Consider the following 57,671-nt stretch of genomic DNA (forward strand, 5'->3'; position numbering starts at 1 on the left):
GCCGGACCTGATCGGCGCGCTCCGCGGCCTCCTCCGCCGTCTCCGTCTCCGGGTTGGCCAGCTGCTCCCACTCGTCCAGCAGGCTGGAGTCGACCTGCCGTACCATCTCGCCCAGCCAGGCGATGATGTCCTCGAAGTCCTCGGACTTGAGATCGTCGGGGACCGTGTGGTCCAGCGCCTTGTACGCGCTCGCCAGGTACCGCAGCACGATGCCCTCGGTACGCGCCAGCTCGTAGAACGACGTGAACTCCGTGAAGGTCATGGCGCGTTCGTACATGTCGCGGATGACCGACTTCGGCGACAGCGGGTGGTCGCCGACCCACGGGTGGCTGTGGCGGTACAGCCCGTAGGCGTTGAAGAGGAGATCCGCCAGCGGCTTGGGGTACTCGACGTCCATGAGCCGCTCCATGCGGTCCTCGTACTCGACGCCGTCGGCCTTCATCTGCGCGATCGCCTCGCCGCGCGCCTTGTTCTGCTGGGCGGCGAGGATCTGCCGCGGATCGTCCAGCGTGGACTCCACGACCGACACCATGTCCAGCGCGTACGACGGCGACTCCGGGTCCAGCAGGTCGAACGCCGCGAGCGCGAACGTCGACAGCGGCTGGTTCAACGCGAAGTCCTGCTGGAGGTCGACGGTCAGCCGCACGATGCGGCCCTCCGCGTCCGGCTCGTCCAGCTGCTCGACGATGCCGCCGTCCAGCAGCGACCGGTAGATCGCGATGGCCCGCCGGATGTGCCGCAGCTGATTGCGACGCGGCTCGTGGTTGTCCTCCAGCAGTCGGCGCATCGCCTCGAACGCGTTGCCCGGCCGGGCGATCACGGACAGCAGCATCGTGTGTGTCACCCGGAAACGCGAGGTCAGCGGCTCGGGATCGGAGGCGATCAGCTTCTCGAAGGTGTTCTCACCCCAGTTGACGAACCCCTCGGGCGCCTTCTTCCGCACCACCTTGCGGCGCTTCTTCGGATCGTCGCCCGCCTTGGCCAGCGCCTTCTCGTTCTCAACGACGTGATCGGGGGCCTGCGCCACGACGAAGCCCGCGGTGTCGAAACCGGCCCGGCCGGCCCGCCCCGCGATCTGGTGGAACTCCCGGGCCCGCAGTGTCCGCACGCGGGTGCCGTCATACTTGGTCAGCGCGGTGAACAGCACCGTACGGATGGGCACGTTGACGCCGACGCCGAGCGTGTCCGTCCCGCAGATCACCTTCAGCAGACCGGCCTGCGCCAGCTTCTCGACGAGCCGCCGGTACTTGGGCAGCATCCCCGCGTGGTGCACGCCGATGCCGTGCCGGACGTAACGGGACAGGTTCCGCCCGAACTTCGTGGTGAACCGGAAGTTCCCGATGAGCTTGGCGATCTCGTCCTTCTCGGCACGTGTGCACATGTTGATGCTCATCAGCGCCTGCGCCCGCTCCACGGCGGCCGCCTGGGTGAAGTGGACGATGTAGACCGGCGACTGGTGGGTCTCCAGCAGCTCGGTCAGCGTCTCCGTCATCGGTGTCGCCCGGTACTCGTACGACAGCGGAACGGGCCGGGTCGCCGACCGCACCACCGACGTCGGCTTGCCGGTGCGCCGCGTCAGATCCTCCTCGAACCGCGACATGTCGCCGAGCGTCGCGGACATCAGGATGAACTGCGCCTGCGGCAGCTCCAGCAGCGGAATCTGCCAGGCCCAGCCGCGGTCCGGCTCCGCGTAGAAGTGGAACTCGTCCATCACGACCTGGCCGATGTCGGCGTCCTTGCCGTCCCGCAGGGCGATGGAGGCGAGCACCTCGGCGGTGCAGCAGATCACGGGGGCGTCCGCGTTGACGGACGCGTCGCCCGTGAGCATGCCGACGTTCTCGGTGCCGAACAGCTTGCACAGATCGAAGAACTTCTCCGACACCAGCGCCTTGATCGGCGCGGTGTAGAAGGTGACCTGGTCGTTGGCGAGCGCGGTGAAGTGGGCGCCGGCCGCCACCAGGCTCTTACCGGAGCCGGTCGGGGTCGACAGGATGAGGTTCGCGCCCGAGACCACTTCGATCAGCGCCTCCTCCTGGGCAGGGTAGAGCGCGATGCCCTGCTGCTCGGCCCAGCTCGAAAAGGCTTCGAAGAGGGCATCGGGGTCGGCGTCGTTCGGCAAATGATCGATGAGGGTCACGCCCCCATACTGCCTGGCCCCGGCCCGTATCCGGGAACCGGCCGCTCATATGGAGATCATCTGGCGTTACGCTGTGTGGCCGACCAGGCGTCACAGAGACCGGACACCGGAATTCAAGGGGTGGGGAACGACCATGATGGGACCGGCGCATTCGCTGTCCGGGGCCGCGGCCTGGCTGGGGGTGGGTGCGGCGGCCGCAGGCGCCGGGTATCCGATGCCCTGGCCCGTGCTCGTCTGCGGCGCCCTGATCTGCGCCGGGGCAGCACTCGCCCCCGACCTGGACCACAAGTCCGCGACCATCTCCCGTTCCTTCGGGCCGCTGTCGCGGATGGTCTGCGACGTGGTCGACAAGCTCTCGCACGCCGTGTACAAGGCGACGAAGATGCGCGGCGACTCGAACCGTTCCGGCGGTCACCGCACGCTCACCCACACCTGGCTCTGGGCCGTTCTCGTCGGCGGTGGCATGTCGCTCCTCGCCGTCGAGGGCGGGCGGTGGGCGGTGCTGGGCATCCTCTTCGTCCACATGGTGCTGGCCATCGAAGGGCTGCTGTGGCGCGCGGCCCGGGTCTCCAGCGACATCCTGGTGTGGCTTCTGGGCGCCACCATGGCGTGGATCCTGGTGGGCATCCTCGACCAGCCGGGCAACGGCGCCGGCTGGCTCTTCACCGACCCGGGCCAGGAGTACCTCTGGCTGGGCCTGCCGATCGTCCTCGGCGCGCTGGTGCACGACATCGGCGACGCCCTGACGGTGTCGGGCTGCCCGGTCCTGTGGCCCATACCGATAGGCCGCAAGCGCTGGTTCCCGGTCGGTCCGCCGCAGGCCATGCGGTTCCGCGCCGGAAGCTGGATCGAGCTGAAGATCCTCATGCCCGCGTTCATGCTCCTCGGCGGCATCGGCGCCCTCGGCGCGCTCGGCTACGTCTGACCCACGGCCCGGCCCCGGCGGCGCGGCTCGCCGCGGCGCCGCCCCGGCCGGCCCCTGCCGCCGCCACCGGACGAGGCGCTGCGGCGCCCGGGCCGACACCCGCCGCGCAGAGGCCCGGCCGCTCCGTACGGGTGCGCCGCCGCGCGGCCGGGCGCGCCCGCACCTCAGCCGTGCCAGGAGCGCCACAGCGCCGCGTACGCACCGTCGGCGGCGACCAGCTCCTGATGGCTGCCCAGTTCGCTGATCCGGCCGGCCTCGACCACCGCGATCAGATCCGCGTCGTGCGCGGTGTGCAGCCGGTGGGCGATGGCCACGACCGTACGGCCGTCCAGGACCTGCCCGAGCGACCGCTCCAGACTGCGGGCCGCCCGCGGGTCGAGCAGCGAGGTCGCCTCGTCGAGGACGAGCGTGTGCGGATCGGCCAGCACCAGCCGGGCCAGCGCTATCTGCTGCGCCTGCGCCGGGGTCAGCGCATGGCCGCCGGAGCCGACCTCGGTGTCCAGACCGTCCGGCAACGCCCGCGCCCAGCCCTCGGCGTCGACCGCGGTCAGCGACGCCCACAGCGTGTCCTCCGCAGCGTCGGCGCGGGCCAGCCGCAGATTGTCGCGGAGCGAGCCCACGAAGACGTGGTGCTCCTGATTGACCAGTGCCACATGCGAGCGGACCCGCTCCGCGGGCATGGCGGACAGCTCCGCGCCGCCCAGCGTCACCGAGCCGGTCCGGGGCCCGTAGATCCCCGCCAGCAGCCGGCCGAGCGTCGATTTCCCGGCCCCCGACGGACCCACCAGCGCAATCCTGCTGCCGGGCCGCACTTGCAGCGACACCTCGTGCAACACGTCCACGCCCGGGCGGTAACCGAAGCGCACCTCGTCGGCGTGGACGTCCCGGCCGTCCGGGGTGAGCGCCGCATCGGTGGCGTCCGGTTCGATCTCCCGTACGCCGACGAGCCGGGCGATGGAGACCTGGGCCACCTGCAACTCGTCGTACCAGCGGAGCACCATGTCGACCGGCTCGGTCATCATCTGCGCCAGCAGCGCACCGGTCGTCAGCTGCCCGGGGGTGATCCAGCCCCGCAGGACGAAGACACCACCGAGGATCAGGACCGTGCCGTGGAGCAGCACATACGTCACGTTGATCACCGGGAAGAACACCGACCGCAGAGAGAGTGTGTACCGCTCCCAGCGGGTCCACTCGTGCACCCGCCGCTCGGAGAAGGCCACCCGCCGCCGGCCCAGGCGGTGCGCCTCGATCGTGCGGCCGGCGTCGACGGTCTCGGTGAGGGCGGCGGCCACCGCGGCGTACCCGGCGGCCTCGGAGCGGTAGGCGCGTGGGGCGCGGGCGTAGTACCAGCGGCAGCCGATGATCAGCAGCGGGAGCGCGACGACGACGGACACGGCGAGCGGCGGCGCGGTGACCACCAGCCCACCCAGCAGCAGGACGATCCAGACCACCCCGATGGCCAGCTGCGGCACGGCCTCCCGCATGGCCTCGGAGAGCCGGTCGATGTCCGTGGTGATCCGGGACAGCAGATCGCCGGTGCCCGCCTTCTCCAGGACTCCCGGCGGCAGCGCCACCGACCGGACGAGGAAGTCCTCCCGCAGATCCGCCAGCATCTCCTCACCGAGCACCGCCCCGCGCAGCCGGACGATGCGGACGAAGACCGTCTGCACCAGCAGCGCGGCGAGGAAGAGCGCGACGGTGGTGCCCAGCGGGAGGGACATGGCGCCGGAGGAGAGGTCCTCGACGAGCCCGCCGAGGAGATAGGGGCCGGCCATCGATGCGACGACCGCCGTGGTGTTCACGCCGATGAGCAGCGCGAACGCCGTGCGGTGGCGCCGCAGCAGCCCGGCCACGTAGGACCGCACCGTCGCCGGGGAGCCGACCGGCAGGGTGGTGGCGGTCTGCGGGGCGTCCGGATCGTGCTCCGGTGGGGCCAGGCCGATCATGCGGTCTCCTCGATCGGTGCGGTACGGGTGGCGGCGCCCGCGGGCTGCGGGCGGTCGTCGCCGGGCAGGTCGGGCGGCGCGGTGTCGCGGGTGACGACGGCGCGGTACGCGGGGCAGGTGCGGAGCAGTTCGCGGTGCGGGGCGGCGGCCACCAGGACGTCGCCACGGAGGAAGACCACCTCGTCCGCCCGGTCGAGCAGCAGCGGGCTGGCGGTGAGGACGACGGTGGTGCGGCCGGTGCGCAGCGCCCGCAGCCTGTCGGCGATCCGCGCCTCGGTGTGCGCGTCGACGGCGCTGGTCGGCTCGTCGAGGACGAGGACCTCGGGGTCGGTCACCAGCGAACGGGCGAGGGCCAGACGCTGGCGCTGGCCGCCGGAGAGGGAGCGGCCGCGCTCGGTGATCCGGGCCGTACCCGGGTCGCCGGACGGGTCGGCCGACGCCTGGGCCAACGCGGCCAGCACATCGCCGCATTGCGCCGCGTCGAGTGCGTCGGCGGTCTCGACGCGGCCCGAGGCGGGGACGTCGAGGAGTTCGCCGAGGGTGCCGGAGAGAAGCGTCGGGTCCTTGTCCTGGACGAGGACGGTGGCGCGTGCCGTCTCGCGCGGGACGGCGTCGAGCGGGATGCCGCCGAGAAGGACGGACGGCGGGGCCTCGGCCGGGGGAGCGGCATCGGGCACCTCGGCCGCGGAGGGCGGGGATTCGGCGTCCGGTGCGTGGCCGCCGAGGCGGTCGGCGAGCCGTCCGGCGGCGTCCGGATCGCCGCAGACCACGGCGGTCAACCGGCCCGCGGCGGCGGTCAGTCCGGTCACCGGGTCGTGCAGATCACCGGTGAGCGGGCCGTCCGGGGTGACGCCGCCGCCGGTGGGGCGGGTCAGCGCCAGCACCCGGGCGGCGCGGTCGGCGGAGGGGAGGGCGAAGGCGTACGCCATGGCCGTCTCCTCGAAGTGGCGCAGCGGGAAGAGGAGGAAGGTGACGGCGCTGTAGACGGTGACCAGCTCGCCGATCGCGATCCGGCCCTGGAGGGCGAGATGGACGCCGTACCAGACCACCGCGACGAGCAGCAGACCCGGGAGGGCGACCTGGACGGCGGAGATCAGCGACCACATGCGGGCGCTGCGGATCGCGGCCCGGCGCTGTTCCTGGGAGGCGGTGCGGTAGCGGTCGAGGAAGAGGTCCTCGCCGCCGATGCCGCGCAGGACGCGCAGTCCGGCGACGGTGTCGGAGGCGAGTTCGGTGGCGTGTCCGGCCTTCTCCCGCTGGGCGTCGGCGCGGCGGGTCGCGTGCGGCAGCAGCGGCAGCACCGCCAGCGCAAGGACGGGGGCGCCGATGGCGACGACGGTGCCGAGGGCCGGTTGGTAGAGCACCAGGGCGACGCAGACGCCGACCGAGGTGACGGCCGCGGCGCCGAACCGGGAGACGCCCTCGACGAGCCAGCCGATCTTCTCCAGGTCGCCGGTGCCGACGGTGGTGATCTCGCCGGAGGCGACCCGGCGGGTGAGGGCGGAGCCCATGTCGGTGGCCTTGCGGGCGAGGAGCTGCTGCATCCGGGCGACCGCGGTGATCCAGTTGGTCACCGCCGCCCGGTGCAGCATCGTGTCGCCGAGCGCGACGAGCGCGCCCAGGACGGCCAGCAGCCCGCCGGCGAGGGCGAGTCGGGAGCCGGACCGGTCGACGACCGCCTGGACGGCGAGGCCGACGGGTACGGGGAACGTGGCCTGCGCACCGGTGTGCACCAGCCCCCAGAAGAGGGCCTTGAGCTGGCCGCCCAGCTGGTTGCGGTAGAGCCAGCGGAGGAGGGCGCCGCCGCTGCGGGCGTCGGGTTCGCCGGGGTCGGCATAGGGAAGGTCGCGAATCTGCATGGTGTCCAGAGACGTTGAGGTGGGGCGCCGGGTAGGGCGCACGGGGGTGGCGGGCCGGATGCGGCCCTGGAAGCGGGCGGGGCGGATCGGACGGGGAGCGGTGCACGCGCTTCGTGCGGACGGTGTCGGAGGCGGATCCGGGCCTGGTGGAGAGGGCGCGGTCGGTGGGCGCGAGGTGGTCGGCGGTGGAGGCGGGTGAGGTCCGGGGCGGTGCTGGCGCCCGTGGTGCCGGTGCCCGCGCCCGACGCCGGTGGGGCGCCGGGCCGTCACCGTGCGGGTGCGCGCACCGGATGCCGCGACCTCGCCGGGCAGGGCGGATGACGCGGCGTCGCGGACACGTTCAGGCAGGCTGGCGCGGTGGCCGGTCGAATTCAAACGGTTTTTCCGCGGTGCGGGTCGTCCCGGACAGCTCCGGGCCGGCCGACGGACCGTGACCGGCGGGCGCCCGGACCGCGGCTGAGGCGTTGTCGGTGGCGGATGGCAGCATGGGGACATGCGACATGCGGGTGGTGTGATGCGGGCCGTGGCGTCGGCCGCGGCGGGGCTGGTGCTGCTGGCGGGCTGCGGCTCCACCGGTCGGAGCGGCGGGCAGGACGACGACCGCGCCGGTGCCCGGGCCCACGGCGGGCACGGCGCGGACGGCGGGAGCGATGCCGCCCGCGCCGCACCGCTCACCCGCGTCCCCGGCATCGGCCCGGCGCTGCGCGCCCGTATCCCCGCCGCCTCGCGCCAGGTCGTCGCCGTCTACGGCCGTGGCGCCGACTCCCCGGACGCCACGCTCGTCCTGTACGACAAGGACGCCAAGGGCTGGGAGAAGAAGGGGAGTTGGGCGGCGCACAACGGGCGGCACGGCTGGACGACGGACCACCGCGAGGGCGACAGACGCAGCCCTGTCGGGGTGTTCACGCTGACCGACGCGGGCGGGGTGCTCGCCGACCCCGGCGCCAGGCTGCCGTACGCCCACACCGCCGCGTTCACCCCGCCCGCGTACTGGTCGAAGAACACCCGGCACGACTTCGACTACGTCGTCGCCGTGAACTACAACCGCGTCCCGGGCCGGTCGCCGCTGGACCCGGAGCGGCCCGAGGGGCAGGCCAAGGGCGGCGGGATATGGCTCCATCTCGACCACGGCAGCGGCACCTCGGGGTGCGTCAGCATCGCCAAGGAGGGCATGGCCGGTCTGCTCCGTGCCCTCGATCCGGCCCGCCACCCGGTCGTGGTGATGGGGGACCGGGCCCACCTGGAAGGGTGACGCCCGGGCCCGGGCGCAGCGGCCCGGGCCCGTCGTCGGCCGTCACTCCGCAGGCTTCTCCGAGTCCATCCCCGGCCGGGCCTTCTTCCAGTGGCCGCGGGTGAAGTCGGGGATCTCCTGCGGTGCGCCGCCCGCCTTGATGGAGGCGTCGCTCAGCGGCACGGGCGCGGTCCAGGTGGCCGCGTCGTACACGTCGAAGTCGGGTACGAGACCGAGCCGCATGCACTGCATCATGCGGAAGACAAGCATGTAGTCCATGCCGCCGTGGCCGCCCGGCGGGTTGGCGTGCTCCTTCCACAGCCAGTGGTCCCACTCCGCGTACTTCCCGAAGTCGCCCCACTCGTCGTTGCTGTGGTCGGGCTCGATGTAGATGCGCTCCGGGTAGTCCTCGAAGACGCCCTTGGTGCCGCCGAGGCTGTTGATCCGGCTGTAGGGGTGCGGCGTCGAGACATCGTGTTCGAGGCGGATGACGCGGCCCTTGGCGGTCTGCACGAGGCTGATCGTCCGGTCGCTCTCGATGTACGACTCCTTCCAGCTCGGGTCGCCGGGCGGCATGTGTTCCTTGCGGTAGGCGGCGAGGCCCAGTGCGGGGGTGCCGAAGCTGGCGATGCGGACCGCGCGGTCGCCGCGGTTGACGTCCATGTAGTTGGCGACGGGGCCGAAGCCGTGGTTGGGGTAGAGGTCGCCGCGGAGCCGGGTGTGCCACAGGCGGCGCCAGGGTCCCTCGTAGTACTCCGGGTCGAACATCAGGCCGCGCAGATCGTGGTTGTAGGCGCCGGCGCCGTGCAGCAGATCGCCGAAGAGCCCGGCGTGCGCCATGCGCAGCACCCGCATCTCGTTCCTGCCGTAACAGCAGTTCTCCATCTGGAAGCAGTGTCTGCGGGTGCGCTCGGAGAGGTCGACCAGTTCCCACAGCTGGTCGAGGCGGAGGGCGAGCGGGCACTCCACGCCGACGTGTTTGCCGTGGCGCAGCGCGGTCGCGGCCATGTCGAAGTGGCGGTCCCAGGGGGTGGCCGCGTAGACGAAGTCGATGTCGCCGCGGGCGCAGAGGTGGACGAAGTCCTCCTCGCCGTTGGCGTAGACGGCGGGTGCGGGCTGCCCGGCGTCGGTCACCTTCTTCGCGGCCTGGGCGGTCTTCTCCTTCACCGGGTCGCAGACCGCGACGACGCGGACGCCGGGGACCGCCAGAAAGAGGTCGATCATGCTGCCGCCGCGGTTGCCCAGACCGATGATGCCGACGCGTACGGTGCTGCGCGGCTCGAACGGCACCCCGATCATGGTCTTTCCCCGGGGCGCAGGAGCCGCCGCCTCGGCCGCCGCGGCGGTACCGCGCGTGGGGGAGGCGGCCGCGGCCTGGCCCGCCGTGAGTCCGCCGAGGCCGAGACCGGCGCCCGCCGCGCCCGCGGTCCACAGGACCGAACGGCGGCTGGGGCCGGGCTCGTCGGCGGGGGAGGCCGCGGCCGGGTGGCCGTCGGACGGGGATGCCTGGTTCTGCGAATGGGCCTCGTTCATCGGTCCTCCAGGAGAGCGGATGGCGGGTGCCTACGTGAACCTCGCCCAGGACCCTGGCGGTTGGGCGGCCGACGGCACAAGAGGGCCGGTTGGACGGAGCGTTCGGGCACTTGGACTTCTCGTCGGCCGCCCCGGAACGGCGCCACGGAGCCCGGCCCGGAGCGGGGAGAGGGCGCCCGGCGGTGCGCCTCATGCGTCCCGTACGACCCGCAATCTCTTGCGTAAATAACTGAAAAACCTTACGACGAGCCTTGACGTGTCCACGGAAGAGCGGCAGGCTCCGACGCGGAATCCCCCCCCATGGCGGCCTGGCGCGTGGCTGCTTGTTCCCGGGCGCGGCACGTCCGCGCCCGTTCGTCGAAGGAGCCGCAAGATGCAGCAACGTTCCCGAGTGCTGGGCGGGACGCTGGCCGGTGTGCTGGCCGCCGCCGGTCTCGCCGCGGTCATGCCCTGGCCGTCCCAGGCCACCCCGGGCGGAGGGCGCGCGGCCGCTGCCCCGGCCGGGGAGAAGACGGTCACCGCCACCCTCTTCGAGCGCCCGTTCACGGAGGTCGCCAAGGCGTGCACCGACCAACTCGGCCCGGCGGGCTACGGCTACGTCGAGGTGTCACCCGCCTCCGAACACATCCAGGGCGACCAGTGGTGGACCTCCTACCAGCCCGTCAGCTACAAGATCGCCGGGCGGCTCGGTGACCGCGACGCCTTCGCCGCGATGACCAAGGCGTGCCACGCCGCCGGGGTCAAGGTCATCACGGACGCCGTCATCAACCACATGTCCGCGGGCTCCGGCACCGGAACCGGCGGTTCGCAGTACACCAAGTACGACTACCCCGGCACCTACCAGGACCAGGACTTCCACGGCTGCCGCAAGGACATCTCCGACTACGGCAACCGCGACGACGTCCAGAACTGTGAACTGGTGGGCCTCGCCGACCTCGACACCGGCAGCGACGCGGTCCGCGGCAAGATCGCCGGCTACCTCGACGACCTGCGCACCCTCGGCGCCGACGGCTTCCGGATCGACGCCGCCAAGCACATGGCCGCCGACGACATCGCCGCCATCAAGGGCAAGATGAGCCAGGACCCCGGCTACTGGGTCAGCGAGGTCATCGGCGGTGACGGCGAGGCCGTCAAGCCGGAGGAGTACACCGGTATCGGGGACGTCGACGAGTTCCGCTACGGCACCCACCTCAAGAGCGCTTTCCAGGCCGGCACCATCGCGCAGCTGAAGTCCGTCGGCGACGGCAAGCTCCCCGGCGACAAGGCCCGTACCTTCGTCGACAACTGGGACACCGAACGCAACGGCTCCACGCTCACCTACAAGGACGGCGACCGCTACACCCTCGCCAACGTCTTCCTGCTCGCCTCGCCCTACGGCTCGCCCAACGTCTACTCCGGCTACACCTGGGACGACAAGGACGCGGGCCCGCCCTCCGGCGGCGACGGCTGGACGAACGAGCACGCCGCGACCGCCGTCACCGGGATGGTCGGCTTCCACAACAAGGTCGGCTCGGCCGACCTCGCCAACTGGTGGGACAACGGCGGCGACGCGCTCTCCTTCAGCCGCGGCGACTCCGGCTTCGTGGCCATCAACGACGGCGACGGCGATGTCTCCCGCACCTTCACCACCGGCCTGTCGGCGGGCACGTACTGCAACGTGGTCGAGGCGGCGCCCGGTGACTGCGCGGGCAACACCGTCACCGTCGGCGACGACGGCACCGCGCAGCTGACGGTTCCGGCACGGAGTGCGGTGGCGCTGCACATCGGCGCCGAGGAGTGACCTGCGCGGGGTGCGCGCCCGCCCCCACAGGGCACGCACCCCGCGCTTCAGCTGCCGTCCGGCCGCGTCGCCCGCTCCAGCTCCGTCAGCACCGAGCGGTAGCGCGGCGTACCGAGCGCGTGGTCCATGCCGACCTCGCACATCCGGTTCGCCGACAGATACGCGTCCCACTCCCGGGCGGCGACCTCGGCGGCCTCCAGGGCGGTCGCCGACTCCGTCAGCTCCCGGTGCAGCATCCCGCGGTCCCCGGCGAACGCGCAGCACCCCGCGTCGTCCGGCACCACCACCTCCGCCGCGCACGCCTCGGCCACCTGCCGCAGCTCCGCCTCGTCGCCGAGGTGCTGCATGGAGCAGGTGGGGTGGAGCACCGCGGAGCCGGTACGGCGGTGGATCTCCAGGCGGGGCAGCAGCTCGTGGGCGGCCCACACCACCGAGTCGACGACGGTCAGCTCCGCGTGCAGGGCGCGGTTGGCGGGCGTCAGATACGGCACCACCTCCCGGGCGATGCCGAGCGTGCAGGACGAGGCGTCGACGACCAGCGGCAGCCGTCCGCCCGCGGTCCAGCCCCAGGCCGCCTCGACGATGCGGTTGGCCATCACCACGGTGCCCCGGTCGTAGCCCTTGGAGTGCCAGATCGTGGCGCAGCACGTACCGGTGACGTCCGGCGGGATCCACACCGGCGTACCGGCCCGCCGCGCCAGCGTCACCACCGCCTCCGGCAGCGACGGACCCGTATCGCCCGCCGGGCCGCCGAAGATGCGGTTGACGCACGCGGGGTAGTAGACCGCGGTGGCGGTCGTCCGCCCGGTGGCGGGCAGTTCCCGGGCCGCGGCGCCGGGGAGCTGCGGCAGCCAGCGCGGGACGAGATCGGGGCGGACGGCCTTGCGGGCGGCGTCGGTGACCCGTTCCAGCAGCCGGTCGTCGAGGTGCCCGGCGGCGGCCACGGCCAGCCGCGCGGCGCGTTCGACGCGGCCGAAGTGCCGGGCCGCCAGCGCCGCCGCCCGCTCCTCGCGCGGTGAGTGCCGCCGGTGGCGGAAGTCCTTCATCAGCGCACCGGTGTCGATCCCCACCGGACAGGCCAGCTTGCAGGTCGAATCGCCCGCGCAGGTGTCGACGGCGTCGTAGCCGTACGCGTCGAGCAGTGCGTCGGTGACCCGGGAGACGGGCGGCTGCCGCAGCATCTCGCGGCGCAGCACGATGCGTTGCCGGGGTGTGGTCGTCAGGTCCTCGCTGGGGCAGGTCGGTTCGCAGAAGCCGCACTCGATGCACGGGTCGGCGATCGCCTCGACGGTGGGGATGGTCTTCAGGCCGCGCAGATGCGCCTTCGGGTCGCGGTCGAGGAGGACGCGCGGGGCGAGGATGCCGTGCGGGTCGAGCGTGCGCTTGATCCGCCACATCAACTCCGTGGCGCGCGGCCCCCATTCGCGCTCCAGGAACGGCGCGATGTTCCGCCCGGTGGCGTGTTCCGCCTTGAGGGCGCCGTCGAACCGGTCGGTGACCAGCGTGCAGAACGCGTCCATGAAGGCGGCGTAGCGGGCCACGTCGTCGGGGCGGGCGGCGTCGAAGGCGAGCAGGAAGTGGAGGTTGCCGTGGGCGGCGTGCCCGGCGACCGCCGCGTCGAAGCCGTGCCGTTCCTGGAGCTCCAGCAGCGCCGTACAGGCATCGGCGAGCCGGTCCGGCGGCACCGCGAAGTCCTCGGTGAGCAGCGTGGTGCCGGACGGCCGGGAGCCGCCGACCGCCGTCACGAACGCCTTACGGGCCTTCCAGTAGCCGCCGATCACCGCAGGGTCACGGGTGAAGGCGTTGGTGACGGAGGCGACCGGTGCGACCAGCTCCACCCCTTCCAGCAGTTGCGAGGCGGCCGTCAGCTGTGCGGCGGCCGCCTCCTCGTCGGACTCCCGGAACTCCACCAGCAGCGCGGTGATCTCCTTCGGCAGCTGCGCCCAGTCGGCCGGCACCCCGGCCACGCTCACCGACGCCCGCAGCGTGTTGCCGTCCATCAGCTCCACCGCCCGCGCGCCGGCGCCGTTGAAGCCGGGGACGGCGGCGGCCGCGGCGCGCAGCGTGGGGAAGAACAGCAGCGCGGTCACCGGGTACCGCTCCAGCGGCAGCGTGTCGAAGACGGTCTCGGCGACGAAGGCGAGCGTGCCCTCCGAGCCGACCGCCAGACCCCGCAGGATCTCGGTGGGCGTCGTGCCGTCCAGGAACGCGTCGAGGCGGTAGCCGTTGGTGTTCTTCAGCGTGTACTTGGCACGGATCCGGGCCACCAGCTCCGCGTCCGCCTCGATCGTCGACTTGATCCGCAGCAGCCCGGCGCACAGCTCCGGCTCGGCGTGCGCCAGCCGGTCGTCGGCGTCCGGCTCACCGGTGTCGACGAGCGTGCCGGACGGCAGCACGAGGGTCACCGACGCCAGCGTCCGGTAGGAGTTACGGGTGGTCCCGGCGGTCATCCCCGACGCGTTGTTGGCGACCACCCCGCCGAGGGTGCAGGCGATGGCGCTGGCCGGGTCGGGGCCGAGCACCCGGCCGTGGCGGGCGAGCGCCGCGTTGGCCCGCAACACCGTCGTCCCGGGCCGGATCCGGGCGCGGGCGCCGCCGTCCAGCACCTCCACGCCCCGCCAGTGCCGCCGCACGTCGACGAGGATGTCCTCGCCCTGCGCCTGCCCGTTCAGGGACGTCCCGGCCGCCCGCAGCACGACATGGCGGCCCTTGCCGTGCGCGTAGGAGAAGACGGCGGAGATGTCGTCGATGTCCTCGGCGAGCACGACGACCTGCGGGACGAAGCGGTACGGGCTGGCGTCGGAGGCGTAGCGGACGAGGTCGGAGACGGTGTGCAGCACCTTGTCCGCGCCGAGGAGCGCGACCAGGTCGCCGCGGAGCGGCTCCGGGGTGCCGCCCGCGCGCTCCGGAGGGACCCGGTCCGGGGCGGCGCCGCCGGTCGGGGCGGGCCGCAGGGCCTCCGGTTCCGGCTCCAGCAGGGGCATGGGACTCCTCCGGTCGGCTCGTGCCCGGCCCGCCGGGCGGACGGCGGGACGGCTCAGCGGTGCGGGCCCTCCCGGTCGACCAGGGTGGCCAGCAGGCCGCCGAGCGTGTCGCGCTGCTCGGTGCTCAACGGGGCCAGGATGTCCTCCGCGGCGCTGCGGCGCGCGCTGCGCAGCGCGTCGAGCGTGGCGCGCCCCGTGCCGGTCAGCTCGACCCGGACCACCCGGCGGTTGGCGGGATCGGGGACCCGGCGCACCGCGTCCTGTTCCTCCAGGGCGTCGACCAGTGTGGTCACCGCGCGGGGCACCACCTCCAGGCGCGCGGCGAGGTCGGCCATCCGGGGCGGGGCGTCGCCGTAATGGGCCACCATCCGCAGCAGCCGCGACTGGGCGGGGGTGAAGGCGAGGTCGAGCTGCGCCATGCGGTGCTTCTGGGCGCGCTGCATCCGGCGGGTGAGGCGGACCAGCTGCTCGGCGACGTTCGCGCCGCCGGGCGCGGGCTCGGCCACCGGATCGGTCGCCCGGGCCGGGTCCGGCGCGGGCATCGGGTCGGAAGAGGGCATGGCCGGAGACTATCAGGACCAGGCTCATTATGAGCTTAGGTAACAATCAGCTAGGCTCCCGGAAAATCCACCGAACGCGCCCCCGACACCTTCGAAGGAGCCCATGCGCCGCGACGAACCCGAGTGGACCCCGCCCGCCAAGGACCCGGACGCCCCGGACCAGCCGGTCCAGCTCCGGCGGATCCTCGCCCTCTTCCGCCCCTACCGCACCCGGCTGGCCACCGTCGGCCTGCTGGTCGCCGCCTCCTCGCTGGTCTCGGTGGCCGGACCGTTCCTGCTGCGCGAGATCCTCGACGTGGCGATCCCCGGGCGCCGCACCGGCCTGCTCACCCTGCTCGCCCTCGGCATGATCCTCGCCGCCGTGACCACCAGCGTCTTCGGCGTCCTGCAGACCCTGCTGTCCACCACCGTCGGCCAGCGCGTCATGCACGATCTGCGCACCTCGGTCTACGCGAAGCTCCAGCGGATGCCGCTGGCGTTCTTCACCCGCACCCGCACCGGCGAGGTGCAGTCCCGGATCGCCAACGACATCGGCGGCATGCAGGCCACGGTCACCTCCACCGCCACCTCGCTGGTCTCCAACCTCACCTCGGTGGTCGCCACCGTCGTCGCGATGCTCGCCCTCGACTGGCGGCTGACCTGCGTCTCACTGCTGCTGCTCCCGCTCTTCGTCGGGATCAGCCGCCGGGTCGGCAACGAACGCAAACGGATCACCTCGCAGCGCCAGAAGCAGATGGCCGCGATGTCCGCCATGGTCACCGAGTCCCTCTCGGTCAGCGGCATCCTGCTGGGCCGCACCATGGGCCGTGCCGACTCCCTCACCCGCAACTTCGCCGACGAGTCCGAGCGGCTGGTCGGCCTGGAGATCCGCTCCAGCATGGCCGGACGCTGGCGGATGGCCACCATCGGCATCGTCATGGCCGCCATGCCCGCACTCATCTACTGGGCCGCCGGACTCGTCCTGCAACTCGGCGGCCCCGCCTTCTCCCTCGGCACCCTCGTCGCCTTCGTCACCCTTCAGCAGGGCCTGCTGCGCCCCACCGTCTCGCTGCTCTCCACCGGCGTGCAGATGCAGACCTCCCTCGCGCTCTTCCAGCGGATCTTCGAATACCTCGACCTGCCGGTCCCGCTGGCCGAACCGGAGCGCCCCGTCCACCTCCCCACACCCCGCGGCGACCTCCGCTTCGAGAACGTCTCCTTCGCCTACGACACCGCCGCCGCGCCCACCCTGAGCGAGATCGACCTCACCGTCCCGGCGGGCAGCAGCCTCGCCGTCGTCGGCGCCACCGGCAGCGGCAAGAGCACCCTGAGCTACCTCGTCCCACGGCTGTACGACGTGAGCGCCGGCCGGGTCACCCTGGACGGCACCGACGTCCGCGACCTCGGCTTCGACACCCTCGCCCGCGCGATCGGCGTCGTCTCCCAGGAGACCTACCTCTTCCACGCCTCGGTCGCCGAGAACCTGCGGTTCGCCAAGCCCGACGCGAGCGACGAGGAGATCGAACGCGCCGCCCGCGCCGCCCAGATCCACGACCACATCGCCGCCCTGCCCGACGGCTACGACACCCTCGTCGGCGAGCGCGGCTACCGCTTCTCCGGCGGCGAGAAGCAGCGGCTGGCGCTGGCCCGCACCATCCTGCGCGACCCGCCGGTCCTCGTCCTCGACGAGGCGACCAGCGCGCTCGACACCCGCACCGAACACGCCGTCCAGCAGGCCATCGACGCGCTCAGTGCGGGCCGCACCACGGTCACCATCGCCCACCGGCTCTCCACCGTCCGCGACGCCGACCAGATCGTCGTCCTCGACCGCGGCCGGATCGCCGAACGCGGCACCCACGCCGAACTCCTCGCCGCCGACGGCCGCTACGCCGCGCTGCTGCGCCGCGACGCCCACCGCGCACCCGACGGCGATCCGGGTGATCCATCCCTCACCACCAGCGGCGATCTACCGGTGCCACAACAAGTGACTCGCGGGTAGGGTCGGGCGCGCGGCGGCCGGTTCAACGGTCGGGGCGGCCGCCGCACCCCTCCCCGCGCCGTCGCCCGGCGCCGCGCTGGTACGCCTCTCACCGCTCTCCTCAGGGTGCGCACCCCGGTGCAACTCCCCGGCACCTTCCGGTGTTTCCTTCGATGAACGACACGGCGACGAGCGCGTGGACCGGCCCGCCGCCCCGGAGTTCATTGCCGTTTCCTTTCGTCCTCCGCAGACCCTGGCGGACAGCCGTCCGACCGGTACATGATCGCGGGGCGTACCGGCCCCCACCGGAAGCACCGGCGGAAGGCGAGCGGGACGGCAACGCCACAGCACACACGCAGGATCGAGCGGAGGACCATGTCGAGCGCGGAACACACCGAACCCCTGACGAAGGGCGCGCCCGGCCGCTCGGCGTCCCCGATGCGCCAACTCGCCGCCGCCTCCGGTCGGGGCGATGCTGACTGTTCACTCCTTGCCTGAGGAGGCATCAGGGCTGACGCCGGGGGCTGAGGCGTGTGAGGGGCGACCACTGGAGAGGCCGGCGCGGCGCAATTGCCGTGTGCGAAGACGGGGAGATGTGTGATCATGACAGCTTTCAGGGAACAACCCGCGTGTGAGGGCGGGCCGGATTCCTCTACTGAGGGGCCTCACATCGGCGCCCTGACCCCTCCGGCGCGTCCTGTACGGCAGTTGCTCGCCGCCTCGGTCGGCAATGCGGTCGAATGGTTTGATTGGTACACCTATACCTTCCTTGCCACGTACATCGCCGCGCAGATCTTCCCCAAGAGCGCGGCGAATTCGCTGGTGCCGCTGCTCGCGACGTTCGCGGTTTTCGCGGTGGGGTTCTTCATGCGGCCCGTCGGCGGGCTGCTGATGGGCGCGGTCGCTGACCGGCGCGGGCGTCGTGCGGCGCTGACGGTGACCATTCTGCTGATGGGGGGCAGCAGCCTCCTGGTGGGGCTGACGCCGACATACGCCGCAGCCGGAGTCCTCGCGCCGGTCATCCTCGTCCTGGCCCGGCTGCTGCAGGGGCTGTCGGTGGGCGGTGAGTTCGCTGCGTCGACCACGTTCCTCGTGGAGTCGGCCGGGCCCGGGCGGCGGGGACTCTTCTCCAGCTTCCATTACGTGTCGACGACCATCGGACAGCTCGTCGCGTCCGGCGTCGCGGCACTGCTCGTCGCGAAGCTCGCGCCCGCCACCATGGGCAGCTGGGGCTGGCGGGTCCCGTTCATGCTGGGCGCACTCCTGAGCCTCGTGGGATTCTGGGTGCGGCGCGGCGCGCACGAGACGCGCAGCGAGCAACAGACCGAGACGCCCCGGCCGGGTCTCTTCGAGGCGCTGCGACGCTATCCGCGCGAGTCGCTGCTGATCTGCGGGATCACAGCGGGCGGCACGCTCGCGTACTACACGTGGACGTCGTACCTGCCGACGTACGCCGAGCTCAACGCCGGGGTGGGGAAATCCGACGCGCTGCTGGCGGGCACCCTCTCGTTGACGTTCTTCGCCGTGCTCCAGCCCGTTGCGGGCATGGTGTCCGACCGCTTCGGGCGCAAGCCGCTACTGCTGATGTTCGGGATCGGCTTCGCCGTGCTGTGCGTGCCGCTGCTGCGCGCGCTCGACGGTTCCTTCGTCACGCTGCTGCTCGTGCAGTGCGCGGGCATGATCCTGCTGAGCGGCTTCACAGCCATCTCAGCGGCTGTGAACGCGGAGACGTTCCCGGCGCGGGTGCGCGCCGCGGGTATCGGGTTCCCTTACTCCCTCACCGTCGCCCTCTTCGGCGGCACGGCGCCCTATATCGGAACGCTGTTCAAGGACCTGGGGCAGTCCGGCCTTTTCCCCGTGTACGTGGCCGTGCTGTGCCTGGTCTCCTCCGCCGTCTACCTCCGACTGCCCGAGACCGCTCACCGGCCGTTGGAGAGGTGAGAGTGCTGGGAATGGCCAGCGGGTCAGCAAGGCCTGCCCTGGGGCGCGTCTTTCAGAGGGTGAGTCGGGAGACCCGATGATCGCCTCTCAAGTGTCGTCGCGGCGCCACGAGGTCAACCGAACTCCCTGCTCATCCCATGTGTCCTCTTCGCGGAGAGAAGCGATGGAGCTGTCGAAGAACTTTCGGGACTTCAAGGCCCCGTTGGGGTGCCACTCCTTGAATTCACCGACAGCTTGGCCGTCCCGGACAACCCCCTCTGTTCGCGCGGAAGGGAGCTCGCCTTCCATGACTGTGTCCGTCCGCGCGTTCCGCCGTTGGCTGTCCGATGCCCTCGCCGAGGTCAGCGAGCGATGAGCCGCTGGGCCTTGAGGTGCCACTGGTTGGTCAGTGATCAGGGCGACCGTTCGCCGGCAATGTTGTGGTGTGCCTCGGTGGGCGGCAGCACGAGCATACTGCGCAGGCTCATGCGGGCTGGATTGAAAGGGGATCGGTTTCGGAGTCATGAATGGCTACGAAGTGATGCTGCTCTGCTGTCCGCCCTCGACCTGCCGACAACACCCCTGGAAGCGAGGGGGTCAGAGCAGGTCGGTCAGGTCAGGGCCGCGCCCATCGATGATGTCGGGGGCCTTGACCCCGTAGCCTTCGGCAACCCCGAAATAGGTCGGCTCGCCAGGCTCGGCTGCAACCCCCAGCAATCCATCCAAGCTGCGCAATGCTGCCGCTAGGCGTGGGGCATTCTGTGCGTGCACGGCGGGATGCGGCCTCCCCTGGAAATCACATGAGCCCCACACGTCATGGAAAACCGAGAGTTCCGCCGAGGGGCCGATGGAGTCGGGAGATACGCTGATTTCGACCAGGCCAGGTTCACGATGACGGTTCCCTTCAGCGTCGAGCCAGATGCCGGAACCGACCACCGAAATCTCCGACATCTCCGCTGACGGGTAGCCGGCCGGTTGACATGCCCGCATCTGTCCGGCGAGTCCGGCGTCGTCCAGGGAGCGCCCCACGATGTCGAGGCGACTGTGGATGCCGAGCCCTCCCTTGCCCACTTCGAACCAGCTCCACTCCAAGGAAACGGGTTCCAGCAGTTCTTTTGACTGCAGGAGGGCGGACATGCGTGCGGCCGTCTCAAGAGCTGATTCCAGCCCTGACGAGGTGACGTCCTCAAGATCCCAGAACCATGAGCCGCATTCTCTCGGTGCGCGCATCAGAATTGGCATGGAACTTCCTTACGGTGTAGTTGCATTGGTCGGGAAGACGGTGAGAGAGCCGTCTTGGAATCTTAGCTCGAAGGAAGCATTGGTCCGATCCGCAGCCCTCTGGACGGCGTTCAATGCTCGCTCCGTCAATGCTCCCTTGGTGTCGCCGATGTCGAGAATCGCAACCTTCACCTTCACGCCAGGCCCTGCCAATTGCATCTTTGCGATCTTCGTTACTGCCGACTTGATTCCGTTGGCGCTCTGTAGGTCTTTGAGTTGAGCGCCGTACTCGATGCCGTTCTCGGACCTGACCAGAACATCCAAATCAAGGTTTTGTTTTGGGAGCTTCAGCTCAAATTCTATGTTGCCTACGTTTTTGGCCTGCAGTTCAGCGGCGTGATCCAGTGCCTGATGAACAGCTGGCATCATGTCTTTCTGCTTCACCTGGAAGATCAGGTCCTTATACCCCGGGAAGCTGGAGAATCGTCCGCTGGCGATGTACTCAGCGACAGATGCACCGTATCCCGACTTTCGGAGCTGGGTCAGCATTCGCTCCTGATCTACTGGAGGAACCTTCGACTCGGCCAGAGCCGCTGTGACGGCTTCTTCCTGCTCGGGAGCCATCTTGCCCAGGGGCTGTTGCGCAACGCTATCGCCCTGCAGATGCACGGGAGGCTGCTCATCAGGGGTGCTTGGCCCGGATGCCCCGTGAACGTCGTCGCCTGAGCCGCCGCCATTTGTTGAGCCGACGTCGGACGGATCCGTCTCGCCATGGCCGCTGTATGACTCGTTCCCGTGACTCCGTTGGTGTGGGACGCCCCGCGCATCTCCAGTGCCGTGGCCTTCCTCGGCGGGCGCGGGGTCCGTGGATCGGCCGCCGCCACCGGCCGGGTTGTTGTCCAGGCTGTTGGCGGGCATGTGGTTGCCCGTGTTGCTGCCCGGGGCGTTGTGGTCGGTAGCGCGGCCGGTGGGGGTGTTATCGCCTGGCCCGGTCCTGCCGTGCCCCGTGTTGTCGCCTACTCGCACCGGGTCGGAGGTGCCCGAGTCAAGGCGTGTGATGCCCTCGTATCGTCCGCCGACGCCGGCAAGGACCGGCTGGCTCTGGTGGGCGGGGGCCTCGATCCGCGGGCTGTCCGCGCCTGTGGCCGCTTGGGCGGGCTTGTTCTTGGGGGCGTCGTCGGCGTGCTGGAGGAGGTTGCCGTCCTTGCTGTAGAGGTTGCCGGCGGCGTCCGTGTAGTTCCCGGTGAAGGGGTCCTTGACGGTGTGGGGCGGGAGGACGGTCGTGCCCTCGGGCAGTGTGATGTTGCCGTCCGGGAGCTTGGTGGCCCCTTCCGGGACGGCGGTGTCCTTGGGCAGCTGGATCGTGCCGTCGGACATTTTGACGGCGCCCTCGGGTAGGGCGAAGGCGCCTTCGGAGATCTTGGGGATGGTGAAGTGGCCGGCGTCTTTGAGGTGGGCCATGACGGTGCTGATCTTCGATACCCCTGCGCCTGCGCCTTTGAAGACGTAGGTCATCGGGTCGATGGCTTTGCCCGCCTTGCCGGCGATGGACACGACCTTGGCTGCGGCGCCGGCTTTGCCTGCGCCTGATGCGGTGGCGCCGGCGCCTTCGGTGAAGATGGCGGTCAGGACGTTGAAGGTGACCGCGCCGGCGGCCCGGGGGGCGTTCGACTCCCATTGGTCCCAGGCCACGAGGGCCTTTCCGGTTTCCTTCATCGCGGTGCGGGAGTCCCGTAGCCAGGAGGGGAGTTTGTCGCCCGGGATCGCCAGGAAGGCGGGGCCTATGAGGGGCATGGTGGTGATCGAGACGCCGGTGGCGAGCTTGGCCAGGCCGGTCCATGCCTGGCCGGCGGCGTCCCAGCCGTCGACGCAGAGCAGGGTGCCCAGGCCCCTGATGGTGCCCCATACGCCGTCGACGATGACGCCTTTGCCGAAGTCGTAGGCGTGTCTCCACACCTTCCACCACGGGACGGATTCCTCGACCGCGTCGCCCCAGGGCAGGTGCTTGGACTGTTTGAGGGCTTCGGCGTCGTAGCCGTAGCCCGTCGTGTGGGAGCCGTCGATCGCGTGCAGTTTCTTGCCGCCGACCAGGGCGACGATCTTGGCGTGGCAGTTGCGTTCGGCTGCCTGGAATGCGGTCCAGACCTCGGCGATCTTGTTGCGGCGGCTGAGGTTTTCGTCGGTCAGGTCGCCGTCCTCGCGCCAGTCGTCGTCGCCCGCGACCTGGTGGCGGAAAGTGGCGGCGTCCCGCTTGAGTTGATCGAGCTGCTTGACCAGCGGAGTGATCTCGCGGGCATAGGTGCCAAGCGCTCTGGCGATGACGCGTACGTCCGTACTGACGTCGTGGGCCTTGTCCGCGACGGGCTTGGTGACGGCGAACAGCTGCTCCGCCTCGGGCGCCTTGTAGAAGGCGGACAGTCCGCCGAAGGACGTGTGGACGTCCGAGCCGGCGGTCCGGACCTTGGGAGCGCTGTGGGAGAGCGACTTCACCTTGGATTCGAGAAGGTCCAGATCACCGGTGAAGACCGGTACCTCGGCCGGGTCGACCGGAGCGTCACTCACTTCTTCCCCCCGAAGCCCTTCAGCGCATCCACCCGCACAGCCCGGGCGGCGTTCTGGGCGTTCCTGGCCGCCTCCAGATCGCCCTCGACGTACTCATTGGTGGCTTTCGCCGCGCCCAGGACGGCGGCCTGGCAGCGGTCGGCCATCGCCTTGAAGTCCGACTGGCGTTCCTTCGCGTACTCGGCCAAGGCCGCGGCGACCGGCCCCGCCGCGCCGTGCGGCACGAGGCCGGGTGCCACCGGCCCTACCGGCTTGTACCCCGCCGGCACCGGCTGCCCGCTCGGCAGCACCTGGGCCTGGGAGCCCGGCACGGCCGTACCTGCCGCCTGTGCCGCCTCTTGCATATCCGCGAGCAGCTTACGGAGGACCTTCCCGAGGCCCTCGGCATGCGTGCCGACCACCTTCAACTGGCCCTGCACACCCTGCGGCTGAATGTCCCACGACGCCATGAACGCCCCCGCCTCCTGCATACCTCTCTGCCGCGCCGCGCAGCCACCAACCCGCGCGATACGCCCCCTCACAGCTGACAACAACCCGCTGGCGCACCGTGAAGACTGCTTCTTCTGCCGGTGCGCGCCGGGGCTCGTTCAGCCGATGTTGTCGACCGCGGACTTCGCGCGTTGGAGCGTGTGGTGGGCGGTCGCGTCGTTCTTCTCCAGCGTGGTCTTGAGCAGGTGGATGATGCTCTTGACCTCCTGCGAGGCGCGGTTCCAGCGCACCTCCTTGCCGTGGTACTCGTCGGCGACGCCGTCGGCCGTGAAATCCGCCATGGCGTGCTTCACCTGCGCGTCACGCGCCGCGATCACCTGCTCCAGGCGGGCGATCACAGCCTGGATGTTGCCCTGCGCCTCCGTCGATGCGCCCGAGTCGTACGAGCGGCGGTCCTTGCCGGCAGTCATCACAATCCTCCCCGTTGAGATCTGAGTACGCGCCCTTGATGGGGCTGTCAGCGGCCCGAGAAGCGGGCCGCGTCGAAGTTGGCCGCTGCCATCTGCGTCCGGGCGTTGTCGGCCTGCTCCTGGACGCCGGAGCTGAACGCCGTCTCCATGCCCGACTGGCCGCCCACGATGCCGGCCAGCGCACTGTTCAGCTCCGCGGCGATCTCGTCCGCGTGCGACTTGAACGCATCGAAGGCCGCCTTGCCGGAGCCGTTGAACTTGCCCTCCAGCGGCTGGGCCGCCTGTACGAGCTGGCGGATCAACGTCCCCAGTTCCGTGCTCGAACCCTGCGACCGGGACTTCAGCGTCGAGAGCGTCTGCGCTCCCATGTCGAACTTCATCCGGCTCCCCCTGCTGAACTTGGCGATCGTTTGTACGGTTATGCCTATCAAGTGCGGATCGCTGGTGCAATCTGCTATCCCGATGCTACGACCGGGGTGTGACAACGGCTCAGAGCCCCCGGCCGACTGCCTGCCGCCGAAGCGTGGCCGGGCAGGGAGGCCGAAGCGTCGGCCCCGCCGGGTCCAGGTGCGCTCACTCGCCCTTCAGATGCCGCATCAGGCGCTCGAAGTCCTGCCAACCCGACAGGTCCGACGGGTCTCCCGGCAGCGGGTAGTACATCGCGGGGTGAGTCTTCGGGCCGAGGGGGAGAGGCGGCTCGGACAGCGGGGTGCGCCGGGCGCGGTCGTCGGGCATCCGGCGCACCTCCTCCGCACCGAGGACGAAGGCGAGGGGGACTCCCGGGCCTTCGAAGCGGGGCGGTACCGCGAGGTCGCGGCGGGCTTTGCGGAGCTGGACGAGCATCGACTGGAGGCGGTGGCGGGTGGCCAGCAGCTCCGCCGCCCGGGGCAAGGCGTCCACCGGCGGCTCTTCGTCGGGGCCGTAGCCGAACATCAGCGTGACGTCTTCCTCCACGCCCGCCGTCGTCCGGCTGATACGCACCGTGGCAAGGCCCGGCCGGTCCGGACCGCCGACCACCACGCACCACGTCGGCTCGGGCGCCCGCTCGTGGGCGAGGTCGGTGATCTGCCGCGGTGACCAGGGGAGATTGGCGGGCTCCGCGGTTCCCCATCCGGCCGGGGGCGCGCCGGTCAGCTCGCGCCATATCGACTCCAGGGCGCCGCCTAGGACCAGACGGTCGTCCGCGGGGTGGACGGTGCGGAAGGTCACGGCCAGCTGATGTTCACCGGTGACCGCCACGTCCTGGTAGGAGGCGGCCACCGGGGTGTGCGGGTCGTCGGCGGTGGCTTCGGCCGAGGCCACGGGGGCGAACATGCCGTCCTGCCAGCGCAGTACGGCTCCGGTCAGTCCGTCGTAGTAGCCGTCGTGTTCGTCGCGTACGACCCAGCGGGAGGGCCAGGTGCTGAGGCTGTCGCGGATGGCCGGGGAGAGCATGGTTCCGGGTGGGGTGACGATCTGGAGGCCGAGCTCTGCGGTGGCGGCGGCGCGGTACGCGTCGGAGAGCCAGGCCGTCATGGCGACCACCGGGCGGTCCTGGATGACGACGGCGACCTTGTCGGTGAGGACGTCGATGGCGGGTTGCCCTTCAGCGGGCGCTGCGCTCACGTTCTCGGTGTTCACCACGGCCAGGGAGCGTGCGGCCTCCGGTGGCCAGGCGGAGCCGTCGGCCAGTGCGGCCAGTCGGGCCGCGAAGGTGCCCGCGAGGCGCTCGGCCTGTTCGACGCCGGTGGTGGCGCGGGCTTCGGTCCACCAGTACGGAACCGGCGGCGGTGTGGCGCCGAGCAGCCGCTCGGCCTCGCCTGCGACCTGGACGAGCAGCGGGGCCTCGACGGAGACGAGCGGTCGGCCCTCGTCGTCGCAGAGCCGCACGACGGCGCCTTCGCCGGTGGTGTCCACGAGCGTGTCGGGGCCTCCGGAGAGCAGGCCGGAGAGCACGGCTCCCGGGGTGGGCATGCGCCGGGTGAGGGCGATGACGTCCTTGGTCATGGGGGCGTCCGGTCCTTCGTCGTTCGTGGCAGGTACGCCGTGCGTCTGGTTGGTCCGCGTGCGTGCGTGGGCAGGTCTCCGGTGCTTCACGCGGGGGAGCGGACGGTCTGGATGAGGCGGTTGGCATGGCCCCTACGGATGAGAACGCCGCGACCGGCCGGTTGCGGGGAGGCGTATACGCCGGGGAACAGCTGGCCCTCGCCGCGGTCGCCGGACATGACGAGGGCCGCGGAGCCCGACTCGCGCAGGCCCTGGACCACGGGTTCGTAGAGGCCACGGGAGGCGCCTGCGACGCGGCGGGTGAGGACGAAGTGGAGGCCGATGTCCACCGCGGAGGGGAGGTAGGGCAGGAAGGGGGCGAGTGGCTCCTGACCGGCGGTGGTGAGGACGTCGTAGTCGTCGACGAGGACCACGATCCGCGGACCGCCGCCCCAGCTGCCGGGCTCCAGGTCCTGCGGAGGCGTGCTGTCGTCGGGCAGCCGCTTGTCCAACACGCCGGCGATGCCGTGGGTGAGGCCCGCACAGAGTCTGGCGTTGTACGCGTAGCCGCCGTTGAACTCTTCGGGGACCGCGCCGCGCAGGGAGCGCCGGGGATCCATGACGGCGAAGACCAACTCGTCCTCGCCGTACCGCTCGATCAGGCCGTCGGCGATGGCCTTCAGCAGATTCGTCTTGCCGCACTCGCTGTCGCCGAGGATCAGCAGGTGCTGGTCATGCCGGAAGAGGTCGAGCAGAACGGGCTGGAGGGCTGTTTGGTCGAGGCCGATCGGTACGCGTCGGGGTTCGGCGGCCGGGCTCGGCAGGAGGTCGGGCCGGAGGAGGTGCGGCAGCATCCGTACCGGTGGGGCGACCTCACCGCTCCAGGTGGCGCGGATCGTGCGGGCCGTGCGCTCCAGAACGGTGCCCATGTCGCCGGTGTCGGTGAGCGAGTCCGTGCGGGGGAGCGCGACCTGTGCGAAGAGTGTGCCGTCGGTGAGGACGCGGCCGGGCTCGTCGGGTGAGAGGGTCTGGGCGAGCTTGTGGTCGATGCTGGACTCGCCGGGGTCGTTCAGGCGCAGCTCGATGCGGGTGCCGAAGTTCGACTGGACGGCGATGCGTGCGTCGTTCCAGCGGAGCATGCCCGCCACCACGTGGATGCCGTAGCCGCCGCCGCGTTTGAGGAGGTCGGCGACGTCGTCGTCCAGCTCCTCGAAGTCGTCCCGCAGCGCGCCGAATCCGTCGATGACGAGCACGATCTCGGCGGAGGCCAGCTGGGGCAACCGGCCCGCCGCGTGCAGGTCGCGCAACTGGGAGACGGAGTCGATGCCGTGTTCGCGGAAGACGTCTTCCCGGGCCGCGAGCATGGCCTGGACTTCTTCGACGGTGCGGGCGGCGCGCTCACGGTCGGCGCGGCCCGCGATGCCGCCCACATGGGGGAGGCCGGCCAGGGCCGCGAGGCCGCCGCCGACCAGATCGAGGCCGTAGACACTGACCTCCTGCGGGGTGTGGGTCAGCGCGAGCGAGAGGACGAGGGTGCGCAGGAGCGTGGTTTTGCCGGACTGCGGGCCGCCGATGACGGCGGTGTGGCCGCCCGCCACCGTCAGATCCAGGTACCACTGCCCCTGCCACTGCTTGGCCGGGTCGTCGAGGACACCGAGCGGCACCTGAAGCGGACCGCGGCGCCGGGAGAGCTGCATACCGCGCGGTCCGGCATCCAGCGGCCCGGCGACGGTGTCCAGGGCGACGGCGTCGGGCAGCGGCGGCAGCCAGATGCGGCGTACCGGGCCGGCGGCGTTCTCCAACTGCGCGACCATGACGCCCAGCTCGGTCGGCCCCGTCTCACGGCGCCGCACCGTCGGCTCCTGTGCGTCCGGGGCTTCTTCGCGGGACAGGGAGTTGTAGGTGTCGTAGAGGAGGGCGAGTGGCCCGGTCTCCTCCTCCGCCTCGCGCCGTACGGGGCCGCGGTAGGCGCCCGAGACGTAACCGGCCTTGAAGCGGTCGTAGTGGCTGGTGTCGACCTTGAGGTAGCCGAAGCCGGGGAGCGGTGGCAGGTGGAAGGCGTCGGCGGTGTCCAGGACCGTGCGGGATTCGTCGGCGGAGAAGGTGCGCAGGCCGAGCCGGTAGGAGAGATAGGTGTCCAGGCCCTTGAGGTGGCCGCCCTCGATGCGCTGGCTGGACAGCAGCAGATGCACGCCGATCGAGCGGCCGATGCGGCCTATGGACAGGAACAGGTCGATGAAGTCCGGCTTGGCGGTGAGCAGTTCGCCGAACTCGTCGATGACGACGAAGAGGTGCGGCAGCGGCTCCAGATCGGGCCGTCCGTCGGCGCGCAGCGCGGCGTAATGGCCGATGTCGGCGATGTTGCCCGCGTCCTTGAGGACCTGCTGGCGGCGTTTGACCTCGCCGGCGAGCGAGGCGTGGACACGCTCCACCAGACCGGCCTGGTTCTCCAGATTGGTGATGACGCCCGCGACGTGCGGCAGGTCCGCGAACGGCGCGAAGGTCGCACCGCCCTTGTAATCGACCAGGACCAGGGCGAGATCCTCCGGCGGGTGGGTGGCCACCAGGGCGAGGACGAGGGTGCGCAGGAGTTCGGACTTCCCCGAGCCGGTGGCGCCGACGCACAGGCCGTGCGGGCCCATGCCGAGTTCGGAGGACTCCTTCAGGTCCAGCAGCACCGGCTCGTGGGCGTCGTTGACGCCGATGGGCACACGGAGGAAGGCGCGTTCGCCGCGCGGCGCCCACAGACGCGGCAGATCGAGGTGCGCCATGTCGTCGATGCCGAGCAGACCGGCGAAGTCCACGGGCCCGGTCAGGGGGGCGTCGACGCGGGACTCGCCGGACAGGCGCAGCGGCGCCAGCATCCGGGCCAGGCCCTCGGCGAACGGGATGCCGACCTCGTCCACTGCGCCGTGGGCGAGGACCGGCTCCTGCCCGCGCAGGTCCTCGATGACCACCTGGCCGCCGTCGACGGTGATCCGGACGCTGACCTGTCCCGGCTCCTGGACCCGCTGTTCGAGCAGGTGCAGTACGGTCACGCCCATCTCGCGCAGGCCGACCGCCTCGTCGGGGCGCGGCAGCTCGACGGCGTCCTCGCCGTGCCCGTCGGCGACGACGAGGAGTCGGGACGTCATGGCCAACGCGTCGTTGCCGGACAGGCCGCGGCGCACCTCGGCCGCGTAGGAGGCGCGGCGCCGGAGTTCGGGGCCGATCTGCCGGGCGAGCTGGGGCGCGGAGGGGGCGATACGGCGAGCGGCGACGGGGCCGTCGAACTGCTCGTCGTCGAGCAGCTGCGGCAGCCACTTCGCCCACTCCCAGTCGGTGAGCCGGTCACCCGGAACGGCCAGCGCCAGCGCCACATCGTCGGGGGAGTGCAGCGCCGAGGTCTGGACGAGCAGCGCGCGCACCACGCGCAGGCAGTCCTCGCGGGGGCCGATGACGCTGACGTTGCCGACCCGGTCGAGGGGGACGGTGAGGGGGAGTTCGGTGCCGGTGCGGAAGCGGGATATCAGCGCCGACGCCTCGTTGAGCATGAAGCGGTCGGGCGGGGTGAGGACCGACGAGTCCTGCTGGGCGATCTGCACGTCCCGTACCGGCATCTCGCCGGTACCGACGCGTACGGACAGGAAGTCGGGGTCGGCGCGGCGGCGTTCCCACAGGCGCGCCGGATCGCGCACGATGTCGTAGAGCGCGGGCGGCGCTGGGTTGAGGACGTCGGCGCGCTCGCCCCGCAGGCGCTCCTCGGCGGAGAGCTCGTCGCGCAGTTCCTCCAGGTAGGCGAGGTACGCCTCGCGCTGGGTACGGCGGGTGCGCTGCGCCTTGCCGCGCTGTGAGAAGACGAGCGCGAGGGAGCCGATGACGGTGACGACGAGGATGATCGCGCCGAGCGCGGCGAACTGGCTGTTGCGGACGACCGTCATCATCACCACGGACGACATGACGCCCGCGATCGGCAGCAGCGACATCGCGATATTGCCCGCCTTCCCCTCCGGGAGGTTCGGCGGGGCCTCGATGATGCGCGCTTCGGGGACGGCCGGGGGCCTGATGGTCCGGGCCGGGCGGTGGATCAGTCGGGTACTCATCGGCGTCCGTCATTCACGGTTCGTCGTCCGTTGTTCACGGTCGGGCTCGGCATCTGGTCAGTGACGCTGCTGGGAGAGGTGGAAGACATCCGCGGCGATGCGTGCGGCGGCCTGCCTGGTCGATTGAGCGAGCAGTGCGGTCTGCACCGGCCCGCCTGCCGCCAGGTGCCGGTCGAACGGCAGGATCTGGACGCTCACCCCGGTGGCCTTGAGCTTCTCGGCGGCCTCGTCGAGATCGATCCGTGAGCGTGGCATCAATTCGGTGAGTACGACGACGGTGCCGGCGATCACATGCGGAGGCAGCCCTTGCAGCCACTGGAGCACCGCGTAGGTGCTGGTGATGCCCTCCGGCGTGGCCGGTGCGGTCAGCACGCGGCCATGGGCGGCGGCGAGCGCGACCCGGGCCACCTCGGCGGGGAGCGTCTCGCAGTCGATGACCATCACACCGAAGTAGCGCCGCAGCGCCACCACGGCCCGCTCGTACGCCCGGCTGTCCAGCATCGCACCGATCTGCCCCTGGCTCGCCGGCAGCAGCCAGGCGTTGTCGGGCAGCTGGACGAGGTAACCGGTGACATCGAGCAGCGTCATGTCCGGCTTGACGAGGTCCGCGATCTCGCCGGTGGTCCAGCGCCGCGTCCGGGCGCCGAGCCGCGACGGCAGCGTGCCCAGCGCCGGATCGGCTTCCAGGACGAGGACCGGGTCCTGCCGGTAGTGCGCGAACGTGGTGCCCAGCAACGCGGAGACGGTCGACTTGCCCGAGCCGCCCCGGATGGACGTCACGGCGATCTGCCGACCGGTCGTCACCGGCTGCTGAAGCACTCCGGCGGTCCGGGTGACATCGGCGACCTCGCGCGCTGCCGACGAGGACACCGCGCGCCGCAGGGCGCGTACGGCCCGCGCGGCGAAGGGCTCGCCGTGCTGCGGCTTGTGGCGTACTGCGTCGGCCAGGGCCTCGTCCACCACGGGGCGGGAGCCGGAGGCACCGGAGGGCTGGGGAGCCGACGGGTAAGCCGCCGGGGCGTGCTGCTTCTGCTCCCGGTAGTCCGCTTGCGGCTCTTGCCCCGGGTACGGGTGGGCGGCCTGCCGGAGTGCATCAGCTCCATGGACCCCGTCCGGGGCCTGGGCCGGGTGTGCGGACGGGCCCGGCCCGGACGACGGCGTGTGGTACGCCCCTCCGTCGGAGCCCTGGGCACCCTGCTGGGCGCCACCTCTCAGGTCGCGCAGCACCTCACCCTGCCAGCCGTCTCCGCTCGGCATACCTGACTTTCACCCCACCCTGCTCCGACCGGAGCGCCTGCACATCGACTCAGAACTGGTTGAGCAGCTGCCCGTAGACCCCGAACACCCCGAAGGCGAGCGGGAAGAGCGCCACCATGCCCACGGACTCGACCAGATCGGCCACGCGCCGCAGCCGCACCTGCACATGCTCGGGCACCTGCACCGCCAACGCGAGCAGCGGCAACACCGCGGCAGCACCCAGCACGGCGAGCGGCCCGGCGCCCCCCGCATGCTCCATCCACACCGTCACCAGGCGCACGACGAGACACGAGGCGGCGACCAGGAGCGCCACGACCTCGGCGACCAGCGGGAAGGCCCGCGCCCTCGACACGAGCACCACGACGACGAGTGACGCCAGCACAGCGGTCCACACGGTCGGCTTCCCGGCCAGGGTGAGCAACCACCCGGCGGCGACCGCCGACACCGCGGTGACGACCGTCGACAGGGCAAGACCCCGGTGTGTCGCCGCAAGAGCGGTCCCCACCTGATGACGGCTGACGGAGACCCCGCCCGAGCGGCGGTCATCGAGCGCGGTGAGCCCCGACGCCATCAGGGCAAGCCGCGGCAGCACCCCCAGCAGCACCAGCGAGAACACCGCCATGACGGCGCCGAGCCGGGCCGGATCGCTCTGGACGGCGGCGACCGCCTCCCACACCACGGCAATCACGGCCGTCGTCACGGCGCCGACGAGCCCACCCTTGCCGAGGGGCGAGAAGTAGCCGAGACACCCGAGCGTCAGCACCAGCACCCCCGCGACGCCGGCGAGCCGTGCCGCGCCCGACCAGGCGTACGCGTCGGCGGCCATCCACGCGGTAAGGACACCGAGCCCGCCGGACGCGAGGAGGAGCGCGGTCGTCAGGCCCCGGTTCCCCCGCCCGACCCTGGTGACGAGCAGACCGGCCGCCAGAAGCACGAGGGCGAGAGCCGAGCACGGACCGACGAGCGCGTCCAGCGCGAACTCGCGCCGGGCGAGCAACGCGGCGATCAGCGTGAAGGAGACCGTGGCCACCCCCGCGCCGGCCCGGCGCGCAGCGGGACGCCACCGCCAGGCCCGCAGATCGAGATCGTCGGCCACCTGGTCCGTGACGTCATGCACCACCGGAGCGGGTGGCGCGGAGTGCGTCCTGACGAGCCGGAGGACCGCACCGTCGACGATGCCGGCCGATGCCAGCGTGCTGTCGTGCGGGAGAACGGAACCGTCGGATGTGATCAGCTGCCGCGACATCGGCCCCGAAGCGGGTCGGTCGCCCAGCAGCCGCAGGATATCGGGGAGCAATTGCCCGATGGGCGTATCGGAAAGCAGGACGATGTCAGCCCGGCGTCGCTCGCCGACCAATGTCACTCGGCTCAGTTGTGCCTGGGAAGTCGTTGCTCTGCTCACCACTTACGGGAACCTATCATCGCGGGGTTGACGCACTCTCGGCCGAATAAGACATGCCTGTCCGGTGCGCCTCCGCCGCCTCTGCCCGGCGTCCCAAGAAGATCCTGAATCCGGCGGCTTCTAGGGATTCGCCGACTTCGCCGGCTGCTCGTACTGCTGCATCTGATGCTGCTGCTTCTCCTGCTCGGCCTTCTGCTTCGTCAAGGTGTGCTGGAGGAAGGACCACCCGACGCACCCCGCGCACAGGACAGCGGTGATGGCGATCCCCGCGAATACCTTCCCGAGCCGCTCGTCCGCCGTACGACGCCCGCGCTGCGCGCCGAACAACAAGGCATCACGCATCCTGCGACGGCGTACCGCCACCGACTCCAACAACTGACTGTCGTAATCCCGCGCCATTTCCTCGCCCGTCGCTTCAATAGCCCGCCGCATTAGCCAAGGCCGATGACCCCTCGGCCCTTGGCGGCCCTCCACGCGCCGCCGATCCGGGCTCCCCGCACCATGGTGCACTTTCCGTCTGCCGGCGCACGAACCAGGCTCCCACCAGCCGGATCCTGTTTTTCGAGCGCGTCGCCGCAGCCGGAATGCGTACGGCGTTGATCCACCGTGGCTGCTGGGGGACGGTCCACTTCGTCCGGACGGTGAGCGGCTGCTTCCCCCGCTGTGGGTCGGTGGACCCCCTGCTGGATCTGGTCACCGGCGCGTTCTGGTCGCTACCGCGCGCCGCTGGGATCGGGTTTCGTCGTCTATCTGACGCTGCCGGAGACGGCGCGGCGCCCGCTGGACGGCACGGACCCGGCCCCGGCGTCGGAGCAGGCGACCCCGCAGGCGTAAGGAGCGCCGCACCGTGAACGGTTGGCTGCACACACGGAGGCGCCGCCCCTCCCTGGGACGGGGAGGAGCGGCGCCGAGGTGCGATTCGTCAGACGAGCCAACCCACGAAGTGGACGATGCCGGCAAGCAGGTTGGTGAGGATGTTCATCGCGGTGTTTCTCCTTGTGCCTATGTACGTGTGGGACCAACTCTCCGGCCCAGCAAGGGATGTCGACCGGAGGCGCTGTGACGGTCTGCAGCCCCTCACTTGCGCCCCGTAATCATGACCCGACGCGAGATGTCCGGGTAACCACTTTCGGGATCGATCACGCCTTCTGGCGAACACTCGATCCCGCGTTCGTGTGTTCCCCTCCCGGACGGGTGCCGTCCTCCGTACGGGCGTCGCGGGAGCCCTGCCCGTCGGCACCGGCCGGATGCGGCGGGCCACCGAGCAACTGCCCCAGGTCGCGGACGGCCGCCCGCCCCGCACGGTTCGCCCCGATGGTGCTCGCCGACGGGCCGTACCCCACCAGATGCACCCGCGGATCGCGCACCGCCCGGGTGCCGGCCAGACGGACACCGCCGCCCGCCTCCCGCAGCCGCAGCGGCGCGAGATGGCCGATCGACGCGCGGAACCCCGTCGCGTACAGCAGCGTGTCGGCGGCGAAGGTGCTTCCGTCCGCCCAGGCCACGCCGCCCTCGGTGATCCGCTCGAACATCGGCAGCCGCCGCAGCACCCCGTCCGCACGGGCCCGGCGCATCGCCTCCGTCATCGGCAGCCCCGTCACGCTCACCACGCTGCGCGGCGGCAGCCCCTCACGGACCCGGCGCTCCACCGCCGCGACCGCCGCCCGGCCCTCCGCCTCACCGAACGGGCCGTCCCGGAAGACCGGCGGCCGCCGCGTCACCCAGACCGTGGCCGCCGCCACCGGCGCGATCTCCAGCAACTGCTGCACCGCCGACGTCCCACCGCCGACCACCACGACCCGCTTCCCGCGGAACGCCTCCGGCCCCGGATACCGCGCACTGTGCAACTGCCGCCCCCGGAAAACCTCCTGGCCCGGCAGCCGCGGCACGAACGGACGGTCCCAGGTGCCCGTCGCACTGATCAACCCCCGCGCCGCATACGTCCCCTCCGACGTCTCCACCAGCAGCCGCGCGCCGGGGCCGGGCCGTACCGCCGACACCTCGACGGGCCGGTGCGGACGCAGCCCGAAGCGCTCCTCGTAGCGGGCGAAGTAGCCGCCGATCACCTCCGCCGACGGGCGCTCCGGATCGGCACCGGTCAGCTCCATGCCCGGCAGCGCGTGCATCCCGTGCACCTTCGCGTACGTCAGCGTCGGCCAGCGGAACTGCCAGGCGCCGCCCGGGCGTGGCGCGTGGTCGAGCAGCACGGTGTCACGGTCGGGCGCATACCCCGCCCGCCGCAGGTGGAAGGCGGCCGACAACCCCGCCTGACCTGCACCGACCACCGCCACTTCGACCGCACGCACCGCGCCCGGCCCACCGCTGCCGTCCATGCCCGCACCAACGACCCGGGGCGGCCGGATCTTCCCGTACCGCCACCGACGTGACGGAACGGACCCGGCCGCCCCGGGGCAGGCGACGGCTCAGCGCCCGCCGGCCACCAGCAGCGGCGCCCCGCCGGGCGCGGACGCCGGCCGGCCGTTGGCCGCCGGGACGCCCTCCAGCGGCGACGGCACCCCGGCGAGCAGCCCCCGCGCCGCCAGCTCGGGACGGACGCCCTCACCGAACCAGTACGCCTCCTCCAGATGCGGATAGCCGGACAGCACGAAGTGCTCGACGCCCAGCGCGTGGTATTCCTCGATCCGGTCGGCGACCTCCGCATGGCTGCCGACCAGCGCGGTCCCGGCGCCACCGCGGACCAGACCGACGCCGGCCCACAGGTTCGGCGCGATCTCCAGCTTGTCCCGGGAGCCGCCGTGCAGCGCCAGCATCCGCTGCTGGCCCACCGATTCGCTCTTGCCCAGAGCTTGCTGCGCCGCGGCCACGGTGTCCGGATCCAGATCCCCGAGCAGCCGGTCCGCGGTCGCCCACGCCTCCTTCGACGAGTCGCGGGAGATGGTGTGCAGCCGGATACCGAAGCGGACCTCGCGGCCCTCCCGCTCGGCCAGCCCCCGGATCCACTCGATCTTCTGCCGCACCTGCTCCGGCGGCTCACCCCAGGTCAGATACACATCGACGTTCCGCGCGGCGACGGGACCCGCCGCCGCCGACGAACCGCCGAAGAAGATCTGCGGCAGCGGGTCCGGCGGCAGCGCCGTCAGCCCGCCCTCCACCTGGTAGTGCTCCCCATGGAAGTCGAACGGCTTCCCGCTCCACACACCCCGTACGACCTGCAAGAACTCATCCGTGCGGGCATAGCGCCGATCGTGGTCGAGATGATCGCCGAACCGCTTCTGCTCGGTGGAGTCGCCGCCGGTCACCACGTTCAGCAGCAGCCGTCCGCGCGAGAGCCGCTGATACGTCGCCGCCATCTGCGCGGCCAGCACCGGCGAGATCACCCCCGGCCGGAACGCCACCAGGAACTTCAACCGGTCGGTGACCTGCGTCAGCGCCGTCGTCGTCAGCCAGGCGTCCTCGCACCACGTACCGGTCGGCGTGAGCACCGCCTCGAACCCCAGCTGTTCGGCTGCCTTGGCGATCTGCGCGAGGTACTCGACATCGGGCGCACGCACCCCGCTGACCGGCGTGATCCGGTCACGCTTGATGCCGCCGTCGGTATAGGCGTGCCGGTCGACCAGGGTGCGCCCGTCGCCGCCGGTCGGCAGGAACCAGTGCAGATGTACGGACATGTCAGTGGGCCTTTCCGTAGGAACGCGGCGCCGTACCCGAAGGCGGCAGATCGCGGTTGAAACGGGGATCGACGAACTCCCCGAAGTCGAAGGAGCGAGGGATCAGCCCCGCACCGGCGAACGCGTCGACGATCCGCTGCTCGGAGGCGACGGCCGCCTTGTCCAGGGCGACCTGTACGGCCGTGCCCTTGGTGCGCCTGACCGCGTCCAGCGCCACCCGCTGCGGCAGACCGGTCTCCTGCGCCCACACCTTCGCCCAGGCGTCCGGATGCCTGTACACCCAGTCCTGCGCCCGGCGCAGCCGCTCGACGTAGTCCTTCAGCGCCGCCGCCTTCTTCGCGTCACCGAGCGCGGCGGGCGCCGCCACCTGGAAACTCAGCCCGTTGACCACGCCCTGCCCGGTGGCGAGCACCCGCGCACCGGCCTGATCCAGCGCCTGCGAGGTGTACGGATCCCAGATCGCCCAGGCGTCCACCTTGCCGCGGGTGAACGCGGCCAGCGCATCGGCCGGCTGGAGGTGGTTCAGCGTGACGTCCTTCGGCGAGAGCCCCGCCTTCCGCAGCTGCGCCAGAAGCTGGTAGTGCGCCGAACTGCCCTGCGCCACCGCGATCGCCTTGCCCTTGAGCTGCGCGGTCCGCGTCAGCGGGGAGTCCTTCCGCACCAGCAGCGCATCGCCCTCGGCGCGGCTGTGCGCACCGGCCACGACCTTGATCTTCGACTTGGCCGCCGCGGCGAACACCGGGGGAGTGTTGCCCACCCCACCGATGTCCACGGCACCGGCGTTCACCGCCTCCAGCAGCGGCGGCCCGGACGTGAACGTCGACCACTTGATCCGGTACGTGAGACCGTCCAGCTCCCCGGCGGCCCGCAAAATCGCCTCCGAACCACCCTTCTGATCACCGACATTGAGGGTCAACGACCCCTTCCCGTCGACGTCGCCGCCGCTCCCGCCCGCCGCGCCGTCCGCCCGCGACGCACCACCGCAGGCGGCCAGCAACACCGCGAGCGGTACCAGCAGCACCGGCCCGGCGAACCGCCGCACACGTGCTCTCATCAGCTGTCCGCTCCCTTCTCCGACGACCGTCATCGCGCCGCCCCGCCCACAGCGACGGGCGCGCTCCCGAGGACGGTGTCCCCGCCGCCCACCGGATCCGCCACTCCGAGGCGGTCCAGCAACCCGGCGCGCAGCTCCGCGAACCCGGGATCGGCGGGCGTACGCGGCCGGGGCAGCGCGATCGGCGTCTCGTACGCGATCCGGCCCCCGTCCATCACCAGCACACGGTCCGCGAGCAGCAGTGCCTCGTCCACGTCGTGGGTGACCAGCAGCACCGCGCAGCCCCGCTGCCGCCACACCTCCGCGACCAGCCGCTGCGCCGTGATCCGGGTCAGCGCGTCCAACGCACCGAACGGCTCGTCGAGCAGCAGCAGATCCGGCTCCCGCACCAGCGCCCGGGCCAGCGAGGCACGCTGCGCCTCGCCACCGGAGAGCGTCCGCGGCCAGGCGTCGGCCCGGTGCCCCAGCCCGACCTCCGCCAACGCCCGCTCCGCCACGGCGCGTTCGGGACGCCCTGGCAGCCCCAGCAGCACATTGCGCCACACCCTCTTCCACGGCATCAGCCGCGGCGCCTGGAACGCCACCGCCTTACGGCGCGGCACCCACACCTCGCCACCGATCTCCCGGTCGAGCCCCGCCAGCACCCGCAACAGCGTGGACTTCCCACAGCCACTGCGCCCCAGCAGCGCCACGAACTCACCTGGCGCCAGTGTCAGTTCCAGATCGTCGATCACCCGCCGCCCGCCGAACTCCCGCACCAGCCCACGGGCCCGTACGGCGGCCGCCCGACCCTCGTCCGGTCCGGTACCTCCCGGTCTCGGGCTCACTTTCCGGTGAATGTCGGTCGCCATTGCAGCAACAGCCTTTCCGAGGTTCGGACGAGGAAATCGGCAAGCAGACCGAGCAGCGCATAGACCACCAGGCACACCACGATCACATCGGTACGGAAGAACTCCCGGGCCTGATTCATCAGAAACCCGAGCCCGTCATCGGCATTCACCTGCTCACCGAAGACCAGCGCCAGCCAGGCGGTCGCCAGCGAATACCGCAATCCCGTCATCGCACCGGGCAACGCCCCCGGCAACACCACATGCCGCACCAACCCCCACCGCCCGAGCCCCAACGACGTACCCGCCTCGACCAATTGCGGGTCCACCCCACGGATTCCGGCATACACATTCAAATACAGATGGAACGCGACGCCCAACGCAATCAGCGCGATCTTCGGCGCCTCGCCGATACCCAGCCAGATGATGAAGAGCGGAATGACACCGACCCACGGAACGGACCGCAGCATCTGCACCGTCGCATCGATCAGATCCTCCCCGACCCGCGAAAGCCCGGAAAGCAATGCCAGAACGACGCCGATCGCCCCGCCGAGCACCAGCCCGACGGCGACCCGCTGCAACGACACCGCCATCGCCGACGGCAACGTCCCGTCCGCGACGAGCCCCGCGGCGGTCCGGGCGATGGTGCCGGGCGAGGCGAGAACGTCTTCCTGGAGCACCCCCGTCGCGCTGAGCAGCTGCCATGCGACCAGCAACGTCACGGGGCCGGCTGCCCGCCGCACCCATCGGGGTATCCCGCGCCGACGCCCGGAGACGGCGACGACCGGCTCCAGCTCAGGGGGCCGTGGGGCGGACCCGGCGACCGGTACCGCCGCCGATCCACGGGGCGGCGCCGGTCCGGCAGCCGTTCGGCCGAGGTCGAGACTCATCGGGAACTCCAGACGCGGCAGCCCCGGGAAAGGGCATGCCTTGAGGGGGATTCTTGGAGGGGGATTACGTTTCGCCGAGAGTGGCGAACGTAGGGCATGAGAAGTGTCGCCGTACGGCATGTGCGCACCGTGGTTCGGGCATGGCCCGAACCCGCCACCAAGGGCGGAAGAGGGCCGCGACGCCGCTGATTCGCGGAAGCGAGGAGAGGAAAGGGGGAAGCGAAGCGAGGTGCGCGGGTAGACGGATATACCGCTCTCCAGCGGTCAGTTCACCTCATGATTCGACGGCCTGTCAGCAGTTGCAGCTGACCCCGGAATCGCCGCCGTGGCAACACCGCACCGCACAGCCCCGCACACCGCCGCGACAACACGCGGCAGACGTCACTCGCAGCAGGTCGATATGACCACGCGTCGTGAGCAAGGCTGGCATCCACATACGCCGAACGTATCCACGCCTTCGCGGACGGGTCAATCATCGTCTCGGCAGGTGGATATTTATTGCGGACACATTGCGGGGCCGGGATTGTTGGGTGAGTGCTTCGGGAGTTCACCGGAACGCCCGGGTGAGCACATCGGCACGCGCTCTCCAGGGAGGATCGGATTGCCCTCTTAGGATCCGCTGATGATGCCTCTGGGGCGCCCGTGCCCCCGCGCTCCCGGGCCCGCCGGGCGTTCTGAACCCCACACTCGTCCCACAATGACTACATGAGCACCGGATTCACCACCCGCACCTTGAACGTCACCACCGGCACCCACGAAACCGTCGCGGACCTCACCGCCGACTGCGACGCCTTCCTCCGGGAGGCCGCCCCGGACCGCGACGGCCTCCTCAACGTCTTCGTCCCACATGCCACCGCCGGCATCGCCATCCTGGAAACCGGCGCCGGCAGCGACGACGACCTCCTCGCCGCCCTCCGCACCCTCCTCCCACCCGACAACCGCTGGCAGCACCGCCACGGCACCCCCGGCCACGGCCGCGACCACGTCCTCCCCGCCCTTGTCCCACCCCACGCAACCCTTCCGGTCCTCGGCGGCCGCCTGGCGCTGGGGACGTGGCAGTCGGTCTGCCTGGTCGACACGAACGTCGACAACCCCGACCGCGAGGTGCGGTTGAGCTTCCTCGGGTAGGAGGTCGCCTCGTGCCGGACCGCGGGCGTAGTCGTCCAGGTCGAAGGCGGTGAGGACGGCGACGTGTGGCGGGTGGTCCGATCGGTGTCCGGTCAGCGGGAGCGGGGTGTGTGGGTCTCCCAGACGGTGCCGCGCGCCTCGTATTCCATCATCATCTCGACGCCGTTCGCCGCCTCGGAGCCCAACTCGCGTTTGACGAGCCACAGCCCCAACTCCAGGCCCGAGGAGATGCCTTGCGCCGTGACCAGGTCGCCGTCGTCGACCACACGGGCCGGGGTGAGCACCCCGCCCCCCCTCTCCAGGTCCTTGAGTGCTCCTCGGTGGGTGGTGCAGCGGCGGCCCTTGACCAGCCCGGCCTCCGACAGCAGCAGTGCTCCCGTGCACAGTGAGCTGAGCGTGAGGCCCGGACGTGGGGACGCGGCCAAGGCCCGGGGGAGCGTGCCGCGCTTGATCTCGGCCCAGATGCCGGGGCCGTCCTTGCGGCGGTAGCCACCACCGGGCACCACGATCAGCTCGGCTGCGCGCGGCTCCCAACGGCGGGTCACCGCGACCTGCGTGCCATACGCGCAGCGCACGGTGCCGGTCTCGCCGGTGGTCACATAGTCGACCTCCACCTTCCGGTCGCCGCCGTGCATGACGGCCGCCGAGAACACTTCGTACGGCGCGATGAAGTCCAGCTCCTCCACCCCGTCGAACAGCACGATGTGCACGCGGAACGGGCCCTTGCGGCTGGGGTTGCCGGCATGTGCGTGGGTGGCGGCGCCCGCAGGCGCGGCGCTCATCGCGCCCGCCGCCAGCACCCCGGCACCCATCGCAGTCGTACGCCGCAACATCTGTCGTCTTTCCATGTCCCCAGGCTGCCTGGGGACCCGGCGGGACCGGCAGCGGCAATCGCGACCTGTCCCGATAGGTTCCTGCCATGCATGTAGTGGCTGTTGTGGTGCCCCCGGGGGCAGTCGGTTTCGATCTGACCGCCGCCTGCCAGGTGTTCCATCTCGCCCGGCGGCCGGACGGTTCGAAGCCGTACGAGGTGCTGGTGTGCGGCGATGCGCCGGTCACCAGCACAGCGGCCGGGGCCGCATGCTTCGGCGTCGTCCCTGCCCGTCCGCTGCGCGCCGCGCTCGGTGCCGACACGATCGTGGTACCCGGCGTCGCGGCGGATCAGCCGCCCGACGAGGACGTACGGGAACTGCTGCGGAGGGCGGCGGCACGTGGCACCCGCATCGCCTCCATCTGCACGGGCGCGTTCCTGCTCGCCGAGGCAGGGCTGCTCGACGGTGCGGATGCCACGACGCACTGGCTGGCCTCCGATCAGCTCGCGCAGGCGCACCCGGCCGTGCGCGTGGACCCGGGCGTGCTGTTCGTGGACAACGGGCAGGTGCTCAGCTCGGCGGGGCTCGCGGCCGGTCTCGATCTGTGCCTGCACCTCGTCAGCCGGGACCACGGTGCCGCGGTCGCCGCCAGGACGGCGCGCGCCCTGGTCGTGCCCCGGCGGCGGGACGGTGACATGGCCCAGCTCGTGCGCCGCCCGCCGGGGCCGGCCGCCGACGCGGCCTGGCAGGACCGACTGCACGGCACGCTGGATTGGCTGCACCGCAATCTGCATCTGTCCCTGACGCTCTCCGACATCGCACGTCAGGCGGGTATGAGCGTGCGCCATCTGCACCGCAGGTTCCGTGAACTGACCGGCATGACGCCGCTGGGCTGGCTGCTGTGGGCGCGTACGGAACGGGCCCGCGAGCTGCTGGAGACCACTGATCTGCCCATCGACCGTATCGCCGGGATCGCGGGCTTCGGCTCGGCGGTCACGCTGCGCCTGCGCTTCCGTGAGCGAGTGGGTACCACCCCGGCCGCGTACCGAAAGTCTTTCCGGGCGGGGATGGTAAGGGAGGGGGTGTGACCTGCTGTTTCTTCGGTCAGGGGGCGGGATGTGAACCCACGGCCTCCTCGTCCCGAACGAAGACCGCGCCGCTCCAGGGGCATCGATCGACCAACCTGACAGTCGCCTTGGCGGAGCTTCGCGGATACGAATATCGATAATCCCGACCGTCAGGTCCGGTTGAGCTTCCTCGGCTAGGGCGTCGTCTCGCGTCGGACCGCAGACGGCAAGTCCGGCCGCTCCAACTGGCCCCTGAGCATGGTTGCTATCGGCTCTGTCAGCAGGTTCTTCGTCTGCTGGTGGTACAGCGCTCATGGCAGTGTTGACCTGCTGAAATGGTGGCGGTCACTCCCGTCGGGGGGCGCTGGTCCGTGCATGGTCCGGATCTTGGTCCTGGGTGGACGAATGTCACCGTGGCTGCTGGCCTGCCGAGGCAAAGCGAGGGCACACCAGAGCACACTGCACGGCACCAGGTTCAGGCCGTCGTCATGTCGTGCGCGACACCGCTCCTGGCTGAAGTCGCGGGCATGGCAATGCTGAGCGCAGGGCGAGTGGCGAGGGCGCGTGGAGTTTCCTTGGCCTGTTCCCGATGACCCACCACGTGGAATGCGTGGTGATCCTCGAAAAGGCGGGGAAGGAGGCCTGACCCGGGTGGGTCTACATGATTTAGGGAAGATCACTCCGCCGCTCCAGGCCCAGGTCCCGTCGGCGTTCAAGGCGGTGGCGGACGATGAGGCATACAGCGCGGCAAAGGGGGCCGAGCGGCTCAAGAAGTTCCGCCACGAGCTGGGCACACACTGGGCGTTGGTATCCCTGCTGGCCGAGCAGGGATACCCCGCACCCAGGAACCAGACCAGGAATTTGGCTCATCAGGTGGCGCAACTGCTCGGCGGGCATCACGGCTGTTTCGCCGACGTGGTTCCTGCGCGCAGGGCCGCGCGGCCATCCAAGTACCAGGCTGGGCTGGGGGAGAGGGCTGGGAGGAGCAGCGGCGGCTGCACCTTCAGGAGACGCAGCGGGTATTGGGAGCCGGCGCGACACCGGCGGGAGAGCTGTCGGCGGCTACGGCGGTGCGGCTGCACGGCCTGGTGGTGCTCGCGGACTGGTTGGCCAGCCGGGTGGAATGGATTAAGCCTCTGATGCCATCGCCCGAATGGACGGGTACGGCCCGAGCAGTTGGACGAGCACTTCGCGCGGGCGGCCGCGGCCGCGGCCGCGGCGGTGGCGGACACGCTGCCGAGGCAGCCATGTGATCACCGAAGCCGACATCACTCCGTGTCAGCTGGCCGAGGGTGGTTGTGTGCTCACCAACCTGGCGCGAGCGACGGCCTTTGAACCCAGCGGTCAGAAGGGCGCCAGCGGCCAGGCCAGGGCCACGATCACGGTTCAGCATCAGCAGGCCCCCGAGCTGGCCCTGACCAAGCGGGTCGTCTCGCCGGGCCCGTTCCATGTCGGGGACCGGGTCGAGTACGCGTACACGGTGACGAACACCGGTGACACCACGCTCGGCGGTGTCACTGTTGAGGACAACCGGGTCGCCGATGTGACCTGCCGGGCGACCTCGCTGGCGCCGGGTGAGAGTACGTCCTGCACCGGCAGCTACACCGTCACGAAGGAGGACGCGAAGCGCGGCTCGATCACCAACACCGCCGTGGCCACCGCCGACGGCGGAACCGTCCGCTCCGAACCGGCCGAAGCCACGGTCAAGGTCACGGAAAAGCCCTGCAAGGGCAAGGACTGCCGGCCTTGCAAGGGCAAGCATTGCGACAACAGGGAGTGAGGCAGCCGGCACAGTGGCGAGGCCCGCGCAGGGCTGAGCACCGTGCCGCCCTGCCATGTGCCGTCAAGGGCGCGGCGTGGTCGGGCCGGTGGGTGGCTGCGCATCATGTGTGGCCTCCGTGAGCGGCGGGCACCGGGGCCGGGCCGACGTCGGTGTCGGTGTCGGCGAGCAGGGTGCGGACGAGATCGGGGTTTGGCGTCGTAGTGCCGGGCTCGCTCCTCGGGCGTGAAGTCCGAGCGGCGCCTGTTCGATGCCTCCGGCGGCAGCGCCGTGCGCTCCTTCGGCGTGGGTTCGCCGAGCGGTCGACGACCCGGTCGGCTGCAGACTTGGAGATACCGAAGAGCGGAGCCAGTTGACGTAGCGTCAGGTTGGGTGGGCCGGTACGCGCCGGTGGTCAGGAAGATCCAATCTGCGAGCGGTAGCCCTCACGGTTGTCCGTGCTGAACCGTCCTGGCGGGCTCATGGCGCACCGCAGCCACCAACTTGGCGGAGCGGCGCGGGCTCAGTCCGGTGAACGGACTTGTCCAGGACGGCACCGACGCCGTGATCACAGCGGCTGTACCAAGGTCGTCTCAGCCGTGACCACTGGTTACGGACGGCCCTACTGCCGACCCTTGTGCCGTACGCCAAGGTGCTCTGAGGTCTGGGGACAGTGTTGTGTGGTCAGACCCTGACGTCGGATACGCCAGTGCCGCAGAGAGCCAGGAGATCGTTGGGGTCGGAGGTCGGAATGGTCGCAGGAGCGGGCGCGGGCAGTTCCTCGCAGTCCGGGACGAGCGCCCCGTTCACGCGGCGTGCGCCGAGCCGGCCGTGTCACCGCGCAGGGGCGCTCGGGAAAACGGGGTTCAGGGCTACGGCACAGCACAGGCGGCACGATCTCAGGCAGCCTCGTCATGCGTAGGTCCTCGTCACGCGCAGGCCAAGGGGGCGATTTCCTTGGGCGGTTCAGTGGGGAACCCCAGGTCACGTAGAGCGTGACCTGGGGTTTCTGTGTGCGGGGTGAGTGACTCGGGTGGACGGGGCGGCGCACGCGCCGACGCCGGCCTCGGGGCGGGCTGCCCGGTGTGGTGGCTACGTCTGCAATTCGTCGGACGCCCGCCAGGCGTGGTTGACGAAGCGGGCGGCCTGCGGGTGGGCGCCGTGGGAAGGGTAGGCGAGGTGGGCGCTCACGGTGGGTGCGCCGGTGAGGGGGACGAGGTGCACGGAGGGGTGCGTGTAGCGGCGGGCGGTGGAGATCGGCGCGGTGCCCACGCCCAGGCCCGCGGCCACCTGCTCCAGCCATTCGTCGTAGTTGCGGCACTCGGCGCCCACCGCCGGGCGGCGGCCGGCGGGCCACATGTCGGGGAAGGTGGTGCCGCTGGCGGTGTTGATGATCAGCGGTAGATCGGCGAGTTCCGCCCAGTCGAGTGCGGTGCGTGCGGCCAGTTCCCAGCCGGCGGGGACGCCCGCGATGCGGGGCTCCTCGTAGAGGAAGCGGCTGCGCAGGTTCTTGGGCGGTGGTGTGCCGCGCAGCAGGGCCACATGCACCTGGCCGGTGTCGAGCCCGGCCTGGGGGATCTCACAGCGGACGAACTCGACTCCGGTCCCGGTCTCCTCCGCGAACCGGGCGGCGAATCGTGACAGTCCCTCGGGCAGTCCCCAGCTGAACCCGATGCGCAGTTTCTCACCTTCCCGTAAGTCCTTTAATGTCCGGTCGAGTTGGCCGAGCAGGGGTCCGAGGTTTTCCCGTAGCTTCTCCCCTTTTTTGGTGAGTTCCGTTCTGCGGGTGTTGCGTTCGAAGAGCTGGACCCCCAGAGACTCTTCAAGGGACTTGATGGTGCGGGTGAGGGTGGGTTGGGCGAGGTGGAGTCGTCGGCCGGCGGCGGTGAAGCCGCCTTCCTCGGCCACCGCCAGAAAGCATCGGAGATGACGTAGGTCGACATTGATTCGCTGAGTGTATAGGTGGGTCAGCAATGTCATTTCTCCCAGAGGGATCGGGTGTCTAGTGTTCTGGGTGTGGCCGCGCGGACGGGGTTTCCGACCTGCGCGGCAGGGCAACATCTGGCGCTGCGTGTGACCATGTGTCCAACGGGGGTTTCATCGTGTTCATCAGTCTGTGTGCGCCATCGACCGGTAAGGCGCAAAGATTGACCAAAGGAAAGGCAAAGGCGCGCCTGTTATTTCGGGGCGCCCGGTGGAGGGTACCGCGTCAGGTGCCATTCCGGGGGCCCGTCGCGCCTGTTGGGTGGGTTTCGTAGCGTCAATTCCGTGCGTCGCCGGAAAGCGGCGCCGGCTACCAATCGGTAATTCGGATCCATGCGGTACGCCAGCTCCGGCTCGTCGTGCCGTCGATGACTGCTGCCCGAAACCTTTTCTCTCTTCTCTGCGCGTCTTCTCTCTGCACGTCTTCTTGCGGATCTGCCGGACCCGGCGACCGACCTTTCCCGATGCATCTTCGCTGCTCGCAGAGGGCTGTGACGGCCGGGTTCCGCTGAATTCCGTTCCGCTGCCATACCACACTGAGAAGGATTTTTGCTGTGCCGGTAATAGATATGCGCAACGGTCCCCTTGAATATGTCGTCGTCGACGGTGACCCGGATCTGGCACCCCTGGTCTTCCTGCACGGCGGACTCGGCTGCCTCGCGGCCTGGGGGCGCTTTCCCGCCCGGTTGGCCGCCGCCACCGGGCGCCGCGCCCTCGTCTACTCCCGCCACGGAAGCGGCGGCAGCGGCCCCGACCCGCTGCCCCGCACCCCCCGCTACATGCACGAACACGCCCAGGACGTGCTGCCCGAGCTGCTCGGCGCGCTGGGCATGCAGCGGCCCGTCCTCGTCGGCCACAGCGACGGCGCCTCCATCGGACTCCTCCACGCCTCGGCGCACCCCGTGGAGGCCGTCGTGGGGATGGGCCCGCACCTGTACTTCGAGGACGAGAACCGCATCGGCATCGAGAATGCCCGCGCCTCCTACGAGGCGGGCCCGCTCGCCAGGAAGATGGCCATGGTGCACGACGACCCCCAGGGGGTCTTCGAGCGCTGGAGCGGAGTCTGGCTCTCGCCCGCCTTCCGCAGCTGGTCCATCGAGGACGACCTCGACGTCACCGCTCCGGTGCTGATGATCCAGGGTGACGCGGACGAGTACGGCTCCCTCGCCCAGGTCGACGCCGCCGAGCGCGCGGTGCGTGGCCCCTTCCGGCGCCTGCTCCCCGAGGGCTGCGACCACTACCCCTACCTGGTCCGCCCCGACCTCGTCATCGACACCGTCGGCGACTTCCTCGCCGCGCACACGCCGATCGCGGAGGCCGCCCGATGACCGAGCGGCCCGCCGTACGCCTCGATGCCCTGCTGGCCCGCTCCGCGCAGGCCCACCCCGAGCGCACCGCTCTGGAGGGGGACGGCGAGAGCTGGACGTATGCCGAACTCGACCGCGCCGTCGACGCACTGGCGGCAGAACTGACCGCCGCCGGCGTCGCACCCGGCGACCGGGTCGGCGTCCACGCCCCCAAGACCCCGGCCACCGTCATCGCCCTGTACGCGTCGCTGCGGGCCGGTGCGGTGACCGCGCCGCTCGACATCGCCGACCCCCCGGAACGCACCGCCCGCATGATCCGCAACGCGGGCCTGTCCCTGCTGCTGACCTGCGACCGTGCCCTGGCCGGGGCCCGCCGCGCCGTCACCCGCGCCCGCGACGGAGCCCCGGTCGCCGAGAGCGTCCTCGACCACGGCCTGCACCGGCTGCGCATCCTCACCCCCGAGGAGCGGCCCGCACCGCTGCCCGCGCCCACCGATTCCGGCGGCTACATCCTGTTCACCTCCGGCAGCACCGGCTGGCCCAAGGGCGTTCTGCTCTCGCACGAGAACGTCGCGCACTACGCGCTGTGGGCCGCAGACGAGTTCGGCCTCACCCCGGACGACCGGATCGGCTCCCAGGCCGCCCTCACCTTCGACCTGACCACCTTCGACCTGTTCAGCGCCGCCGCCGCGGGGGCCTGCACGGTCTTGATGCCGGACCTGCTCCGGTCCTTCCCGCGGGACGTCGTCGGATGGCTGGCCGACCGGCGCATCACCGCCTTCATGGCCGCGCCGTCCCTCTACCACGGCATGCTCCAGCAGGGCGGTATCGCCGACTCCCCACCGCCGGCCCTGCGCATCGCGGCCTTCGGCGGGGAGGCATTCGCCCCGGAACTGCTGGAGCGGTACCTGAAGTTGCTCGACGGAATTCCCTTCTACAACCTGTACGGGCCCACCGAGACCAATGCCTGCACCTACTACCGGGTGCCGCCCGACTGGACCGCCGACCAGGAAATGCCCATCGGCCGCGGCATCGGTGGCGTCCTCATCGACGTGCTCGACGAGGACGGCCGGCCCACCGACGGCCCGGGGGAGATCCACATCGCCGGCCCCACCGTCTTCCAGGGCTATCTGCGCGGTGACGAACCGAGCGACCCCACCGTCCACGTCACCTTCCGCGACGGCGTGGCCCGCCGCGCCTACGCCAGCGGTGACATGGGCCGGATCACCCCCGACGGCCTGGTCTTCCTGCGCGGCCGGCGCGACAACCAGGTCAAGCGGCGCGGCCACCGCATCGACCTGATGGACGTGGAGAACGCCGTCCTCGACGTGCCGCAGGTCGATACCGCCGCAGTCGTCGCCAAGGGCGGCCCGCACTCCGGCCAGATCTGGGCCTACGCACAGACCGACGCCACCGAACGGGAGGTCCTGGCCGCGCTGCGCGAGGTGCTGCCGCAGCGGATGCTGCCCGACCGGGTGGTCCCGCTCACCACTTTGCCCACCACCACCAGCGGGAAGGTCGATCGCCGCGCGCTGCGCGATGCCGACGTCACCGCACCACAGGAGGAGATCACCGCATGAACAGCGTCGAAGAACTCTGCACCCTCATCGGCAGCCGGATCACCTGGGGGCGCGGCGAGGACGCCGATTCGCTGAACGCCGACACCCCGCTGCTCGAAATGGGCCTGGTCGACTCGCTGGCGATCATGGAGATCGTCGCGGCGCTCGACAAGGAAGCCGGGATCAGCCTGCCCGACACGGAGATCGTCGCGGCCAACTTCCGCAGCCCCAAGGCCCTTTGGGTCGCCATCGAAAACCTCTCCGGCAAGGGCCGCAAATGAGTGCGGCGGCCACCGCGGCCTTGCGCACCGGCGCCCCGCAGACCGAGGAGATCGTCGACACGTACCGGGACCTGGCGGCACCGGTGGTGGCGCGGCTCGCGGACGCGGACTTCCTCACCCGATGGCGGGCCATGGCCGACCTCGGGGTGCTCCGGCTCGCCGCGCCGGACACCACGGGACCCGGCCCGGTCACCCGCTCGCTGGCGGTGATCGAGGGCATCGGTCTGGCCGGCGCGGACCCGGGGCTGTGCTACGCGCTGGCCTCGCAGCTCTTCGGCATGCAGTTCCCCCTGCGCGACGCCCTCGGCGACGGCGCCCGGCAGGCGGTCGAGGAGGTCCAGCAGGGGCGGGTGCTGCTGTGCCACGCACTGACCGAACGCGGCGGCGGCAGCGACCCGTTCTCCATGGAGACCCGCGCCCGCCGCGAGGGTGACGGCTTCGTGCTCGACGGCGCCAAGACCTTCATCACCGCCGCTCCCGTGGCCGACCGGGCGATCGTCTTCGCCCGCACCGCCGAGGGACGCTCACCGTTCGCGCTCTCCGCGTTCCTCCTCCCGCTCGACCTGCCGGGGATCCGCCGCGGCGAGACCTTCACCAAGACCGCCCTGCCCACCGTGCCGATGGGAGAACTCCTCTTCGAGGGGGCCCGGATCCCGGCCGGCGCGCTGCTCGGCGAGGAGGGCTCCGGGCTGGCGGTGATGGCCTCCACCACCGCCTGGGAGCGTTCCGTCATCCTCGGCTACGCCCTCGGCCCGATACAGCGCCTCGTGACCCGTACCGTCGACTGGGCCGCGGACCGCGACCACTTCGGCCGCCGCATGGGCGCGAGCCACCAGGTCGCGGGCCGGGTCAGCGATATGGCGATGGCGCTGCACCGCTCCCGCGTCCAGCTCTACGCGATGGCCGCCCGGCTCGATGCGGGTGTGCCCGCCCGGCAGCTGGCCGCCGAGGCCGCGCTCACCAAGATCTCCGTCTCCGAGGACTACGTACGGCTGACCGAGCACGCCACCGCGCTCGCCGGGGTCCGTGCCTTCCTCCCCGGCTTCGACCTCGCCGCCGATCTGGCCGGGCCCATGGCCGCCCTCACCTACGCCGGTCCGAACGACCTGCTGCGGGTGGGTGTCGCCCGCCAACTCGGCCTCCCCGTCGAGAACTGACCGGCGCCGGGAAACCGGCCGGCCGACCACCGACCCGAAAGAAAAAGTGATGACGCTGCCGACCCCACTCGATGACCTCCTCAAACTCGCCGCGGAGACCGGCGCCCGCCTCGCCCCGCTCGCCACCGACACCGACGCCGGCCGCGACAACGGCCACGAGACCTACCGCGTGCTGCGCGAGTCCGGTCTGCTCGCCCTGCTCGTCCCGCAGGAAGCGGGCGGCGCGGGCCTCGGCTTCGGCGACTACTGGCGGGTGCTGGCCGAACTCGCCCGGCACAACGGCGCCGCCGCCCTCGGCTTCAACATGCACCACGTCGTCATGGGGGCGCTGGCCGACGCCGGCGGAACGCGGCTGCCCCCGGCCGCCGAGACGTTCCGCACCTGGATGCTGGACGAGGTCGTGAACGGGCGCAAACTGTTCGCCTCCGCCACCTCCGAGGCCGGCCGCGGCGCCAAACTCCGCGGCATGCGGACCCGTTACCGCCTCTCCGACGACGGCACGCACTATCTGCTGAGCGGCAAGAAGTCCTTCGTGTCGCTGGCCGGCGTCGCCGACTACTACGTCGTCGCGGCCGCCGCCGAAAGCGCCGAGGACAGCCGTGAGGTCTCGCACTTCGTCGTCGCCGCCGACGACCCCGGCGTCAGCTTCGACGCCGTGCAGCACATGTCGGCGATGTACGGCACGAGCACCGCCCCGATGACGCTGGACGAGGTCCCGGTGCCCCGCTCCCGCCTCTACCTCGGGGTCGAGGGCATGTCCCTGTTCAAGATCGTCCGCGAACCGCACTGGATGATCGCCGGCTACACCGGCGCCTACCTCGGTATCGCCGAGGCACTTTTCCAGCGCACCGTCGACCATGTCACCGCCTCTGCCGCCCGCGCCGACTCCCCCGTCGTACAGCAGGAGCTGGGCAAGATGGCCGCCCGGCTGTGGGCCGCCCGCGCACTGGTGCACGAGGCCGGTGACCTCGTCACCGCCCAGCGCGGCAGCCTGGAGGCCAACGCCATGGTGCACGCCGCCAAGTACGTCGTCGGCGAGACCGGCCCGCAGCTCGCCCAGGACGCGCTGCGGCTGTGCGGCTCGGCCGCCGTCAGCCCCGGGCACCCGCTGGAGCGGCTGATCCGTGAGGTCCAGTTCGCCCATGTGATGCCCGCCAAGCCGCAGGAGTGCCTGGAATACCTGGGCAAGTCCGCCGTCGGCGTGAACCTCTACGACGCCCGGGCCTTCACATGGTGACCCCCGTGCAGGACGGACTCACGGTGGCCCGCGACGCGTTCCGGGCCCTGATGGGCTCCCACCCCGGTGGCGTCGCCGTCATCACCACCGCCGACGCCGAGGGAAACCCGTACGGCTTCACCTGCACGGCCCTGTGCTCGGTCTCCCTCGACCCGCCGCAGCTGCTGGTGTGCGCGGGCAACAACGGGAGCACCCTCCCGGTCCTCGCCGCCCGCGGGAGCTTCACCGTCAACTTCCTGCACAGCGCAGGGCGCCGCGCCGCCGCGGCGTTCGCCGGTCCGGCCGCCGAGCGGTTCGGCACGGTCCCCTGGCAGCCCGCGCCGGTCACCGGTCTGCCGGCGCTGCCGCAGGACGCGCACGCCACCGCGGAGTGCCATGTCACACGGCTCACCCCGGCCGGCGATCACACCGTGGTGATCGGCGAGGTGGTGCACATCCAGACGCACACCCCGGCCACCGAAGCGGCACCGCTGCTGTACGGCATGCGCCGCTACGCCACCTGGCCGGTCTGACCCGGCCGTGCCCCCTCGGCCGGTCCCACCCGTGGCCGTGCCGCACCACCGCACACACCCCAACAGATGAGGACTGCCCATGTACCGCACCCTGATGAAGTCGAAGATCCACCGCGCCACCGTCACCCAGGCCGATCTGCACTACGTCGGATCGGTGACCGTCGACTCCGATCTGATGAAGGCCGCGAACCTGATGGCCGGTGAGAAGGTCGACGTCGTCGACATCGACAACGGCGCCCGGCTGTCCACGTACGTCATCGAGGGCCCGGCCGGCTCCGGCGTCATCGGCATCAACGGCGCCGCGGCCCGGCTCATCAGCCCGGGCGACCTCGTCATCCTCATCGCCTACGCCGCCGTGACGGACGCCGAAGCCGCCTCCTTCGTCCCGCACGTCGTCTTCGTCGACGAGCACAACGCCGTCGCGGGGCTGGGCGGCGACCCGGCGGAGGTGCCCGAGGGCTCGGGCCTCAAGCGCGGCGACCTCGTCGCCAACTGAAAGCCTACGGAGGCCAGGGCAGGGAGATGCCATGACGATCTCAGTGGTCAGCGGTGGCACCCGCGGTATCGGACGGTCGCTGAGCCTTAGGCTCGCCGCCCTCGGACACCGGGTGATCGCCCTCTACCGCGGTGACGACGCCGCGGCGCGGCAGACCGTGGCGGCGGGCCGGGGCCGGATCGAGACACTGCGCTGTGATCTCGCCCGGCCCGAGGAGATCCGGGCGGTCCGCGACCGGATCACCGGCGAGTACGGTGCGCCGTCCGTGCTCGTCAACAACGCCGGGGTCAACCGTGACCGGCCGTTCCTGTCGATGACCGCCGAGGACTGGGACACGGTGTTGGCCACCAACCTCTCCGGCCCCTTCCACCTCAGCCAGGCCCTGGCACCCGCGATGACGGAGGCGGGCGGCGGCAGCATCGTCAACGTCGCCTCCACCACGGCGATCCGGCCCCGGGCGAACGGCGCCAACTACTGCGCGAGCAAGGCGGGCCTGCTCCAGCTCACCAAGTGTCTGGCCCTGGAGCTCGCCCCGCACATCAGGGTGAACGCCCTGCTGCCCGGATTCACCGACACCGAAGAGGTCACCGAGCGCTACCGCCTCGACGACCCGGAGAAGCGGGCCGCCGTCCTGGACACCATCCCGGGCCACCGGCTCGGCACGGCCGAGGACATGGCCGACGCCCTCGAATTCCTGGTGACCGCACGCAGCGGCTATGTCACCGGACAGCAACTCATCGTCGACGGCGGCCACTTCATGGGGTGACCCCGCCCCGGTAGACGCATCCCCACCGGTCCGTCCCGACAGATTCCCGCACCTTTTCAGGAGATGAAGCTCATGCGACTGACCCACCAACAGGCCGAGCAGTACCACACGCACGGGTTCTTGATGCTCGACTCCCTCCTCGACGCACAGGAGGTGGAGATGTTGCGCGCCGCCTTCGCACGCGATGCGAAGGTGCCCGGCCCGCAGGTGGTGGCCGAGGCCGGCGGTACGGAGGTGCGCGCCGTCTACGCCTCGCACCAGCGGCAGCCGGAATGCGCGGGCCTGATCCGCGACCCGCGCATCCTGGAGCCCGTCCGGCAGCTGCTCACCGACGATGTCTACGTCTACCAGTTCAAGATCAACGCCAAGCCGGCGTTCGGCGGCGACAAGTGGGCCTGGCACCAGGACTATCTCGCCTGGCGCCTCGCCGACGGCCTGCCCGCCCCGCGCCAGGTCAACATCGGGGTCTTCCTCGACGACGTCACCGAGTTCAACGGCCCGGTCATCTTCCTGCCCGGCTCGCACCGCCAGGGACTCGTCCACGAGGACCGCTCGGCCGCCGCCAGGTCCGAGCAGCACCTCGACCCCGACGACATCTCGCTGACGCCGCAGCAGCTCACCGAGCACGTCGACCGCTACGGCATGACGAGCCCCAAGGGCCCGGCCGGCTCCGTCGTGCTGTTCTCCCCGGAGATCATGCACGGCTCGGCGCCCAACATGTCACCGTTCATCCGCCGGCTGCTGATCGCCACCTACAACGACTGCGGGAATCCGCCGCGGCCCGAGGGCGAGCCCCGGCCGGAGTACGTCGTGTGCCGCGACACCGAGCCGCTGCGCCCGCTGGCGGCGCCGTTCTCCCACACACTGGGCACGGTGGCGGCATGACGACACCACGCACCGGACGCGCCGTCGTCCTGGAGGAGTTCGGCAAGCCGCTGCGACTGCGGGAGTTCCCGCTGCCGCAGGCCCCCGCCGGCGGACTGATCGTCGCCTGCGGATACGGCGGCGTCTGCGGCACCGATCTGCACCTGCAACAGGGCCACTTGGACATCCCCGTGCCGCTGACCCTCGGACACGAGGGGCTCGGTGTGGTGCGGGAGGTGGGTGAAGGCACCCACCACGACGCGGCCGGGGCGCCGCTCGCGGTCGGTGACACGGTGATGTGGGCCTCCTCCATCGCCTGCGGCGTCTGCCCGCCCTGCCGGCTGCACCGCGAGCCGACCCTGTGCGAACGGCGCCGGACCTACGGCGTCAACCGCGCCCTCGGCGACGGTCCGGAGCTGTCCGGTGCCTGGGCCGACCACATCGTGCTCCAGCCCGGCACCACCGTGATCAAGGTGCCCGACGGCACCGACCCGCTCGCCGCCATGTCGCTGGCCTGCGCCGGCCCCACCGTGGCCCACGCGCTCTACGAGCGGCGGCCGGTGCGGCTCGGCGAGACCGTCGTGGTGCAGGGCAGCGGCCCGGTCGGGCTGGCGGCGGCGGCGTTCGCGCAGCTGGCCGGTGCCGCCCGGGTCATCGTCGTGGGCGGCCCGGCCGCCCGGTTGGACCGGGCCCGCGCGGCCGGCATCGGTGACGTCCATCTGGACATCGCCGGCGCCGACGACCCCGAGGCGGTCCTGCGGAAGGTGCGGGAGGCCACCGGCGGGGAGGGAGCCGATCTGGTCATCGAGTGCGCCGGGGTGCCCGCCGCCGTCGGCCAGGGCCTCACCCTGGCCCGCCGGGGCGGCAGTTACCTGATCATCGGCCAGTACACGGACGCCGGGGACACGCTGATCAACCCGCACCAGATCGTCCACCGGCAGCTCGACGTCGTCGGCTCCTGGGCGTTCACCGGCGCCCATCTCGTCGAGTACGTGCGCCTCCTGCCGGCCCTCACGGCCCGGTTCGGCCTGGCGGGTCTGGTGACGGCGTTCCCGCTGGAGGAGCATGCCGCCGCCCTTGCCGCGGTCGCCGACGGATCGGTGATGAAGGCGGTGCTGACGTCCTGACGCCAGGCGTCCGGGCACCGCGCAGGCCCTGACACCGCGCGTGCCGGAGAGGACGGCCCGGCCGTGGCGCGCCGCCGCGGCCGGGCCGTCGGGCCTGTCCGCCCGCCCGGACGGGCCGTCCGGCGCGCCGGGTCATGAGGTGAGCGCCCGCAGTGCCTTCTCCGTTGCCGGGTCGTCGGGAAGGTAGGCCAGCAGATGGTGGCCCGGCTCGTCCACGGCGGCGAGCTTGACGTAGCGCAGCCGCAGATCACCGGCGACCGGATGCCGGAAATGCCGTACCGCGGGGTGGAACGCCGAGGTCTCCCGGCGGTCGTACCAGCGGGCGGCGTCCGGATCGGCCAGCAGTTCCTCGGCGACCTCGGCGTACCTGCCGTCCTCGGGATGCCGCGCCGCCTGCGCCCGGAACTGGCCCAGCAGACTCCGCGCCTCCGGCTCCCAACTGACCAGCAACGTACGGGCGGGCTGCCAGCGGAAGACCAGCCACAGCAGATTGCGCTGCTTGGGCGCGAGCCGCGCCAGGTCGGTGAGGAGTGCGGTGTACCCCGCGTTCCAGGCCAGCAGGTCCCAGTGCGGGTCGAGCACCGCCGCCGGATTCGGCGTCAGCGAATCCACCAGCGACAGCAGATTGCGCGACACCCATCCGGGCGGACCCCCGGGCCGCGTGGGGTGCGCCACGAACGACAGTACGTGCGCGGTCTCGTCGGCGTTCAGCCGCAGCGCCCGCGCCACCGACCGCAGCACCTGTTCCGACGTCCGCACCCGGCCCTGTTCCAACCAGGCGTACCAGGAGCTGCTGACCCCGGCCAGCTCCGCGACCTCCTCGCGCCGCAGCCCGGGGGTACGGCGCCGAGGCGAGCCGGGCAACCCCACATCGGCGGGCGCCAGCCGCTCACGGCGGGAGCGCAGAAAGGCGCCGAGTTCGCGGCGCGGTCCGCCGGACTGGTTGCCGTGCACGCGCCGGCTCCTTCCCGCGCCGTCGACCCGCCCCGGGGCGGAACACCGTGCCCGCAGGGTGTGAGCAAGGGTAATAGGTTGCGGGACCACGCGGTGAGCTCAGGGTGATGGGCTGGTGGACGCCTGCCCGACAGCACCGGCAGGCACGGACACAAGGAGCCCCATGGACACCACCGACTCACCCCCGGCCACCGCCGCCACGTCGCCCATCGGCGCGACCGCCCCGCCGATGCCTGCCGCCACGCTGCGCCTGCTGCGGACCGCCGGTTTCGTGAGCAACTTCGACCGCTTCTGCATCACGCCCATGGTGATGCTCATCGGTGCCCAGCTCGGCGCCCCGCTGCCCACGGTGATGCTCGCGGCCAGCGGCTACTTCCTCGCGTACGGCCTGATGCAGCCGGTCTGGGGCCTGGCGAGCGACCGGCTGGGGCGGGTGCGGGTGATGCGGCTCTCGCTGGCCGGGGCCGCCGTCGCCGCACTCGCCTCGGTAGTGGCACCCGACCCGACGGTACTGATCGTGGCCCGCGTGGCGGCCGGAGCGTTCTTCGCCGCGTCCATCGCCGCGTCCATCACCTATGTCGGGGACACCGTGCCCGCCGCGGTCCGCCAGCGCCCGCTCAGCGAGCTGATGACCGCGTTCGCCCTGGGCACCGCCGTGGCGACCGTCATCGCCGGGGCGCTGGCGCACTACGTCAGCTGGCGCCTGGTCTTCGCGCTGCCGGGCCTGATCGCCGCCTATCTGACGGTCGCCCTGCGCCGGCTGCCGGAGCCGCCGCGCGAGGCGTCCGGTGCGCTGCTCGCCCCGTTCCGGGTCGTGCTGCGCTCCCGCTGGCAGTGGTACGTGATGGCCGTCGCGATGCTCGAAGGCGCCGTTCTGCTGGGCTTCTTGACCTATGTGGCGCCGGCGCTGGAGTCCCAGGGGGCCTCGGCGACGCTGGCCGGTGCGGTGTCCGCGCTCTACGGAGTGGGCTCGATGGCCGCGGCCCAGATCGTCAAGCGGCTGGTGGGGCGCTGGACGCCGGTGTGGCTGATCGTGGCCGGCGGGGCGCAGATGCTGGTGGCCTTCGGCCTTGCCGCGGCCAGTACGTCGGTGCCCGCGCTGGTGGGGTGCGCCCTGCTGCTCGGCGGCGGCTGGTCGTTCATGCATTCCACGATCCAGTCCTGGGCCACGCTCCTCTCCCCGACGGCGCGCGCCACCGGTGTCGCGATGTTCGGTCTGGCGCTGTACGTCGGCAGCGCGCTGGCCAGCGCCCTCGCCGCCCAGCCGGCCGAGCACCACGCCTACCGGGGGATGTTCCTGACGGCCGCGCTCTTGACCCTCCCGCTCACCGTCGCCGCGGCGGTGGGCCGTGCCCGCTACCGGAGCTGAGCGCCCCGCGCCCACCAGCGATGACGCGACAGCCCCTGGCTCGGCGAAACCGCAGCTGTCCGGAGCTGCTCGGCACGTCCATCGTGGAGTCGACCGCGACGACCCGGTCGCGGTCACCTTCGGCGTCGGCCGTTCGCCTCCCCGTCACGAGCGGAGCAGGTGTGTGGCCACCGCCTCGGCGTCGGCCCCCAGCCCACGCAGCGGGTGGCCCGGGGGAACGACGCCGACCTGCATGAACCACCGGACGTGCTCGGTGGGGAGCCCGAGGACGTAGAGGTTCTCGTCCGGCCGGCCCGAGGCGTCGAGGGGATGGAACGGTGCGTCGCTCACCGCCACGCCACCGGTGTCGAACGCGTCGCCGTCGGCCTCGTTGACGAAGCTGGTCCAGATGCCGTCCTTGACCAGTTGCTTGGTGAGCGGCGAACTGTCGTGGTGGAGGTCCGGTTTGGGCAGCCGGGCGTCGATGAGTGCCTCCACCGGCGTCTGCGCACCCCGGACCCGTGCCGAGTCCATCACGACCCGGTCGCTCTCGGCACTCCAGCGATACCGGACGTGCGGGCCGACGACGCGCAGGTGACCGCTGTCGAGCAGGGCCAGGAACTGTTCCGCCCGGACCAGCGGGGTCCCGGCGGACAGGAACGACAGCGGCTGGGCGAGTTCGGAGATGAAGGAC

General features: G+C 71.2%; 45 protein-coding genes and 2 pseudogenes (2 of these 47 running past the window's edge). 21 read left to right on the forward strand and 26 right to left on the reverse strand.

Annotated features, from left to right (window positions below; all coding sequences use genetic code 11):
- A protein-coding gene (locus tag ACZ4U4_RS23485) for a DEAD/DEAH box helicase (protein WP_467877643.1) crosses the window boundary here: on the reverse strand, positions 1–2,137 show its 5' portion. Its footprint begins 377 nt before the window's first position; only the first 2,137 of its 2,514 coding nucleotides appear in the window; it begins with the start codon at positions 2,135–2,137; the stop codon falls past the left edge of the window.
- Between the two features lie 133 nt (positions 2,138–2,270).
- On the opposite strand from ACZ4U4_RS23485, the gene ACZ4U4_RS23490 reads away from it, so the two are divergent.
- Positions 2,271–3,062, forward strand: coding sequence for a metal-dependent hydrolase (locus tag ACZ4U4_RS23490; protein WP_467877646.1), 792 nt, complete (start codon positions 2,271–2,273; stop codon positions 3,060–3,062).
- Positions 3,063–3,226: 164 nt separating this feature from the next.
- Here ACZ4U4_RS23490 and ACZ4U4_RS23495 read toward each other — a convergent pair whose 3' ends face one another.
- Entirely contained in the window at positions 3,227–5,008 is a 1,782-nt protein-coding gene (locus tag ACZ4U4_RS23495) for an ABC transporter ATP-binding protein (protein ID WP_467877649.1), read from the reverse strand.
- A complete protein-coding gene (locus ACZ4U4_RS23500; protein ID WP_467877651.1) occupies positions 5,005–6,867 on the reverse strand; it encodes an ABC transporter transmembrane domain-containing protein in 1,863 nt (620 codons plus the stop codon). Before ACZ4U4_RS23500 ends, ACZ4U4_RS23495 begins: the two co-directional genes overlap by 4 nt.
- Before the next feature lie 493 nt (positions 6,868–7,360).
- Between ACZ4U4_RS23500 and ACZ4U4_RS23505 the strand changes: the two genes are divergently transcribed.
- Positions 7,361–8,119, forward strand: a complete 759-nt coding sequence (locus ACZ4U4_RS23505) for a L,D-transpeptidase family protein (protein ID WP_467877654.1) — start codon at positions 7,361–7,363, stop codon at positions 8,117–8,119.
- 42 nt (positions 8,120–8,161) lie between these two features.
- Here the strand turns inward: ACZ4U4_RS23505 and ACZ4U4_RS23510 are convergent, their stop codons facing one another.
- On the reverse strand, positions 8,162–9,631 hold the full coding sequence (locus ACZ4U4_RS23510; RefSeq protein WP_467877657.1) for a Gfo/Idh/MocA family protein: 1,470 nt from the start codon (positions 9,629–9,631) through the stop codon (positions 8,162–8,164).
- A 373-nt stretch (positions 9,632–10,004) separates the two neighbouring features.
- Between ACZ4U4_RS23510 and ACZ4U4_RS23515 the strand changes: the two genes are divergently transcribed.
- Entirely contained in the window at positions 10,005–11,411 is a 1,407-nt protein-coding gene (locus tag ACZ4U4_RS23515; RefSeq protein WP_467877660.1) for an alpha-amylase, read from the forward strand.
- 47 nt (positions 11,412–11,458) lie between these two features.
- On the opposite strand, the gene ACZ4U4_RS23520 is transcribed toward ACZ4U4_RS23515, so the two are convergent.
- Both ACZ4U4_RS23520 and ACZ4U4_RS23525 read right to left on the reverse strand, forming a co-directional pair.
- Complete coding sequence (locus ACZ4U4_RS23520) at positions 11,459–14,395, reverse strand: FAD-binding and (Fe-S)-binding domain-containing protein (protein WP_467877663.1); 2,937 nt, start codon at positions 14,393–14,395, stop codon at positions 11,459–11,461.
- 53 nt (positions 14,396–14,448) lie between these two features.
- Positions 14,449–14,955, reverse strand: coding sequence for a MarR family winged helix-turn-helix transcriptional regulator (locus tag ACZ4U4_RS23525; RefSeq protein ID WP_467877666.1), 507 nt, complete (start codon positions 14,953–14,955; stop codon positions 14,449–14,451).
- A 103-nt stretch (positions 14,956–15,058) separates the two neighbouring features.
- Here ACZ4U4_RS23525 and ACZ4U4_RS23530 point away from each other — a divergent pair, with 103 nt between their 5' ends.
- Entirely contained in the window at positions 15,059–16,933 is a 1,875-nt protein-coding gene (locus tag ACZ4U4_RS23530) for an ABC transporter ATP-binding protein (RefSeq protein ID WP_467877668.1), read from the forward strand.
- Positions 16,934–17,515: 582 nt separating this feature from the next.
- A complete protein-coding gene (locus ACZ4U4_RS23535; protein WP_467877671.1) occupies positions 17,516–18,853 on the forward strand; it encodes an MFS transporter in 1,338 nt (445 codons plus the stop codon).
- A gap of 576 nt (positions 18,854–19,429) precedes the next feature.
- On the opposite strand, the gene ACZ4U4_RS23540 is transcribed toward ACZ4U4_RS23535, so the two are convergent.
- The 10 genes from ACZ4U4_RS23540 to ACZ4U4_RS23585 form a co-directional block, all read right to left on the reverse strand.
- Positions 19,430–20,074: a hypothetical protein gene (locus ACZ4U4_RS23540; RefSeq protein WP_467877673.1), complete on the reverse strand. Its 645-nt coding sequence runs from the start codon at positions 20,072–20,074 to the stop codon at positions 19,430–19,432.
- Positions 20,075–20,083: 9 nt separating this feature from the next.
- Positions 20,084–22,615, reverse strand: coding sequence for a hypothetical protein (locus ACZ4U4_RS23545; protein ID WP_467877675.1), 2,532 nt, complete (start codon positions 22,613–22,615; stop codon positions 20,084–20,086).
- Positions 22,612–23,064: a DUF6507 family protein gene (locus ACZ4U4_RS23550; protein ID WP_467877677.1), complete on the reverse strand. Its 453-nt coding sequence runs from the start codon at positions 23,062–23,064 to the stop codon at positions 22,612–22,614. The genes ACZ4U4_RS23545 and ACZ4U4_RS23550 overlap by 4 nt, the downstream gene beginning before the upstream one ends.
- Before the next feature lie 138 nt (positions 23,065–23,202).
- Entirely contained in the window at positions 23,203–23,514 is a 312-nt protein-coding gene (locus ACZ4U4_RS23555) for a pore-forming ESAT-6 family protein (RefSeq protein WP_467877680.1), read from the reverse strand.
- Positions 23,515–23,561: 47 nt separating this feature from the next.
- Positions 23,562–23,894 carry a hypothetical protein gene (locus ACZ4U4_RS23560; RefSeq protein WP_467877682.1) on the reverse strand — a complete coding sequence of 111 codons (333 nt, stop codon included), beginning with the start codon at positions 23,892–23,894 and terminating at the stop codon, positions 23,562–23,564.
- Between the two features lie 193 nt (positions 23,895–24,087).
- Positions 24,088–25,500: a DUF6177 family protein gene (locus ACZ4U4_RS23565; protein ID WP_467877684.1), complete on the reverse strand. Its 1,413-nt coding sequence runs from the start codon at positions 25,498–25,500 to the stop codon at positions 24,088–24,090.
- 86 nt (positions 25,501–25,586) lie between these two features.
- Complete coding sequence (eccCa, locus tag ACZ4U4_RS23570) at positions 25,587–29,561, reverse strand: type VII secretion protein EccCa (protein ID WP_467877686.1); 3,975 nt, start codon at positions 29,559–29,561, stop codon at positions 25,587–25,589.
- Between the two features lie 57 nt (positions 29,562–29,618).
- Complete coding sequence (locus ACZ4U4_RS23575; protein ID WP_467877689.1) at positions 29,619–30,818, reverse strand: MinD/ParA family ATP-binding protein; 1,200 nt, start codon at positions 30,816–30,818, stop codon at positions 29,619–29,621.
- A 49-nt stretch (positions 30,819–30,867) separates the two neighbouring features.
- Positions 30,868–32,223: a type VII secretion integral membrane protein EccD gene (gene eccD / locus ACZ4U4_RS23580; protein ID WP_467877692.1), complete on the reverse strand. Its 1,356-nt coding sequence runs from the start codon at positions 32,221–32,223 to the stop codon at positions 30,868–30,870.
- 117 nt (positions 32,224–32,340) lie between these two features.
- Complete coding sequence (locus tag ACZ4U4_RS23585; protein WP_467877694.1) at positions 32,341–32,619, reverse strand: hypothetical protein; 279 nt, start codon at positions 32,617–32,619, stop codon at positions 32,341–32,343.
- A gap of 264 nt (positions 32,620–32,883) precedes the next feature.
- On the opposite strand from ACZ4U4_RS23585, the gene ACZ4U4_RS23590 reads away from it, so the two are divergent.
- The gene (locus ACZ4U4_RS23590; RefSeq protein WP_467877696.1) at positions 32,884–33,054 is read left to right on the forward strand and encodes a hypothetical protein; all 171 of its coding nucleotides are present in this window, start codon (positions 32,884–32,886) and stop codon (positions 33,052–33,054) included.
- 305 nt (positions 33,055–33,359) lie between these two features.
- On the opposite strand, the gene ACZ4U4_RS23595 is transcribed toward ACZ4U4_RS23590, so the two are convergent.
- The 5 genes from ACZ4U4_RS23595 to ACZ4U4_RS23615 all read right to left on the reverse strand — a co-directional run bounded on the left by ACZ4U4_RS23595 (position 33,360) and on the right by ACZ4U4_RS23615 (position 38,620).
- Positions 33,360–34,553, reverse strand: a complete 1,194-nt coding sequence (locus ACZ4U4_RS23595; protein ID WP_467877698.1) for an NAD(P)-binding domain-containing protein — start codon at positions 34,551–34,553, stop codon at positions 33,360–33,362.
- A 90-nt stretch (positions 34,554–34,643) separates the two neighbouring features.
- Positions 34,644–35,849 (reverse strand): LLM class flavin-dependent oxidoreductase, encoded by a 1,206-nt coding sequence (locus tag ACZ4U4_RS23600; RefSeq protein WP_467877700.1) that lies wholly within the window; start codon positions 35,847–35,849, stop codon positions 34,644–34,646.
- A gap of 1 nt (position 35,850) precedes the next feature.
- Positions 35,851–36,891 carry an ABC transporter substrate-binding protein gene (locus ACZ4U4_RS23605; protein WP_467877947.1) on the reverse strand — a complete coding sequence of 347 codons (1,041 nt, stop codon included), beginning with the start codon at positions 36,889–36,891 and terminating at the stop codon, positions 35,851–35,853.
- Positions 36,892–36,932: 41 nt separating this feature from the next.
- On the reverse strand, positions 36,933–37,754 hold the full coding sequence (locus ACZ4U4_RS23610; protein ID WP_467877703.1) for an ABC transporter ATP-binding protein: 822 nt from the start codon (positions 37,752–37,754) through the stop codon (positions 36,933–36,935).
- A complete protein-coding gene (locus ACZ4U4_RS23615) occupies positions 37,727–38,620 on the reverse strand; it encodes an ABC transporter permease (protein WP_467877706.1) in 894 nt (297 codons plus the stop codon). Before ACZ4U4_RS23615 ends, ACZ4U4_RS23610 begins: the two co-directional genes overlap by 28 nt.
- 705 nt (positions 38,621–39,325) lie before the next feature.
- Here ACZ4U4_RS23615 and ACZ4U4_RS23620 point away from each other — a divergent pair.
- Entirely contained in the window at positions 39,326–39,748 is a 423-nt protein-coding gene (locus ACZ4U4_RS23620; RefSeq protein WP_467877708.1) for a YjbQ family protein, read from the forward strand.
- 92 nt (positions 39,749–39,840) lie between these two features.
- Here ACZ4U4_RS23620 and ACZ4U4_RS23625 read toward each other — a convergent pair whose 3' ends face one another.
- Positions 39,841–40,596 (reverse strand): DJ-1/PfpI family protein, encoded by a 756-nt coding sequence (locus ACZ4U4_RS23625; RefSeq protein ID WP_467877711.1) that lies wholly within the window; start codon positions 40,594–40,596, stop codon positions 39,841–39,843.
- A gap of 71 nt (positions 40,597–40,667) precedes the next feature.
- Here ACZ4U4_RS23625 and ACZ4U4_RS23630 point away from each other — a divergent pair, with 71 nt between their 5' ends.
- The 3 genes and pseudogenes from ACZ4U4_RS23630 (at position 40,668) to ACZ4U4_RS23640 (ending at position 43,407) form a co-directional block, all read left to right on the forward strand.
- Positions 40,668–41,648 carry a GlxA family transcriptional regulator gene (locus ACZ4U4_RS23630; protein WP_467877714.1) on the forward strand — a complete coding sequence of 327 codons (981 nt, stop codon included), beginning with the start codon at positions 40,668–40,670 and terminating at the stop codon, positions 41,646–41,648.
- Between the two features lie 585 nt (positions 41,649–42,233).
- Positions 42,234–42,880: pseudogene (locus ACZ4U4_RS23635) on the forward strand (CRISPR-associated endonuclease Cas3'').
- Positions 42,877–43,407, forward strand: a complete 531-nt coding sequence (locus tag ACZ4U4_RS23640) for a DUF7507 domain-containing protein (RefSeq protein WP_467877717.1) — start codon at positions 42,877–42,879, stop codon at positions 43,405–43,407. Before ACZ4U4_RS23635 ends, ACZ4U4_RS23640 begins: the two are co-directional and overlap by 4 nt.
- 268 nt (positions 43,408–43,675) lie before the next feature.
- Here ACZ4U4_RS23640 and ACZ4U4_RS23645 read toward each other — a convergent pair.
- Positions 43,676–43,777, reverse strand: a pseudogene (locus ACZ4U4_RS23645) (helix-turn-helix domain-containing protein); the annotation flags it as partial.
- A gap of 701 nt (positions 43,778–44,478) precedes the next feature.
- Positions 44,479–45,366 carry a LysR family transcriptional regulator gene (locus ACZ4U4_RS23650; protein ID WP_467877719.1) on the reverse strand — a complete coding sequence of 296 codons (888 nt, stop codon included), beginning with the start codon at positions 45,364–45,366 and terminating at the stop codon, positions 44,479–44,481.
- Positions 45,367–45,923: 557 nt separating this feature from the next.
- On the opposite strand from ACZ4U4_RS23650, the gene ACZ4U4_RS23655 reads away from it, so the two are divergent.
- The 10 genes from ACZ4U4_RS23655 to ACZ4U4_RS23700 all read left to right on the forward strand — a co-directional run bounded on the left by ACZ4U4_RS23655 (position 45,924) and on the right by ACZ4U4_RS23700 (position 54,675).
- A complete protein-coding gene (locus ACZ4U4_RS23655; protein WP_467877722.1) occupies positions 45,924–46,697 on the forward strand; it encodes an alpha/beta fold hydrolase in 774 nt (257 codons plus the stop codon).
- Positions 46,694–48,256: an amino acid adenylation domain-containing protein gene (locus ACZ4U4_RS23660; protein ID WP_467877724.1), complete on the forward strand. Its 1,563-nt coding sequence runs from the start codon at positions 46,694–46,696 to the stop codon at positions 48,254–48,256. The genes ACZ4U4_RS23655 and ACZ4U4_RS23660 overlap by 4 nt, the downstream gene beginning before the upstream one ends.
- The gene (locus tag ACZ4U4_RS23665) at positions 48,253–48,516 is read left to right on the forward strand and encodes an acyl carrier protein (RefSeq protein WP_467877727.1); all 264 of its coding nucleotides are present in this window, start codon (positions 48,253–48,255) and stop codon (positions 48,514–48,516) included. Before ACZ4U4_RS23660 ends, ACZ4U4_RS23665 begins: the two co-directional genes overlap by 4 nt.
- A complete protein-coding gene (locus ACZ4U4_RS23670; protein ID WP_467877730.1) occupies positions 48,513–49,673 on the forward strand; it encodes an acyl-CoA dehydrogenase family protein in 1,161 nt (386 codons plus the stop codon). Before ACZ4U4_RS23665 ends, ACZ4U4_RS23670 begins: the two co-directional genes overlap by 4 nt.
- A gap of 49 nt (positions 49,674–49,722) precedes the next feature.
- On the forward strand, positions 49,723–50,910 hold the full coding sequence (locus ACZ4U4_RS23675) for an acyl-CoA dehydrogenase family protein (protein WP_467877732.1): 1,188 nt from the start codon (positions 49,723–49,725) through the stop codon (positions 50,908–50,910).
- Positions 50,911–50,915: 5 nt separating this feature from the next.
- A complete protein-coding gene (locus ACZ4U4_RS23680) occupies positions 50,916–51,422 on the forward strand; it encodes a flavin reductase family protein (protein WP_467877735.1) in 507 nt (168 codons plus the stop codon).
- Between the two features lie 79 nt (positions 51,423–51,501).
- Complete coding sequence (gene panD / locus ACZ4U4_RS23685; RefSeq protein WP_467877738.1) at positions 51,502–51,918, forward strand: aspartate 1-decarboxylase; 417 nt, start codon at positions 51,502–51,504, stop codon at positions 51,916–51,918.
- Between the two features lie 31 nt (positions 51,919–51,949).
- Positions 51,950–52,684, forward strand: coding sequence for an SDR family NAD(P)-dependent oxidoreductase (locus ACZ4U4_RS23690; RefSeq protein ID WP_467877741.1), 735 nt, complete (start codon positions 51,950–51,952; stop codon positions 52,682–52,684).
- Positions 52,685–52,756: 72 nt separating this feature from the next.
- Positions 52,757–53,569, forward strand: coding sequence for a phytanoyl-CoA dioxygenase family protein (locus ACZ4U4_RS23695; protein WP_467877744.1), 813 nt, complete (start codon positions 52,757–52,759; stop codon positions 53,567–53,569).
- Positions 53,566–54,675, forward strand: coding sequence for a zinc-binding dehydrogenase (locus ACZ4U4_RS23700; protein ID WP_467877746.1), 1,110 nt, complete (start codon positions 53,566–53,568; stop codon positions 54,673–54,675). The genes ACZ4U4_RS23695 and ACZ4U4_RS23700 overlap by 4 nt, the downstream gene beginning before the upstream one ends.
- Positions 54,676–54,807: 132 nt before the next feature.
- On the opposite strand, the gene ACZ4U4_RS23705 is transcribed toward ACZ4U4_RS23700, so the two are convergent.
- Positions 54,808–55,629: a helix-turn-helix domain-containing protein gene (locus ACZ4U4_RS23705; protein WP_467877748.1), complete on the reverse strand. Its 822-nt coding sequence runs from the start codon at positions 55,627–55,629 to the stop codon at positions 54,808–54,810.
- 163 nt (positions 55,630–55,792) lie between these two features.
- Between ACZ4U4_RS23705 and ACZ4U4_RS23710 the strand changes: the two genes are divergently transcribed.
- The gene (locus ACZ4U4_RS23710) at positions 55,793–56,998 is read left to right on the forward strand and encodes an MFS transporter (RefSeq protein ID WP_467877751.1); all 1,206 of its coding nucleotides are present in this window, start codon (positions 55,793–55,795) and stop codon (positions 56,996–56,998) included.
- A 144-nt stretch (positions 56,999–57,142) separates the two neighbouring features.
- On the opposite strand, the gene ACZ4U4_RS23715 is transcribed toward ACZ4U4_RS23710, so the two are convergent.
- A protein-coding gene (locus ACZ4U4_RS23715) for an FAD/NAD(P)-binding protein (RefSeq protein ID WP_467877754.1) crosses the window boundary here: on the reverse strand, positions 57,143–57,671 show its end. It continues 1,340 nt past the right edge of the window; 529 of the gene's 1,869 nt are visible here — the last part of the coding sequence; its start codon lies beyond the right edge, outside the window; the stop codon is at positions 57,143–57,145.

The organism is Streptomyces sp. NPDC029159 (genome assembly GCF_055564055.1).

Coding starts and splice junctions, on each gene's coding strand:
- ACZ4U4_RS23490 (WP_467877646.1), top strand. CDS start 2,271: ATGATGGGACCGGCGCATTCGCTGTCCGGGGCCGCGGCCTGGCTGGGG.
- ACZ4U4_RS23495 (WP_467877649.1), bottom strand. CDS start 5,008: ATGATCGGCCTGGCCCCACCGGAGCACGATCCGGACGCCCCGCAGACC.
- ACZ4U4_RS23500 (WP_467877651.1), bottom strand. CDS start 6,867: ATGCAGATTCGCGACCTTCCCTATGCCGACCCCGGCGAACCCGACGCC.
- ACZ4U4_RS23505 (WP_467877654.1), top strand. CDS start 7,361: ATGCGACATGCGGGTGGTGTGATGCGGGCCGTGGCGTCGGCCGCGGCG.
- ACZ4U4_RS23510 (WP_467877657.1), bottom strand. CDS start 9,631: ATGAACGAGGCCCATTCGCAGAACCAGGCATCCCCGTCCGACGGCCAC.
- ACZ4U4_RS23515 (WP_467877660.1), top strand. CDS start 10,005: ATGCAGCAACGTTCCCGAGTGCTGGGCGGGACGCTGGCCGGTGTGCTG.
- ACZ4U4_RS23520 (WP_467877663.1), bottom strand. CDS start 14,395: ATGCCCCTGCTGGAGCCGGAACCGGAGGCCCTGCGGCCCGCCCCGACC.
- ACZ4U4_RS23525 (WP_467877666.1), bottom strand. CDS start 14,955: ATGCCCTCTTCCGACCCGATGCCCGCGCCGGACCCGGCCCGGGCGACC.
- ACZ4U4_RS23530 (WP_467877668.1), top strand. CDS start 15,059: ATGCGCCGCGACGAACCCGAGTGGACCCCGCCCGCCAAGGACCCGGAC.
- ACZ4U4_RS23535 (WP_467877671.1), top strand. CDS start 17,516: ATGACAGCTTTCAGGGAACAACCCGCGTGTGAGGGCGGGCCGGATTCC.
- ACZ4U4_RS23540 (WP_467877673.1), bottom strand. CDS start 20,074: ATGCCAATTCTGATGCGCGCACCGAGAGAATGCGGCTCATGGTTCTGG.
- ACZ4U4_RS23550 (WP_467877677.1), bottom strand. CDS start 23,064: ATGGCGTCGTGGGACATTCAGCCGCAGGGTGTGCAGGGCCAGTTGAAG.
- ACZ4U4_RS23555 (WP_467877680.1), bottom strand. CDS start 23,514: ATGACTGCCGGCAAGGACCGCCGCTCGTACGACTCGGGCGCATCGACG.
- ACZ4U4_RS23560 (WP_467877682.1), bottom strand. CDS start 23,894: ATGAAGTTCGACATGGGAGCGCAGACGCTCTCGACGCTGAAGTCCCGG.
- ACZ4U4_RS23565 (WP_467877684.1), bottom strand. CDS start 25,500: ATGACCAAGGACGTCATCGCCCTCACCCGGCGCATGCCCACCCCGGGA.
- eccCa (WP_467877686.1), bottom strand. CDS start 29,561: ATGAGTACCCGACTGATCCACCGCCCGGCCCGGACCATCAGGCCCCCG.
- ACZ4U4_RS23575 (WP_467877689.1), bottom strand. CDS start 30,818: ATGCCGAGCGGAGACGGCTGGCAGGGTGAGGTGCTGCGCGACCTGAGA.
- ACZ4U4_RS23585 (WP_467877694.1), bottom strand. CDS start 32,619: ATGGCGCGGGATTACGACAGTCAGTTGTTGGAGTCGGTGGCGGTACGC.
- ACZ4U4_RS23595 (WP_467877698.1), bottom strand. CDS start 34,553: ATGGACGGCAGCGGTGGGCCGGGCGCGGTGCGTGCGGTCGAAGTGGCG.
- ACZ4U4_RS23600 (WP_467877700.1), bottom strand. CDS start 35,849: ATGTCCGTACATCTGCACTGGTTCCTGCCGACCGGCGGCGACGGGCGC.
- ACZ4U4_RS23610 (WP_467877703.1), bottom strand. CDS start 37,754: ATGGCGACCGACATTCACCGGAAAGTGAGCCCGAGACCGGGAGGTACC.
- ACZ4U4_RS23615 (WP_467877706.1), bottom strand. CDS start 38,620: ATGAGTCTCGACCTCGGCCGAACGGCTGCCGGACCGGCGCCGCCCCGT.
- ACZ4U4_RS23620 (WP_467877708.1), top strand. CDS start 39,326: ATGAGCACCGGATTCACCACCCGCACCTTGAACGTCACCACCGGCACC.
- ACZ4U4_RS23625 (WP_467877711.1), bottom strand. CDS start 40,596: ATGGAAAGACGACAGATGTTGCGGCGTACGACTGCGATGGGTGCCGGG.
- ACZ4U4_RS23630 (WP_467877714.1), top strand. CDS start 40,668: ATGCATGTAGTGGCTGTTGTGGTGCCCCCGGGGGCAGTCGGTTTCGAT.
- ACZ4U4_RS23650 (WP_467877719.1), bottom strand. CDS start 45,366: ATGACATTGCTGACCCACCTATACACTCAGCGAATCAATGTCGACCTA.
- ACZ4U4_RS23660 (WP_467877724.1), top strand. CDS start 46,694: ATGACCGAGCGGCCCGCCGTACGCCTCGATGCCCTGCTGGCCCGCTCC.
- ACZ4U4_RS23665 (WP_467877727.1), top strand. CDS start 48,253: ATGAACAGCGTCGAAGAACTCTGCACCCTCATCGGCAGCCGGATCACC.
- ACZ4U4_RS23670 (WP_467877730.1), top strand. CDS start 48,513: ATGAGTGCGGCGGCCACCGCGGCCTTGCGCACCGGCGCCCCGCAGACC.
- ACZ4U4_RS23675 (WP_467877732.1), top strand. CDS start 49,723: ATGACGCTGCCGACCCCACTCGATGACCTCCTCAAACTCGCCGCGGAG.
- panD (WP_467877738.1), top strand. CDS start 51,502: ATGTACCGCACCCTGATGAAGTCGAAGATCCACCGCGCCACCGTCACC.
- ACZ4U4_RS23690 (WP_467877741.1), top strand. CDS start 51,950: ATGACGATCTCAGTGGTCAGCGGTGGCACCCGCGGTATCGGACGGTCG.
- ACZ4U4_RS23695 (WP_467877744.1), top strand. CDS start 52,757: ATGCGACTGACCCACCAACAGGCCGAGCAGTACCACACGCACGGGTTC.
- ACZ4U4_RS23700 (WP_467877746.1), top strand. CDS start 53,566: ATGACGACACCACGCACCGGACGCGCCGTCGTCCTGGAGGAGTTCGGC.
- ACZ4U4_RS23710 (WP_467877751.1), top strand. CDS start 55,793: ATGGACACCACCGACTCACCCCCGGCCACCGCCGCCACGTCGCCCATC.